The organism is Psychrobacter coccoides, from assembly GCF_017498085.1.
In the GTDB taxonomy this organism is placed as follows: domain Bacteria; phylum Pseudomonadota; class Gammaproteobacteria; order Pseudomonadales; family Moraxellaceae; genus Psychrobacter; species Psychrobacter coccoides.
Genome location: NZ_JAGBKM010000001.1, coordinates 115,344 through 173,014, shown reverse-complemented (window position 1 = coordinate 173,014; position 57,671 = coordinate 115,344). Strand labels below are relative to the sequence as shown.

Sequence of the window (57,671 nt, the reverse complement as noted above, 5' to 3'; positions counted from 1 at the left end):
GTACGGGCGGGGCACAAGATATGATTGAGCAAGCTGCAGCGATGGGCTGTGATGCTTATATTTCTGGTGAAATATCAGAGCGTACCACGCATAGTGCGCGTGAGCTTGGTATTGATTACTTTGCATGCGGTCATCATGCTACTGAACGTGGTGGCATTCAGGCGTTGGGTTCACTGGTGGCCCAGCATTTTGACCTACCCGTTACCTTTGTTGATATTGATAACCCGGCCTAAAAACACCAGCCTAGGGTCTGATAGGTCAGTGTGCTATAATACGCCCCTGCTTTTATCTGGCAGCTGTTGCGCAGCCCTCAAAACCGCAACATAGACTAAAACGACAATGAGTATTCTGTTAATTTTTTAAGGGTTTTTATTAAGTTGGCTTACTTTATAACCACTTTTATCGTCACTTTCCTTGAATATATTATCGGATAGCCATATATAGTTTAGTTGTAAAACCGCGTTCTGTCATGAAACGTCCCATTTATTATAGCTTCCGGTTATGGTATCAAATAACGGATATGGTATGGTTTTGACATCTATATCCGCAATTTGGTATCGCAATATATGACAGTATGACCCTAGAGCTTTGTTTGTTGCTGATGAACTGACAACGTACAAAGCAAAAGGATTGACTGTGGTGATATTGCTGAGTGATAGTCTCTTGATCGTAGACCACGCAGAGCTGATAAGCTCTGCAGGTAGCGCTTAAGAGGCATACAATAAATATAGCTTTTATGGCTAGTGAATAACGACAAACGATTCACTGGTCAAACCGCTATTACTGTCACAACGATCGTCTCAATAACTTATTCATGACCTTACTGATGTCCAGCTTGGTTATGTGATGTGGTCAATACGATTATACGCCACCATCTCATAATTAAACCCACTATCCCTATCTGCACTTTATTTAGTGTTTGATAGAGGCTGATAGTTGGGGTTAATCGTTATCTATAACTGCCTGTCAGGTGTCTGACCGATATGTAGATAACGTCTATGCTGTGACAGGAGAATGACATCCTCTTGCAATTTATGAGTGTCATTCTTTTAAGAGGCCCGCTTAGTATTATCTGCTGTGTAGATAATATGATTAAGTCGGGGCTGCTTTATGGTAAGCAGGATGGCTAAGATTAGGAGACATCCATGCAGCGTATTACTTATCGTGTAAAAGTATCTGCACAAGGTGCCAAACGCCGTATTTCTTATCTACTGCGTCCGAGCAAGCGCATACTTAACACCAGAAGTAACCTCGTTTCATCCGTTCCCCCTGTAACTCGTACGACGACGTCTCGTTTTGCCAAGACGAAAAAAATGGCACAAGTTTCTAGTATTGCGCTTCTCTCATTACCCGCTGAGAGCCTCACAACGATGGACTCGAAAGTTCCGGCATATGATCAGGTCATGTTAGAGGAAACCTTAACTATCGCTGCCGTCCCAGGCGACAGTACTTATTTTGCTACTGATGGCTTCCAGCATGGTTTTGGCTTTGATTTAGTGCGCGGTTATGCCGATGAGCTTGGCGTCGATATAAATCTAAAAGCATATGCCGATGAAGAAGCGGCGCTGAGAGCGCTCAAGTCTGGAGATGCTGACATGGCGTTGACCACGGCTAGTACCCAGCTAAAAAGCAAGCTTAATCTCTCCTCTATCAATGTCAGTTGTGGTTATGATGCCAGCTTAACAGACAATGGGCTGCACCCTAAGGTCAGCTGGTCGTTTAATCAAACTGACGACCCATTATCACAAAAAGCCAGTTATTTTTTATGCGATAGCATCAAGATTGGGGACACGCAAAAACTCGCTGCTTTTTATAATCAAAAACTGCTAAAAGACGCTTATAGCCAAGATCATTTTAAAAAGACGCTTATAGAACAGCTGCCAAACTATCAATCCTCATTTGAAGAGCAAGCACGTAATTACAATCATGATTGGGAACTGCTGGTGGCGATGGGTTACCAAGAGTCTCATCTAGATGCCAATGCGGTATCACCGACTGGCGTACGGGGACTAATGATGCTGACCAACAGTACAGCCAAGGCGATGGGCGTCTCCAATCGTGTCGATCCTTATCAAAGTATCGGGGGCGGTGCACGCTATCTAGAAGAGATGAAACAAAGCTTTTCTGATGTACCCAAGACGGATCGTATCTGGTTTGCTCTAGCGGCTTATAATATGGGCCCCAATGCAGTAAAACGCATTCAGCGCAAACTGAGTGAGCAAGGTCTTGATGATAAGAGCTGGGCTAACGTCTATACCTACTTATCAGAAAATAGAGCCTCTAATAGTCGTTATGGTCAAGCAATGCATTATGTCAGCAATATTAGAAGCTATCTTGAAACCATCAAAACCCGTATGGTTTAATAGACAGGTAAATAAAGTGCTTCCATATAAAAAGCGGCTCTTAGATATAAGAGCCGCTTTTTCACGTCGATACGCTACTCAATATTAGAGTAGCGAGGTCTCTCGACTAACGGTTTGGTACCGTCAAGCGCTGACCACGCTGTAGCATGGTGTCAGCAGCGATATCGTTCATATCAGCAAGCTCTTTGGTAGATACGCCATACTTACGAGCCAGCCCAATCAAACTATCGCCTGAACCCACGGTATAGCTTACCGTTGCTTTCGGTACTTTAATGGTTTGCCCGCGCTGCAGCTGTGCGTTGGCTGCCAAATTATTAGTCGCCGCCAGATCTTGTACTGAAACATTAAAGCGACGTGCCAAGGCAATCAAGCCATCGCCTGATCGTACTCGGTAGCTTTCGGTATTGCCAAGTTTTTTGCCAGTTGCTGCATTTTGGGTGCCACTCGCTGAGCCTCTGTTTGTACTGCTCCTATTAGCCACACTACCGCTAGCAGGAATCGTGATCGTACGTCCCAGTATAAGGTTTGAGTTGGTTTTTAATCCGTTTGCTGCTGCCAAATCACTCAAGCCAATATTATAGCGTCTGGCAACACCAGTTAGAGTATCGCCAGACTTCACTTTATAGTTCACTGGCTTGTTATTTAATTGACGATCTACTTGCGCTTTAGACACAGGGACTTTAATCGTCTGTCCACGCTGCAAACGAACTCTAGCATCAAAGTTGCTATTGACTGCTGCGATATCGGCCGCACTGACACCCACGCTATTAGCAATCCCGATTAGAGTCTCTCCTGATTTCACTCTATAGTTAGTGGTCTGCACTGAGCTTGATCCAGAGCTGCTGGCCGCATGATTAGTAGCATTGATATCGACATCGGCAGGCACTTTTAGAGTTTGACCCACGTACAACGAATCTCTGACGCCCATGTTATTGAGACGAGCGAGTGTATTCGTTGAGACCCCAAACTGACGAGCTAACGTAATCAGCCCATCACCGGACTTAACTCTATAGTTTTGAGTCGCTGTCGTTGATTTTTTGGGTGTTGACGAAGGTGCTGCGGGTGTGCTGGCAGGTGCTTTGACCTTACCTGGAACGAGCCATAGTTTCTGACCTTTAAGCAAATCAGCACGGCTGCTCAAGTTGTTATAAGTGGCCAGTTGGGTGACCGACAGTCCGAAGCGATTGGCCGTTCCGATCAGAGTATCCCCTGCTTGTACCACATAGCTCTCAGGCTGACTGGCGGTAGTGGTACTGGCACTACTGAGCGGTTTGATTGGCTTAGCATCATAAAGATATAGCGTACTACCGGACAGCAGTTTTGCGTTAGCATCTATTTGGTTCCACTCAGCGATATCACGCCAGCTGACCTCTGCACGACTGGCGATATTTGATAGTGTATCCCCACGTTTTACGGTATAAGTCGTACGTGTGCCCTTAGGTTTTGGTTTGCTGGTTTCAGTGCCTGAAAAGCTGAGCTTTTTCTCTTCCCCTCTCGCCTCTAAGATAGACTGCTGCGTCTGTACTGCTGATAAGTTGATATTACCATCCGCATTGACCACATCAGTCACAGGTGTGCTGGTTTTAATTTGATTGGCAATAAAATCACGCTCCTCTTTACTGAGTGGCGGCTCTTGGACAATGGTGTTATTTTGGGTAATCTGAGCTGACGTGGTCGGCAAGCTGTTACTGCTTTGTAGCTCAGCATTGATTTTTAGTGTCTCTGCACTGGTGATTGGCGGCTCAGTCGTGACCGGTGTACTGTTGCTATATACAGAGCTGCTGGTTGGCGAAGCAGACGGAGAGATATAGCTGGTGGTCTGCTGCGGCACTTTAGCATTTGCTGCAAAATCAGCCAAACCGCCCCCTGTAGATGGCAGCGCTGGGCTATTAGGGTTATACGAAGGCACACTGTAACTTGGTGTGGTGCGCGGTGTGGTCGTGGTACCACTGGCAGCAAGTACGTTGCCCGTACCATTACCTCGTAATGAGCTGAGCTTGGCATCTAAATTAAGATTGATGTCATTAGGAATGATAACACGCTGCGGACCTGCTGGGTCTACACGTCCAGCAGTGAGCGCCGTGTTCAGTCTTTCAAGCTCACTGTAACTCACTCCAGTTACTTGTGACACTTCAGCCAAGCTTACGCCATAGTTCACAGGTACACTACGGAAATGCTGACGATTGGCAATAGCAGGCAGATAGACACCATACTGTTCAGGTTTCGCCACAATTTCGGCGACTGCTAAAAACCGTGGTACATAGTTCATGGTTTCGGTAGGCAGTCGCAGTGACCAATAGTCGGTTGGAAGGCCGCGGGCTTTATTGGCATCAATTGCATTTTGTACACGGCCAGGGCCAGCGTTATAAGCGGCTAATGCCAGCTCCCAACTGCCAAATTGATTATATAAAGCGGTTAAAAAGTCATAGGCGGCACGGGTGGACTCAATAACATCTCGGCGACCATCGTAAGTGCTGCTCTGATTCAGACCGTAGATACGCCCCGTACTTGGGATAAACTGCCATAAACCTGCTGCAGCGGCACTACTGGTCCCACTTGGGTCGTATGAGCTCTCAATCACTGGCAATAGCGCAAGCTCTGTGGGGATATTACGTCGCTCCGCCTCTCTAACCGTATGATAAATATAGCGACTCGCTCGGGCTGTGAGACGATTCAGGTAGTCTTGTCGGCTTGCAAACCAGCTTTTTTGTCCCTCAATGCGCTGATTATAGATAGGCTGCCCACCATTCATACGATAACCGGCACGCAAGCGATTCCATAAATCACCATACTGCTGAATGGCAAGTTTGTTGTCCTCCACCATCGTCATATCTGTGGCTTCAAGCAAGTCCGCCAACTCGTCTAAGCTCTCTGCATCCAAAAAGGCCGTAGAATAATCTTCACTTGTCGCTGCTTGAGTTGTTTTTTGGCCCGCTGGGCGCTTGCTGATTACAGTGGCGTTTGAGCGCTTGGTCACTCCTGTGTTTTTGACTGTTGATGTATTGCTACACGCGCTGATGAGTAAGGTCGATACTGCAAGCGTCAAAGGTAGAGCGATAAATGAGCGTGGTTTTGAGATTACAATTGGTTTAGATGACACAGTAGACATGATAATGGTGTTTTCCTAACAGCAAGAGATGACGAAAATGAGGGTGAATAATAGTATAGTATGCAATATAGACCAAAAACCATAGCACTATAAAAGATAATATGTAATTTTCATTGTCTTAGCTTTATAGGGTATGTCTAAGCCTGTGTCTTAAATGAGTCACGGGCTTAGTTTATAGTCACTTGTAATATAGTCACTTGTAATGTAGCTGACAGCCATTTTGGACTTGTTTAATCTAGCTTATAGTCACTTGTGATACGGCCCGTAGTAAGACAGCATTACCCGTTGATAACGCTAACGTGACCCTTGAAGTGGTCACATAGGATACTTTTTTGCCATCTTTAACCCAGCTTTCAACTGTCTTTACATTGGCTTTGGCTTGAGTACCCGTCGTGACAATATTATCAATCGTAATGTCATAGCGATAGTCTGAGGTTTGGTTCCAGCTGTTTTGTAGTAGCTTTAGGTAGCCATCTTTATCTAAGCTGGTTGTCTTCCCTCTTCTAGATAAAGATATCAGTGCATCATCTGATACCAAGGCGGCGACGCGACTGGTGCTTTGACTATTGGCAGCTGACTTCATTGCTGACGCATAGTTCTGCACTAGATCCTCCGTCATAGTAGCGGCCTGCGCACTTACAGCAGCCGTACTCGCAACAGCAGCAATTGCGGCCATACCAGCACTTTTTACTAATAGAGCAAACAGCCCTGTATTCAATAGCTTTTTCATGATAATCCTTAATATTATTACTTATATGACATGAGCTAACTAATACAACTCTGTATTTCGCAAGCTTAGCTTCGACGAATCCACCCGCACATATCGCAGAGGGCGTTTACACGCTTTGCGATCAGTACACTTCTTTCAAAATCGTCAGCCAGTTAGTGGTTTTAAAATAGTTAGGTTCTAAAGCAGTCGTTAATCGACTATATATCGATCGTGGTTGAATGGCTTTAGCCTATCATTGAATCCTAACAGTCATGTAACACCATTTTTAAATATTGCATTCATACTTTTTGGTCTCTCGCTTTTATGCTATCTAACTTTTGTGCGGCCTGTTTTTCTTTACTTAATAAATACAACCAGTATTTAGCAGCCTGTTTAGAAAGCAATCAAAGTGCCGTTGTACATAAAAGCCACTATCCACCAGAAGATCGGCTATTATCCTCTGGGTCCAATCGTTCATCGTCGCTAAGCTTCATGCCCAGACGCTCTACCCTTCTATCCATCATTTGCCGTGCCAGTGCTTGCATGTCTTCTACACGGTCGATCTCATCTACAATCTCAAGACCCAACAATGTCTCAAAGACATCCTCTAGTGTAACCAGCCCTTTTACTTCGCCATACTCACCCACGGTAATCGCAATATGTAAGCGGTTTTTTAGCATCAACTCAAGCAGATCAAACAATTTCATTTTTGAGAACACAAAAGTAATCTCACGCTGAAACTGCACCAACGGCTTATGCATAGCGTGATTTACTTTTGCTAGCAGCATGTCGGTTTTTAGCACAAAGCCTGTAATGTTATCTAAATCACCATCATAAATAGGCAAGCGTGAAAAGGTCAGCTTTGGACGATCAGCCAACACTTCAGCGACTGTCTTGTTTTGTTCAAACGCCAGCATCACAGAGCGTGGCGTCATAATATCTTCTACTTTGATCGCTCCAAACGCCAACAGGTTGCGGATAATACGTGATTCAAGCGGATCTATTTGCCCTGACTCTTCACCAATACTAGCCAAAGCAGCAAACTCACGGCGGCTAAAGGTTTGAGGCTCTTTTCCACGTACTAATAATTTGGTTATGCGCTCTGATATCCAAATAAGTGGATATAACACCAAAATAATACCGCGTACAAAATAAGCGACCATACCACTGAGTTGACGCCAATATATCGTTCCTAATGTCTTTGGAATAATCTCCGATAAAAATAAAATCGCCAACGTCATAATCGCAGAAAACAAGCCAAACCAAGCGCTGCCAAAGACAATGGTCGCCTGTGCACCAGCACCAATAGAACCCAAGGTATGCGCCACGGTATTCAGTGTCAAAATAGCCGCCAGTGACTGATCTATATTGTCGACCTTGAGGGCTTTGAGCATTTCTGCTTTTTTGGGGTTGCTGTCTTGCACATCAGCAATAAACGAAGGGGTCATACTCAGTAAAACCGACTCCGCCAAGGAGCAGACAAAAGACACCCCTATCGCTAACACCACAAAAAATATCAGCAATAGGATACTGATGGCAGTAGGCTCCGCTATCGCACTAGCAGCCAGTGCAGGATAAGGGATAAATGCTATCGACAACGCCATCAGCATTGCGGCCCTAGAGCTAGGCGCTGATCGGGCTCTAACACATTTAGGACAAAGCGTCGGAGGAGGTTTGGCTGAGGCGGACTTACGAGCACGCGCACGGTATAAACGAGGTGTAGACAAAGTTGTGTTGAACAAGTTAGGTAACCTAAACAAAAAATGAATGATATAAAAATTCGCGATTGATCACTATAATAGATAACAGTTTATCTATACTGTCTACTTTGTATTAAATGGTATATTCTGCGTCAAAGCATACGCCCATGCGCATCTTAACCGCACAATATCTTCGCTAAAAGCTGAAACAATAGCAGCCATTTGATATTAGCATTGATGTCATTATTTCACAATATTTTGTCAGATAACGACGTTTAATATGCGCTGGTGACGAGAAAAATATCCATAGCCTATGATTAACAGTTACCAAGTCTGGGAATTTTTGTTACTATGCGTCTAATTTTATTGTTATCTGTCACTTAACTGAGAAACACTATGAGCCTTTTTATTCAATCTGCCCATGCTGCTGAGACGGCAACAGGCGCTTCTTTATTCGGTCAAATTTTACTACCGGTTGCTTTTTTTGCTATTTTCTACTTTTTGGTCATTCGTCCCCAGTCTAAGCGCACCAAAGAGCATCGTGCTATGGTCGATGCCTTGACTGTGGGTAATGAAGTGATCTTCGCTGGTGGTCTTATGGGTCGTATCAAAGATCTTGAAGGTGATTATGCGACGATTAGCTTAAACAACAACACTGATATTAAAGTACAGCGTGCTTCTGTCATTTCGGTATTGCCTGCAGGTACGATCGAGAGCGTATAAGTGTTTGGCGTATCGTCACCAGTTTGATGCATCGCCAGTAGACAGTACGCATGGTCATAGCCATTAATAGCCTATGATAAATAAGTTATGAAAAAATGACCGTCAATAGTTACGGTCATTTTCTACTATGAGCCTATTGCCTTTATGTCCTACTATCGTAGTAGATACTTATAAGGATCAAAGAGTACTTTGCTTATCTGAACGATAATCATCCTCCTTTGTCGCTGCTAACTTCCCATCTGCTGACTTGTGACTTAGGTCACTAGTACTTTATCAACTTAAAGAAGTCATTATGCAATATCCCGCTTGGAAATACTTACTCATCGCTGTCGTGCTGTCCATCGCCGGCCTCTATGCTGCACCAAACCTCTATCCTGATGAACCAGCTGTACAGATTACCAGTGCTGCGGCAGGAACACAGCTCTCTGAAGACATCTTAACTCAGTCACAAAGCCTATTAGAAGAGGCTGGTGTTCGTTATCATGATGGCACTTTTGAGGGCAATAGTGCCTTATTGCGTTTGGACAACCCAACCACTCAGCTAAAAGCACAAGAGGTTTTGCGCCAAAATTTGGGTGATAATTATGTGGTCGCCCTGAACCTTGCCCAAACCACACCGCAATGGCTGCGAGACATCGGCGCTAAGCCGATGAAGCTAGGATTGGACTTACGTGGCGGTGTACGTTTTGTTCTTGAAGTGGATATGGACAAAGCTCTAGAGCAGCGTTTGACCAGTGCCAGTCGTGATGTGCGCCGTGAGCTACGTGCCGAGCGTATAGCGGTTAAAGGAACTAAGACGCAAGCACAAGGTATCGTCCTGCATTTCGCTGATACCGACGCTCGTAACCGTGCACAAAATGTATTGCAAGGCACGATGGGAACAACTTTTAATCTACAGTCCTCTATAGATGAGCAAGGTCCATCGCTGATCATGACCTATAACGATGCCACTATAGATGAGATCAACAGCTACGCAGTCAACCAAAACCTAACCACGCTGCGTAACCGTATTGCCGAGCTTGGCGTGACCGAAGCTTTGGTACAGTCACAAGGCGCTAGCCGTATCGTCGTTGAACTGCCGGGCGTGCAAGATACTGCCGAAGCCAAACGTGTCCTCGGTCGTACTGCCAATCTAGAGTTTCGTTTGGTCGCCAAAGACAGTGAAAACTTTATGGGCGGCATTCCCCCGGCTGGTACCGAAGTGTTTCCTTTTAAAACACTAGATGGCCCACCGGTATTGCTAGAGCGTCAAGCGATTGTCACTGGAGATAAAGTGACCAACGCACAGACCAGTCTTGATGAAAGCGGTCGTCCTGAGGTCAATATCACCTTGGACAGTGCCGGTGGTAGACTCATGCAAAACGCCACCCGTACTGCTGTCGGTGAACAAATGGCCGTATTGTTTATTGAAAACAAACAAAAAGTCACTTATGAGGAAGATCCAGAGACTGGCGAGACTGTCGAAGTACGTACGCCTTATGCTGAAACTAAGGTAATCAACCGTGCCAATATTCAAGCGGTATTGGGTTCCTCATTCCGTATTACTGGCCTTGAAAGCAATGCAGAAGCTGCTGAGCTTGCGCTATTGTTACGTTCAGGGGCGCTTGCAGCACCGATGTATTTCGTAGAAGAGCGCACCATTGGCCCTTCATTGGGTCAAGAAAATATCGATAAAGGATTGTTTTCGACGCAGGTGGGTTACTTGCTGGTCTTTGTGTTTATGATTATCTTTTACCGTCTGTTCGGTGTGATTGCTAACATCGCACTAGCAGTTAACGTCATTATTATTATCGCTATTATGTCGATTTTAGGCTCCTCACTGACCCTTCCCGGTATCGCTGGTATCGTCCTTACCATTGGTATGGCAGTAGATGCCAACGTACTGATATTTGAGCGTATTCGAGAGGAGCTGGCAAATGGTGTACGGCCAAAGTCCGCCATCGTGGCAGGGTTTGATCGTGCCTTTAGTAGTATTTTCGATGCCAACATCACGACGCTATTGGTTGCCTTTATCTTATTTGCTATTGGTACGGGGCCGATTAAAGGCTTTGCGATTACCCTAGCTATTGGTATTGTCAGCTCGCTATTTACTGCAATTTTGGTGACCCGTGCACTGGTACAAATTGCTTATGGTAAGCGTAAATCTATCAAACGTCTGAGCATCGGCTAGGAGAATAACATGGCGACTGAAAACAATAACGCCCCAAATAATACGCCGACACCTAGTGGCTCAGGTGACGGTTCAGGTAACAACTCTAACAACACGAATGACAACAACCAGCGCCGTCGCCGCAACAAACCACGTCGTGACGGTAAAGGCAGTAACAGCAAAACAAACCACTCAGGTAACGCAAAGTCGAATAAAAACAAATCTCGCCGTAATAGCAGTCATAGTGTTGATAAAAGCAGTAAGGCGCTAAGCACACAAGCCGATGATGTCAATCAAGAGATCGACAGCGCCGCTGATGAGGCAGCAGCAAAAGAAGGTGGTATCAAAGCCATCGGTAACCAGCGTATTATTCCTTTTATGAAGCTAGAAAAGCCGATGGCGATTCTGTCTTTATTGATGGTGATAGGAAGTATCATTGCCATCGCTGTAAATGGTCTGAACTTAGGGCTTGATTTCACAGGCGGCGTATCAGCAGATGTGCGCTATGAGCAGCCTGTCGAACAAGGCGAGGTCGTTCAAGCACTGGCTGACAATGGTTTTGATGATGCTATCGTTCAGTACCTTGGGACGCGAGAGGAGCTACTGGTACGCCTGCCACCACAGTCTGACAATGTCGACGGGCTAAATAGCAGCTTAGAAACTGCCTTAACGCTTGCTGATAATACGGTCGAGATTAGTAATGTCAATATTATCGGCAGTCAGGTCGGTAATGAGGTGTACTTAAACTCAGTGATGGCGTTGGCATTAGCCTTGGTCTGTATGCTTGGTTATGTGGCTCTACGCTTTCAGTTCAAGCTGTCTTTGGGTGCAGTGATGTCGTTATTTCATGATGCTATTGTCACCATTGGTGTGTTTGCGCTATTTGGTTTCCCATTTGACTTAACGGTATTGGCGGCTATATTGGCATTGATTGGTTATTCATTGAACGATACTATCGTTGTCTATGATCGTATTCGTGAAAACTTTCGCCGTGTCCGTGGTATCACACCACGTCAAACGATTGATTTGTCACTGACTGAAACCCTACGCCGTACTATCATGACTATTTCCACCGTTCTGTTGGTAGTACTGGCGATGATGTTCTTGGGCGGTGACGGGTTATACTGGTTCTCGGTTGCTCTATTTATCGGTCTATTAGCAGGTACTTACTCATCAACTTATATCGCCAGCTCTATCCCTCTGAGAATGGGCTTGTCACGTGATGACTTTGTGGTTAAAGTAAAGCCTGAGTTTGAAGAAGAGATTGTGACTTTTAATGACCCAAAAATGTTTGAACAAGACTGATCGCAAACCCAAGAGTTCATAGCTAAAGTGTCTCAAACATCCTGATAAAAGCACCTAAGGTTAGGTGCTTTTGTCTTTGTATGGTTATCTACGATATTTAAAAAACGTGAGTAACAGCATCAAACACTGTGCGAAGCTGCATAACATTTATGCTAGTAACGCTGTATCGATTTTATATTAAATCGACTATATGGTACTGATAGAGATTATTTTATGCCAACGACCACACCGCCACCTGTCATCTCGCCTATAGATACTCGCTATAAACATATCATCGCCATTGCCATTCCAGTCCTGCTGGCTAATCTGGCCATGCCGTTACAAAGCGTGATTGATACTGCCATCGTCGGTAATATGAACGTGGCGGCAAAGCTTGCAGGCATGGGACTGGCCATACAGCTATTGTCATTAATCCTGGTCAGTTTTAATTTTTTACAGTACGCCTCCTCTGGCTTATCAGCACAAGCACTGGGACAGCTTGCCGATGATGACATTAAGTCGCCACAGCAAGCATCACCGCTACTGTCTATCTTGCAACGTGCCCTATTGTTAGCCGTGATGATTGGTTTGGTACTATTAGTCGCAAAGCCTTGGCTTATTGAGTTTGGCTTAAAGGCACTGTCTGCCAATCCGGACAGTGCTGTAGCAGCAAAGGCGTATTTAGATGTGCGTTTTTGGGGTGTTATCGCTGAGCTGATGAACTTTGCGTTCATTGGTTGGTTTGCAGGACAGGGCAAGACCCGCTATATGCTCTACCAGCAAGGCTTTATCGCTGTACTTAATATTATTCTAACGCTGTTTTTTGTCTATGGCATGCAACTGGATATCGTCGGTGTGGCTTTAGGTACGACCATCGCTTTTTGGTCCGGTGTCATATTAGCATTATGGCTAAGCCGCCAGCACTTAAAGCTGACTTGGGCGGCCTTATTTAAGGTAGATGCACAGCACTTTACCAAAGATAAAATGCTTAGGCTATTTTCTTTAAATAAAGACATCTTTATTCGTACGCTTATTTTGACACTGAGCTTTGCATGGGTGACACGTCTATCTGCTCAAAGTGGTGATTTGGTATTGGCAGCCAATGCGATTTTGTTGCAAGTACTGAGTATTTCAGCCTTTGCGCTCGATGGTGTGGCCGTCTCTGCTGAGACTTTGAGTGGTCAGGCCGCTGGGCGCCGTGACTGGCTGCGCTTTCGTATCATCGTCAAACGTACTGGGGTCGTCAGTTACGTGTTGGCGATTTTGTTAAGCAGCATTTGGTGGCTGGCCATGCCGACTTATTTGCAACTGATGACCAATATCGAAGCGGTGTACGTATTGACCACAGCGTATCAAGGTTATGCGATACTACTGCCACTCGTCGGGGTGGGTGCTTACTGGCTTGATGGCATATTTTTTGGGTTAACTGCAGGTCATGTCATTCGTAATGCTGCTTTATTATTGGCACTGATCTTTTTCCCGCTCAGTTGGTTATTGTATCAACAGTGGGATATGACTGGAATTTGGCTCAGTGTCTGGGCGCTGCTATTATTGCGCTTGTTTATACTGAGTGGATTTTTATATCAAACGTACAAAACTGGAAATGAGACGACATTAACACCAGTATAAAACGGTTGTCGAATTTAAAATCTTCACCTGATCATTGTAGGATATGACGTGAATACTTGTACTAATGAACAATCAAGCCCTACCTACCAATGGTCAGAGGGTTTCAAAAAAAGCATCCCTGTGGCGATGGGTTACCTGCCAGCAGGTATTGCCTTTGGGGTACTGGCCCAAGTGGCAGGCGTCCCTATCTGGGCGACCATTATGCTCAGTGTCGTACTGTACGCTGGCGCTGCACAATATGCTTGTTTGCCGATGCTCAGTGCAGGGCTACCCATTGGTAATATTGCCACCAATATTGCCGCCATTAACCTACGCCATGTTTTTTATGGTATGCCTTTGCTTCAGTATTTACCGACACATAGACTTGCCAAGGCATACTGTTTGTTTGCGCTAACTGATGAGACGTTTTCGGTGATGACAAGCCTGCCCCATGCTTCTCGTCGGGCCTTAATACTCCCTATCAGCTTATTTAATCAAAGCTGGTGGGTATTGGCCTCGATCATAGGCGTGATGATAGGGAGCGCTTTAAATGACTTGGTACCGCATCTAGACTTTGCCTTGGTATGTCTATTTGCTATTTTGGCTTATGAGCAGTTTCATAGCATCAAACGCTACTTCCCTATTGGTATTGCTGTGATTGCCTTGGCCATCGCCTCACTGTTTACCAACAACTGGCTATTGTTAGTGGCAATTACCATCTGTATGCTGATGATTTTGGCGCGGGGCTTTTGGATACAACGTACAGAAGCAGGAGCAACCCATGACCAGTAGCTACCTTATTGCCGCAACCTTTGCTATGGCAGGCGTCACTTTTATTACCCGTGCTATCCCAGCACTGATACCCAAAAAAATCCTTGATACGCCTTGGTTACATCGGCTAAATGAAAGCTTACCACTATCAGTGATGGTGCTGCTAATATTGACCAGCCTTTCTTATCAAGACTTATCTGCTCATACAGGCTTTAGTAGTGCTGAGCTGCATCTATTACTGGCACAGATTGGCGCATTGGTGTTGGTGCTTGCGGTTTACCACATCAGCCGTCAACTGCTGGTCAGTATGGTCGTGGGTATTGCCACCCTTAATGGGCTACTTTGGGTATTTACCCATGTGTTGACCTAAGAGTAACCTTGGTTTTGAGAACAGATAAAAACTAAAAAGAGGCGACATTCATTGAATGTCGCCTCTTGTAGTGAATGGCAGCTCTTTTTTACTGCTCTTCTACGCCCATCATATCGACAGAGGTATCAGCAACCACCTGTACACCCTTAGCACTATCATTGCGCTGCGCTTGCAGATGCTCGAGATACGACTCGTTGATTTGACCTGTGATATAACAACCGTTAAATACGGCACAATCAAAGCCCTCGACACGACTGTGCTTGGTATCTTTGACCGCATCGATCAGATCATCTAAATCTTGGAAGATCAGACGATCAGCACCAATAATCTGACGCACCTCTTCGACACTGTGACCTGAGGCGATAAGCTCACTACGTACTGGCATATCAATGCCATAAACGTTAGGGTATTTTACAGGTGGCGCAGCACTGGCAAAAAACACCTTTCTAGCGCCTGCATCACGTGCCATCTGAATGATCTCATGACAAGTCGTTCCTCGCACGATAGAGTCATCCACCAATAACACGTTCTTACCTTTAAACTCTAAAGGCACTGCACTCAGCTTTTGACGGACAGATTTTTTACGTTGCTGCTGACCTGGCATGATAAAGGTTCGGCCGATATAGCGGTTTTTCATAAACCCTTCACGGTACTTAATATTCATCTTCAGCGCCAGCTCCATCGCTGACGTACGAGACGTATCTGGAATCGGAATCACCACATCAATGTCATGGTCCTCGCCCCACTCATCAAGAATTTTTTGTCCCAGTTTTTCGCCCATACGTAGGCGTGACTTGTAAACAGAGATATTATCCATGATCGAATCTGGACGTGCAAAATAGACATACTCAAAGATACAAGGCGTATATTCTTTTTGCTCCACGCACTGCTGCGTGTGTAGCTTATGATTTAAGTCAATAAAAATAGCCTCACCAGGTTTGACATCACGAATGATGGTAAAACCACAGCCTGTCAATGCCACTGATTCAGATGCCACCATATATTCAGTGCCGCCATTAGCCGCCAAACGCTCACCAAAAATCAATGGGCGAATGCCATTTGGATCACGAAACGCCAATAGACCTTGGCCAGTAATCATCGCTACCACGCCATAAGCGCCTTCACAGCGGCCATACACCGCTTTTACTGCGGCAAAAATATCATCAGGCTTTGGATGGGTCTTACCCACATTTTGCATTTCATGTGCCAAAACGTTGAGCAACACTTCAGAATCAGAGTCGGTATTCAAATGCCGACGGTCTTCTTGATACAAAGACTTGGCTAAGCTCTCAGCATTGGTTAAGTTACCATTGTGTGCAAGCGTAATACCATAAGGAGAGTTGACATAAAACGGCTGCGCTTCTGCACTACTTGATGTGCCTGCCGTAGGATAGCGGACATGACCGATACCAAACTTACCGACGAGTTTGAGCATATGGCGAGTCATAAACACATCACGCACCATGCCATTTTCTTTTCGCAGATAAAACCGTCCATCTTGCAACGTCACAATACCCGCAGCATCTTGACCACGGTGCTGCAACATAGTTAAAGCATCATAAAGAATTTGGTTAACTGGCTCATGAGCTGCAACCCCAACGACTCCACACATAATTATGTCCTATTTCGTACTACACATTGATGACGCAATAACGGCACGCTTGATGGCAGTACTGGCTACCAGCGCACCGACAATCTGATGATGTTTATTTACTGAGAGTGATTTCAATGAATCTTGTTTCATGCGATTAGGTTTTAATATTCCTAATGTTCAAATGATATAAGCGTTCAGATATAATAGATTCAGTTTAAAAGTGTTACAGGGCTACTGAGGTAAATTTTTCGCAGCCTCTGGGAACGCAGCAAGCAAGGAAAATTTATACCAGTAGCGCCTTTGAACTTATGACAGTTTTGTTTCAACTGGCTATAGTTTAACGATAAAAGATGAGTTGTCTATTATAAACAATAAAACGAATAATTGATTGCAATTTATGACTGATTAACCTGTTCCCAAGCAACGCCCAGAGCATCTGAGACCATCATTTTGGCCACCGGCGCATAAGGCAGCAGCTCAGGCGCCAGCACAGACGTCTCCCACTGAGGCATTTGCACTAGCAGGGGCGCACTGACACTGAGCACAACTAATACGACAAGGACATTTTTGGCCGCGCCTAAGACGCCACCCGCCATTTTATCTAACATCCCTAAACGCAAAGTCTTTAGCACACTTGAAAATACAAATGCCACCAGGTGCATGATGGCTAATATGATAACAACCACCACCAAAAACGCCATTGCCATCTGTAACACTGGGCTTTGTACTATCCCTGAAAACTGCGGGGAAACCACACTTGCCAAGCGTGTTGCAGCAATCAGAGCAATAAACCACCCTACTAACCCCAATGCTGTCTTGATAAGTCCTACTTGAAAGCCACGCCACAAGCCCATTAAGACAATGATGGCAATCACAATATCCAAACCACTCATATCACTGCCTCACTGTATCATTAATGAATAACGGCTCACTATCGAGCATCGCTGTGTATTACATCAGAACAGATTAGTGCTCTTGCGCATCATAATAACCACCAATGGCTTGTACGCAAGACTGCACAAGACCTGGCCCTTTATAGATAAGTCCTGTATATAGCTGCACCATATCAGCACCTGCTTTAATCTTTCTGACTGCTTTTGCACCACTGTCGATACCACCCACCCCGATCAGCGCCACTTTATCATCCAACTGATCTGAGAATTGTTGCAAGATTTGAGTACTGATATGACTGACAGGACGACCAGATAAGCCGCCTGCTTGCTCGCCATCCGGCAAGTCTTCGACCCCAACACGGCTCAATGTGGTATTGGTAGCAATCAGCCCATCAATCTCAAAATCTAACAGTTGCTGCGAAATATAATCAACTTGTATCGGCTCTAAATCCGGCGCAACCTTGAGTACCAAGGGCACATAAAAGCCATACTCTGTAGCCAACTGACTGTGGCGGTTTTTAATCGTGCTCAATAACTGGGTAAGCGCCTCACCACTTTGCAGGTCACGTAGATTTTGCGTATTGGGCGACGATATGTTGATAGTAATATATGAGGCATGCGGATAGACACGCTCTAAACAATAAATATAATCATCGGCAGCCTGCTCTACAGGCGTACTGGCATTTTTACCGATATTAATACCAATATTGCCTTTATACTTGCAATGCTTTACGTTTTCAATCAGATGCTCTACGCCTTGATTGTTAAAGCCCATACGATTGATGATGGCATCTGCTTGTTTTAGTCGAAACAGGCGCGGCTTATCATTACCAGCTTGTGGTTTTGGTGTCACCGTACCAACTTCGATAAACCCAAAACCCAACTCAGCAAGTGCATCAATATAGTCGCCGTTTTTGTCCAAACCCGCTGCCAGTCCTACAGGATTAGAAAACTGTAAACCCATACAGTCTGTTGGCTGCATCGGCTGGCCATAAATCAAACCTAACGTGCGTGCTTTATGGGCTTTATCTAACAAAGACAGGGTCATTTCATGAGCATGCTCAGGGTCCATATTGAACAAAAACGGGCGTAATAAGGCGTAGGACATAATGACAGTAAACCCTGCTTAAAAAATAATGAATAAAATAATATCAATGGCAAAACCATTGAATCTGCGACGGCAGTAATGCGCTGCGATTATATCAGCTTAACAGAAGCAAAACCAAGTTTTCATATCATACCCATCGGACATCAAACCACGGTACGACATGCTCCATACTGTAGATTCAATTACCATAAACCCAATATACACGTGTTGCAGTGCTACTGGGGTGCTTGGTTTTAAAATACAATTACGCAGTATCGAAGGTACGCAGCAAGCAAGGATGACTTATACCAGTAGCGCTTTTAAGCCTATGACAGTTTTCAACTGACTGCATTAAGGCACAGGACGATTATCAGTCAGCGCAATCCAGCCTCGTACAATACGATAAAGGTGCCATATAAAAGTAAAAAACATAATCATGATGCCAAGACCGGTAAATAAAACAGAGCCAATCGCTATATTACCACTGTCTGCTAGGACACTGACACCCAAGCCGCCTAGGGCAAATATCATAATCATTGCACCTATAAAAAAGAAGACAATGCTGTACCAAAAAGTCTTAATCTGCCAATCAAAATGTGTCGCCAGCCAAGTGCCATCAGCCTCTCGTCGTTTGGCATAATTCATCACGATAGGCAGTATCCATAAGATCCCAGCAGTAAAATAACTGATGACATACAGTAGATAAGTGAGGTGATTATAAGCCACTAAGGAGCGGCGCTGTTGGTCGGTCAGTAATGAATGACCCTCTTTTGATGCCAGCGCATGCGTTGACTGCGAACCCACAAAAGACTCAGAGACTGGTTTTTTATAATCCAGACGCTCATCATGATTTGGTTCAGGAGATTGGCTCATAGTAACGGTCCATAACTGATATTGGTTAGAGTATTTATTGTGCCAAACAGTATATTTTTCAAGCTTGTAGTCTGAGTCATCATCTTTGCAACCATGACTTATCTGCTGCTATTATGCCGTGATAGATGGGATTATAAACTGACTCATATCGAGCAAAATCACAGCAGTAACCACACATAGAGGCTAAAACCGAATAGTGGCTTGCACTTGCATCTGTTTTGTGACCGCATCCTGCTGTATCGATAACTGAGAAAACCGCCCGCCTTGTTGTTCAAGCTTACCAAGGGCAGCACTCACCACCGCTTGACTTGGATGATTGAAGCTTAATTGCACCCCTTCATTGGCAGCAATGACTTGTGCCCTATCGATACCTGATGTCTGTAAGATACTATTTACTCGGCTTGCAGGTGGCATAGCATTAGCGTCATCCTGCGACTCGCTTAGGGCGTTTGGATCGATATTACCTGCTTGAGAGCGCAACCAAAAATAATCGGCAATCTGCTCTTGATACGCTGACTGGCTCTTTTTTGCCGCCTGATGCACACTATAACCTCCATAACCACCGACAAACAGCAATAAAAACAGTATCAAGACCACCAGCGCTAACTGGTCACGAGAAGACAGGGCTTGCCAGTGATTCTCCAGTGTACGTTGGTAGTGGCTAAGGCGGTCAGATAGCGTATTGCTTACCTGCTGTGAGCGCTTGGCTTTGCGCCGTGATGCATTCATTACTTAACTGCCTTAAAAGTGAGTATAAATAAAACCAATGAACCCTAATGGTTATGGCTTTGAAGATTGATTCTTGAGTTTTTTAAGAAGCCGCAAGATTTATACTGGTATCATCAGTAACCTTGATCGTGACTTGCCCGCTAAACTGCCCTTGCTCACTACTATTGACACGTTCTAGGTTGGCGGCTATTCCTTGTGACATCAAGGTACTGGTAAACTGATCTAGGCTACTACGATCGGGTGCTATTAAAGTAAAACTCAGCATATCTGGCGTCATAACCAGTGCCTGTGCATGCAAGGATGACTGTTTGATCAATGGTGATATCTGCCCCAACATCGTCATATGCGAGGCTGATGTGGTTTTTGCACTTTGCAGCTTAGGCTGCATCTGCACTTGTAACTTAGTGCGACTGGTATTGAGCGTTTCATTGGGAAACCAGGCTTGATACTGTGAGGTCACTGCGGCTTTTGTGGCTGCTGCTGCACTATTATAGCGATAGATCTGTAGGCCATCAGCGGCAACCTGTAATAACAGTGCGGCCAATGCAACCGCCATAGCCATACGAAGATAAGGCGACAGCTGCGCATCAGAGGTTTTAACAAAGAAGTTTAATGGATGACGTTCAGGACTATCAATGGGCGTGGGAGTCGCCTTAAGCGGCGTCAGAACCACCTGCTGCTCTGCCAGTAGTGCCGCCGTTTCTGATATAATTTGTGTCTGCTCAGGCTCATACGCAGACGGCTGTTGTAAGTCAATCCGACTGGTGGCTGAGTGCTCAGATGCAAAGATAGCAGGAAGCGTAACTGCCTCACTGAGATGAGGCAAGCGCTCAAGGATTAAGGGCAGATAGTTTACCGCCATGCCTTGCTGCTGCGACTGTCGCAATAAAAAAGTGTAGTGATCCTGGTATAGAACCACTTGCTGAGCAACCGCTTGTTCAGGAACAGGCAACAGCAAAAAATCCGGCACTACTGCACTGACAGTCATACCGACTAACGCTGCGCTCTGCTGCCATATCTCAATATCACTCTGGGCCAGTGCGTATAGATGCTGTACATGAGCGTGACCGGTCTGCCTCACTTCTAGCTTATCAACCGCTGTTAGTGAGGTTTCTTCAAATAAATACTGCTTACCTGTACTACCCAGCTGTTTGAGTTGGGCGTTACTAAGCTCAGTCTCTACATGCAATAGCTGACTAGAAGGCACGTACAAATAAAGAGAGTGATGACTGCTTTTGCTTTTATGATAAGTGTCATAAAGCTGCTGCCAACCGTCGATAGACTGCCAGTTTTTTGTCTCATCATGCCAGACGGCAAGTGGACTATGCTGCGCTCTTAACCAAACATGTAGCACCCAAGGTGTCCTTACTTAACTGAATCATAAAATTAGCCTATCCGGTATCAAAATGGCTGCTTTGGTACAAAACGATCAATTTCAGTCGCCATACTGGCCATGACAAACTCCATTTCAAACACTCGAGCTTCTGCCAAAGCGAACGATTCAGGGCTATCGCCCGTAAGCAAGCTGGCAAGATAGGCAATGATAGACATGTGACAGACTACGACCATACAGTCCGCTTCGATATGGCCAAGATCAATCAAGGCTGTGCGGGCATCGTCAGAGGGTGTGATGTTATTCTGCACCTGTACTGGCACCGTAGGCGCTCGCAAGCTTAGCTCTGCTAACGTTTGCTGCGCCCTATCATAAGGACTGACCACAAACTGATCTGGTGAATAATGCTCAGTGATATACTCTGCTGTTTGTATCGCTTGCTGCTTTCCGTAGTCTGTTAATTGGCGTGCGCTGTCTGGACCGATCGCATCCTTTGCCTGCCCATGACGCATCAATATTATTTTTATCATCTTTTATCGCCTTTCTCGACCCAGTTTTATTATTCTAACCTAATTATCTGGGTTGGTTTTTATTTTTCGCTTCAGTTCTATTCGCCGCTACCTTTGGTTGCGTTGTCATCATCCGTATCACTGGTTGCCGCTTGGATTTGTGCTGTCAATTCAGCATTGCTATGGTCATGCGGCATGACAAACTCTACATCGCTACGAAAGCCGGCTTCCATTAAATGCAGCGCCACACCTAATGCCGCTTTATCTTCATAAATGACAGCATATAATGCGTGTGTGATAGGCATATAAATACCTTCTTTGGTCGCTTTTTCGTGTACCTGCTGAATGGTATTAACCCCTTCAGCGGTTTGACCAAGCTTCTTGACAGCAGCATCGATACTCATCCCACTGCCTAGCATATTGCCGATACGAAAGTTGCGACTTAGCTCTGAGCTACAAGTAGCGTATAAGTCACCTACCCCAGACAGTCCTAGGAAGGTCAGTGGGTTCGCCCCTGTCTCCACCCCAAATCGGCTCATTTCAGCCAATGCACGAGTGAGTAGCATGGCTTTGGTGTTTTCGCCGACATCATAGGCCGCTGCCATACCCATAGCAATTGCATAAATGTTTTTGAGTGCACCACCAAGCTCAACCCCTTTGACATCGTCGCTGGCAAACACTCGAAAAAAAGCACTGTGTAGCGCAGCTTGTACAGCATGGCGTAGCGGCTCTGAATCACTAGCAATGACCGTCGCTGAGGGCATGTTTTTCATAATCTCGATGGCGAGATTTGGCCCTGACATTACGCCAAAATTGACCTCTGGCAGCTCGTCTTTGATGATATCACTCATCAAAGCAAAGGTGTCTTTTTCCATACCTTTGGTCAATGACACCACCGACTGTCCCGTGATAAAGGGCGCAATGTTTTTGAGAGTTTCTCGAAAAGCCGAGCTTGGCACAGCCAAAAAGATAATGTCTTTGTTTTTGACCGTTGCTGCTAAGTCATGGCTGTATTTGAGGCGATCATCTAACTTGTAGCCAGGTAGGTATTTTTTGTTGGTTTGGGTCTTGGTCATCGCCTTTACGGTTCGCTTATTGCGCACCCACAGTGTGACATCACAGCCGTTGCGAGCCGCTAAGTTTGCCATAGCGGTTCCAAAGCTACCACCACCCAAAAAAGCCAAACGCAGCTTGGTTGGGTTGTCACGGATTTTTTGCATGTTTTTTTCGACGTCTGATTCGACGATACTGGGGTCCAGCTTTCGACGCCCAACACCTGACTTGGTAGCACGCTCAATAATACCTGCCAACAGACCGCTTGGCTTTTCGTTGTTACTGATATCAGGCTTGTGCTCGGTTTGAGCTGTGGTTTTATCAGTAAAATCGCCAGTCGAGTGATTAGCAGTATTGTCTTTATTTGCGCTTGTCATATTTAAATATCCGTATCAGTCGGCTTGTTAAATTGCTGCAGCCTGTACTATCTGCATGGCCTGTAGTCTGTATAAAAGTATAGCAGCTGTTTATGATTCAAAACGCAACAGCGGCTCAAGATCAATGGGCTTGCGGGTTGGCATGTCGCAATGACTGGAACCAGTATAAACAAAAGCACTGACATAATCATCTATACCAGCATCAAAATAGGCTTTGACTGCTGGTTCATTACAAAGCAGTCCAGTACGCCACACCGTGCTAAACCCTTGTGCTTTTAGGGCCAAAATTAAGTTTTGTACTGCAGCACCTGTACTGAGCAGTTGTTCAAAATGTGGTACTTTTTTGTGTTGTTGCATACGAGTGACTACCGTAATAATTACAGGCGCACGCAACGGCATGTTATATGTTTTTTGCTGATCTTTATCAGACAGCACCTCCCCTTCTCGGGCGGCTTTTTCTTGCGCCGCTGTCAAAAGCGCACGGCCAAGTTCATGACGAGCATTGCCTTGAGTGACAATAAAGCGCCATGGCTGTAGCTTTTTATGGTCAGGAGCCGTCACAGCACAATCAATCGCTGCTGTTATTTGTTCTTCAGAGGGTGCAGGAATGGTTAAGTTACCAATGCTGCGTCTTGATTTAATCCAGTTAATTATCTGTTCATCTGTCACTTGGGTATTGGTCGTTACGCCATCCTCTACCGAACTTGACGACTGATTTTTGCTTTTATCCAAGTCAGCTTGTTTAGCAGTACTCATGATTGCTCCTTATTTATTATAATAGTTAATCCCTAGGGCACTTGATAAATAAAACCGATTAAACTGCCATATTTTTAAAACTGGGCGCTTTTTTGTAGGTAAGCACAAGAGCGCCTTCAAAGCCTTTCATTCAAAAGTCCTGATTGACAGTCACTAAGCGACATCAGCGCCCTCTATACGATGTTCCATTTTCAGATATTCTTCTGATTGCATCTCAAGTAGCCGCGAGCGTGTGCGCTCAATCTCAAAGGCAAGCTTCTCTCCCTGATACAGCTCTAAAATAGGCTGCTCTGCTCGTACCAATAACTTTACACGGCGATCATAAAACTCATCCACCAGATAGATAAAGCGGCGTGTGGGGTCTCGCAACTCGTCACTTAATGCCGGTACTGAATTGATCAACACTGTATTGAACTGCTTGGCGATTTCAATAAAATCTGCAGCAGAGCGTGGCTCCATGCACAAATGACGGAACTCACAGAATAAAATATCTTCGGTACGAGCATTTACTTTTATTTCACGACCATTGATAACAATCGGCTCGTTACTGATTTTTTGATTATTAGATAAGCTGGCAAAACGGTTGGCAAGCCAATGGTAGTTGGCTTTAGTCAAGGGGGATTCATAGAGCTCTGCTTGCTGCAAGACTCGCAGTCTATAGTCAATCCCGGAGTCAATATTCATCACCGTGGTGTGCTGCTCAACCTCAGCGATGGCCGGTAAAAACCGATCACGGTGTAGACCATCCTTATAGAGGCCTGACGGTTCAATGTTAGAGGTCGCAACCAAGGTAACCCCTCGGCTAAACAACATGGTAAACAAGTCTCCTAAAATCATAGCATCTGAGACATTGGAGACAAAAAACTCATCAAAACAGATGACCACCGCTTCTTTATGAATAATATCAGCGACTTTTTCTAGTGGGTCGCTTTGACCTTGTAGATTATTCAGCTCTTTGTGTACCCGCTGCATAAAATGATGAAAATGCTGACGCATCTTGCGCTCTATGGTCAAAGAATCATAGAACATATCCATCATCCATGTCTTACCACGTCCCACCCCGCCCCACATATATAGACCTTTTGGCGCCGCAGGCTTGGATTTTAAAAAGCTAAAAAAGCCTTTTTTTTGTGGTGCGCTATTATTAAGCTGATGATACAGATCATCAAGATAGCTCATGGCCTGATATTGCTGCTCGTCGCGAGTAAACTCATCGGTACTGATAGCCTGCTCGTAACGCTGCAATGGAGATAAACTCATAATATGACTCATCATTAAATAAAGATAATTGTATTGTTACCACAGTTTACGGTGAACACGCCTTCAGTTAAACCCCAATCAAACATGATAACTAAAGCGTATCTGACAGCCTTACGTGTCAAGGCTATGCTGTTCTAATAGTTTTTTTAATTCAGACAGGCGCCCATGAAAGAAGTGCCCAGCGCCCTCGACCACGCTGACGGCAATGCCCAAACGCTCAGCAAATGCTTGCATGACCGCAGGATCAATCACTTCATCAGCATCGCCGTAGATCTCAAAAGTCTTGTCAGCGGGTAAGCTCAAATCACTGCTGTCGTTTTTTTCAACAGAAGGAGCGATAAGCGCAATGTTGGCAATTTCAAAATCACTCACATCCCATATATGCGCCGCATCAAGTACTTGCTCGGCGACACGTGCGATCACGTACCCCCCAAATGAAAAACCACCTAACCACAGTTTGCGTGCCCCAGTTTGCTCTGCAATCCATTGTAGCACGGTCATGGCATCGACGACTTCACCATCAGCATAATCATGCTCGCCAGTTGACTGACCCACGCCGCGAAAGTTAAAACGTACCACATGCATCCCATTGTCACGGGCAAAACGGTACATCGTGGTGACCACTTTATTATTCATCGTCCCTTCAAATAATGGATTGGGATGACAAAGCAAAGCCACAGTATCGGTATTTGGATCACGTGGGTCATCATTTTGCCAAAGTGCATCGACTTCGAGCACGCCAGCAGGGGCAGGAATTAATTGCATAGCTCTACTTATTGGTTAAGAATGAATGCCTCAATTATCCTAGATATGGTTTATATTTCAAGTCATTTGCTGTACTGGCATGTTGCTTGCTATATCATATTGTTTATTATTATAGAGTCTCCGCAAAAAACCAGGGCAACACTACACACAATAATGGCCTAGACAGGTAAGATGCAGATAAGATAAATTCATACTGCTTATTTAAGCGCTTTTAAACTGATAATTACTAGGAATGATTTATGACTACTTTTAATAACATTGCTGCTTTAAGTGTTCCCTTGGCTGCCGCTCTCGCCTTGAGCGCTTGCCAAAGCACCCCATCCTCACCTGTCATCCAGCGTGAGAACTCTATCTATGAGACGACTGGTATCGCAGAAACCAAAGTGAAGGCACAACAAAACGCAATAAATAGCGCGCAAAAAACATGCCGCAACAAGCAAGTGATTATCGTTGATGATAAAGTCGTCTACAATGGTATTTTAGATGAGCGTACTGGACGCATGGTTGGCCAAGCCGGTGCGGTTATCGGCTCTATTTTTGGTACAGGCTCACCAGACTTGTCACGTAGCGATGATTATGAGTATACGATTAACTTCTGTTGCCAATAACACTAAGAATGCTTAAGGGCTTCTCTTTTTGTATGAGTGCTTTTACGATAAACTGTCCTATCCAATACTGAACACCCCCCAGTCAATCTGCAAGTCCCAATTACTTCAGGTCTCATATTATGCGCAAACCCAATCTTTCCAATACCAAACAAGCCAAGCCCTTGGTGCCTGCTAAGGATTTAGCGACTCTAGAGGCTGAGCTTGCTGAGCAAGAAAACAGCTTAGAAGTCAACTTGGAAGATACCGTTCTGCGTTTAAGTGACTATTTGTCAGCGGTGGAGATGGTGATCAAACAAACCTTCAATCACCGTGTCTGGGTGAAAGCGGAGATTCGTAATTTATCGAGCAAAGGCGGTCATTATTACTTTGAGTTGGCAGAAAAAGACGATGATGGCAAGGTCGTGGCCAGCTGCCGGGGCAACCTTTGGCGCTTTAAAGCCGCCCGCGTACTGGCTAAGTTTGAGCGTGCGACGGGTATGCCTTTGGAGCGTGATTTAACGGTTTTGCTCAAAGTATCAGCAGGTTTTCATGCGCAATACGGCTTCTCTCTCACTATTGAAGATATTGATCCCAGCTATACATTGGGCGACTTGGCACGGCAATACGCCGAGATGGTCGACCGCTTGACGGGGGAAGGACTATTACATCTGAATCAACAGCTGCCGACGCCATTTGATATCGAGCATGTGCTGGTCATCGCCCCCGAAAAAGCTGCCGGATTGGGCGATTTTCAAGCCGACGCAGACCGCTTAGCGAGTACCAAAGCTTGTCAGTTTCATTACCATCATGCCACCTTTCAGGGCAATCATGCACCAGCGGAGATACGCCAAGCCATCGTCAGCGCCCAGCAGCAGTTTTATGATACCTATCAGCGCCTGCCAGACCTATTAGTCATTATTCGTGGCGGCGGCGCTGTTGGTGATCTGGCCTATCTCAACGACTACGAGCTTGCAGCACTGGTCGCAGAGCAGCCTATCCCTGTCTGGGTCGGTATCGGTCATGAGCGAGACAAGGTTATTTTAGATGAAGTGGCGCATACCAGCTTTGATACCCCGTCAAAGGTCATCGCTGCCATCAGTAGTCATTTGGCACAGCTGGTCATGCAAACGCTACAGTATCAAGCGCAAATTAAACATGCCGCCAAGCAGCAGCTGAATACAGCGCAGCAACAAGCATCTTGGCAATTAAGCCAAATCCAGTCGCAAACCATCGGTCAGCTCACCGCATTACAAAAAGACAGTGATTATGCCTGGCAAAACATTCGACAAAGCGCCCAACGCCAAGTCAAGCAAGCAGCCAGACGCGCAAATGAGCTGCGCACACAAACCCAAACATCTGCTTATAAACACCTAGCCTTGGCTGCTACATATAGTCAAAACCATCAACAATCCGTCCTACAAAGCGCTCAGCAGCAAGTCATACAAGCCAAACGTGACAGTGAGTACCTGCGTGATATCGTGCTTTTACATCGACCGTCCCGAATACTCAAGCAAGGCTATACCATGCTGACGGATGCTAAAGATAAGCAGATACTGACCAGCAGTATGCAGCTTTATCCTGAGCAGACCATTCATATTGTTTTAAAAGACGGTAAAGCAACAGCACAAGTTGTTGATATTAACACTGACAACAAGATGACAGAATCTACTGACACACTAACCGAATCATAAATCGAATTTTGGTAACTTTTATCTGCTTTTTTTAATCTTATATTTGAACATTAGGAAATATTATGACCACCTCTACTCGCCGACGCAAAAAAGCCGCCCCAAAAACCTTTAAGGCCGCTTACAATATTTTAAAGACCAATGCCGCTGAGCTACAACAGCAAGATGAACCAGATATTGACAACCTAATGACCACGGTGGAAGAGTCTATCAGCGCTTACCGTGTCTGCGAAGCTCGTATCAATGCGGTACAAGAGGCGCTAGACGCAGCTTTCGCTGAAGAGACGTCTAGTAGCACTGACAGTTAAACCTCGATTACTCTGGCTCATCAACCTCAAACACTTGCCGCAGATAGGCCAGATAAGTGTCATTGTTTATCATGGTTTTGCCCGGGCTGTCAGAGAGTTTAGCGACTGGCTGCCCATTGCATTCGACCAGTTTGAGGACGATGTTGATCGGAGTGATACCCATATCATTGGTGAGGTTAGTACCGATACCAAAGCTGGTTTTGATACGATCCTTAAAGTATTGATGCAGCTCCCACGCCTTGTCTAAATCTAGACCATCACTAAAGGTTAAAATCTTGCTCTTGGGGTCTATCTTTAGCTTTTTATAATGAGCGATGGCTTTATCACCCCATGCATAAGGGTCGCCGCTATCATGACGCAGACCATCAAACAGCTTGGCAAAATACAAATCAAAATCTCTTAAAAACGCATCCATCCCAACCACATCAGTCAGCGCAATGCCCAAATCGCCACGGTATTCATGTACCCATGCCTCAAGCGCTGCTTTTTGTGAATCACGTAGACGCACATCCAATGCCTGAAACGCCTGCATAAACTCGTGTGCCATCGTGCCGATTGGGGTCATGCCCAGCTCTTTTGCCAAAAACACATTGGACGTACCGCCCACGATACTTGGTTGCGCTGCATGCAAGGTGTCTACCACATGGGCCTGCCACGCCTTACTAAAGCGTCGACGGGTACCAAAATCTGCAACGATAAACGGTGGCGTATCGTACGTGTATGTGCTTTGCGCTTCTGCATAATGATGCAACAAAGCCACTTTGGCGTCCAGTCTGCGCTGCCCTTCTGCAAGCACACTGGAATCTGATAACGCTTGGAAATAAAGCTCATTAACAATCGCTAAGACAAACACTTCAAAGAACATCGCTTGTATCATCGGCCCTTCAATATCGATAAACAATCGACCTTTTATATCGGTACTGACGGTAATAAAGCGGCGTTTGAGCTGAAACAGCTCTAAATAATCTACAAAATCTGAGCGCATAAAGCGCAAACCACGTAAATACTCCAACTCATCTGCTGTAAAACGCAGCTCACATAAGCGGTCTAACTGCCACTCTAGCGCCGCTTTAATATCAGCTAGTGGATAAGCAGTATCTTCATTATTACGACAACGAAAACGATAAACCCCATGCGTTTGTGGAAACTGATGTAGCATGGCTTGTAGCATGGTGAATTTATAAAGATCGTTATCAAGTAACGATGTGATGATTGGGACATGGGTAACGGTCATTCTAAAACCTTAAAACACAGAAAGAAAAGTAAACGCCACCTGATACCTAAAGCGACACGATATATAGGGTCTGTCAGCGCCATGATCGAATTATCAAACAGACCCTAGAGATAGCCCGTTAAAAGTAAAACTGTCATAAGCTCACAAACGATAAGCATATACGAGGGACTCGTTGAGTGGGTTAAGTATAGCGAAATTTGTTATGTTTTTCAGAGTTCGCTAGCGATTAGCGCAAAATGATAACGATTACTCCAGTTATTTACTTATCTTTATCAAACCTATTACCAAAAAGACGCTAAGAATTGGCTTAACGTCTTTTAATACACTGTACTTCAACAGACTGTATTTCAGTTTAAGGTCGTTACGATTTGACCAGTTTCACTAAGGGCGCATAGCCTGACTGTGGCATCAAATCTACTGGAATAAACTGCAATGCGCCGCCATTGATGCAATAGCGCAGCCCACCACGGTCTTTAGGGCCATCAGGGAAGACGTGACCCAAATGCGAGTCTGCTACCCGTGAGCGCACCTCAGTACGTACCATGTTAAAAGCTGTGTCTTGATGCTCGGTAATGACTTGTTTGTCGATAGGTTTGGTAAAACTTGGCCAACCGCAGCCGGACTGGTACTTATCAGTGGATAAGAATAACGGCTCGCCGCTTACCACATCGACATAAATCCCTGGAGCAAATAAATCATCATACTCGTGACTAAATGCCCGCTCTGTACCTGCTTCTTGAGTGATGTTGTATTGCGTTTTGGTCAGGGTGTCTTTAAGCGCATTTTTATCAAAACTAGCATAGCGCTTAGGTTCTAATGTCTCAGCGATGGTACTGACAGGAGCCAGCTGACTGCGAGCCACTCCTTCAGGCTTATCATCAGCGAGGCTGAGATCCACATGGCAATAACCGTTAGGGTTTTTTGCCAAATAATCTTGATGATACATCTCTGCTAGATAAAAATTATCTAAAGGCTGGTTTTCAACCACCACTTTTTGCTCATACTGGCTTTGTACCCGCTGCAGTGCCGCCTCAATCACGGCTTTATCTTCGTCATCCGTGTAGTACACACCCGAACGATACTGGACGCCGCGGTCATTGCCCTGTTTATTTAGACTGGTCGGGTCTATGACACGAAAATAGTATTTTAAGATAGTATCCAGATCCGTTTTGTCAGCATCATAAGTGACTTTGACAGTCTCGGCATGACCTGAGCCTCGAATCACTTGCTCATAGCTTGGGTTGGCAATATCACCATTGGCGTAGCCGGAGACTGCATCTACTACCCCATCGACACGCTCCATGTAGGCCTCAACACCCCAAAAGCAGCCACCAGCCAGATAGATAGAGCGGGTATTTATGGCTTTGCCTTGGTCGTTATAATAGACGCCATCTTTTTGCTTGATGGTCTCGATATTGCTATTGTTATCTAAAGTCTGGACGTTTGCAGGTTTGGCGCTGCCTGCTTTGAGCTCAGCAAAATCGTTGCCGGCATTGTCAGCGAGCGCATACGCCTGCTCTGCTGATATATTCCCTTTGACCAGGTGCACCAAATTACCGTTTTTATCCAGTATCGCCCAGCTGGGATAGACTTGCACGCCCAGCTTATTGATCAGCTGTCCTGAAGCGTCTGCCAATACAGGTAGTTTGGGATAATCAGCTTGAATGCCAGCATACCAAGCACCAAAGTCGCCAGCGTCCTTTTCATTCAGGTGACCAGGACTGGCGAGCGTGACGACGTTTAAGTTGGCGAATTTAGCATTCGTCCGCCAGTCCTCAGTTTCCTCAAGTGTGCCCAGACATAACGGGCACCAACTCGCCCAAAACTTAATCAAGGTCGGTTTATTAGGGTCAATGACCGCTGCGCCAGTATCGCCTAAACCGTCCGTTAATTGGGGTAATGCCTGCATTTGGCCGAGCATATCGGAGGGCAACATATCACGAGAGCTTGTCACGCCGCTGTTTTGACTGCTTTGCTTACCTGAATTTGCACCACTATCAGCAGTGCTCATTTGACCACAAGCAACCAACAACCCTGCACTAAGCAATATCGTCACACCAAAGCTGCTGGCGTTTTTTAGCCAACGCAAAGTGTGCGCTGAGGTGGGTTTACGCTTGCCTTGACCTAACTGATGACTGTCATTTTGGTCATTATTGCGGATATTTTTGGGCGGCATGACTTATCCTTTTACTGGGACTGCTTTGAATAATAGAGGATTTATATTACGGCCATAGAAGAGTAAATACAATTAGATATTATTAACAAAGGCAAATTATGATTGAGTTTATGTTAATAGTTATGTATGCGCAGACACATTAAAAGCCGATTAAAAAATATAGTAATATAAAAAGCAATACCTAAAGCGTGCTCAAGACTTTGCACACATAAACTGTGCTACATAATCATCAGCGGGATGGTGACGTAACTCATTAGGCGTCCCTGTCTGTACCAATCGCCCGCCATTTAAGATACTGATGCGTTGACCAACCTTTACCGCTTCATCAATATCATGAGTAATGAAAACTATGGTCTTATTCAGCCGCTCTTGTAGTTCAAGCAGTTGGTCTTGCAGCTGCGCCCGAATAAGGGGGTCTAATGCCGAAAAAGCCTCATCCATCAGCAGAATTGGGTTGTCCGTCGCCAATGCTCGTGCCAGTCCAACACGCTGCTGCATACCACCTGATAGCTCATCAGGATAGCTGTGCTCCAAGTTTGGCAGTCCCACTTCATTGAGCCAATGACGGGCAATCTCATGACGTTCGCTCACACTCATCTGACGTACCCGCAGCCCATACGCCACATTTTGTATAACAGTCATATGTGGTACTAGGCCAAAGTGCTGAAACACCATACTGACACTCTGCTGCCGATACTGTTGCAGTGCTTTGTCATTGAGCGCCAAGATATTGATAGCAGAGGCTGATTTTTCATTTTCTGCCATCGCTTTATGGGGGTCTGGCGTCGGTGCTGTCGGTTGACTATCGGTGGTAGCGCCTTTCACTCTCACAGTGCTGTCTGTATGGGCAGGGTTTTTGGCATTGATAGTCGTATCTACCCATATCTTGCCATCAGTGGGATCAATCAAGCGATTGATATGACGTATCAATGTTGATTTTCCAGAGCCTGACAGCCCCATGATACAGTGCAGCTCACCTGCTTTAATCGCCAAATTGATATCATAAAGCCCAACTGAATAGCCTGTCTGCTCTTTGACCTCGATGCTATCCATGCCCTCAGCCAATAACGCCAACGCTCTTTGTGCTTGAGTACGATTGGCGTTATAAATCTTACTGATGTTTTCGAGCTGGATATGGTTCATCATGGTTCTCGCTATTTGTGTTTTTATCTCGTTATTTATGTCTTTATGTTGCCACGTCTTTTATTCCGCTTTTATCTATTGAATAAATCATTGATCTGACTCAGCTTAACCCATTGGACGTTTGCCTGCATCAATGGTTTTTTGTCGGGCTCGTTTGCCTTGACCGAAAGCTTGAGTGATACGATCAATAATAATAGCGACGATGACGATGGCTGTACCCGCCTGTAGACCCTGACCGATATTAAGCGTTTGGATAGATTGCAAAACGTCTTCACCAAGGCCAGGTGCACCAATCATAGAGGCTAATACTACCATCGACAGCGACATCATCACCGCCTGATTGATCCCCGCCATGATGCTGGGCAGCGCTTGGGGCAGCTTAATCCAGATCAGCAGCTGCAAATGCGTACTACCAAATGAGCGCCCCGCCTCAATCATCTCATGATTGACTTGGGTAATACCTAAGGTCGTTAGGCGAATCAGAGGCGGCAACGCATAGATGACTGTAGCAAATAACGCTGGCACTTTACCAATACCAAACAGCATCAGCACCGGAATGAGATAAACAAAGCTTGGCATGGTCTGCATCACATCGAGGATAGGCGTGACCACCTTACGTAGCAGCTTGCTGCCTGACATGGCAATACCGATAGGAATCCCAATGATAATAGTGACCAATACCGACACGATCAGGAGGGCGAAAGTATCGATCAGCGCCCCCCAAAGTCCAAAAGCACCAATCAAGAATAGCCCTGCACCACAGGCCAGCGCAAACCAAACTTTGCGCACAGCAAACCACCCCAGTACCGTCACCAGAGCAATGAGCAGCCAAGGCGGAATGAGGGTCAACAACCGCTCGATAGGTAATAACAGATAGGTCAACGCCAAGCTACTGATGGTGCGAAACACTTCACCATAATTCTGCACCACGTTTGCTAAGGTATTATTAAGCGGGGTTTCAAGCGACCATGAAGGGAAACTTGATGATAAGCCAAGCCGGCTATCACTTGCTGCGCTGTGATTAGTGAGTGAGGTGCCAGCAGCCGTAGCACCTGTCAGGCTGATACCCAACTCAGCAGCCAGACGCTTGGCTGCCTCGTCTGACAGCCAAGCTTGCCAGATTGCTGGATTCTCACGCAAAAATGCTAATGCCTGCTCCTCGCCACTGCGTTTTGTCTCACTCATCTCCAAGATAGCGCCATTAAGCTGATCAGGAGTAAACTCAACGTTTTTGAAGGCACCAGCAAGCTCTGGATTAGCATCCATAAACGGAGTAGAAACGGCGATACCTAAAGGAGAAACAGGAAACCCTGAGATACAGTCTGCCGTACCGTCCGCACGCAACAAGTCTTGCCAGCAGGCATCATCATAAGACGGGAACTCGAGCGGCGCAAAGTCGTACTTCGCCATCAGGCCAGTCGGCTGCCAATAGTAAAACAATAGCGGCTTGCGCTGCTCAAAGGCAGATGAGATCTCAGCATCCAGTGCAGCGCCAGTCCCAGGATGAGCGTTATTAAAAGTGTTGTCTAGACCTGTGTTCGCAAGCAGCCGTGTATTGAATATCTCACACGTCCAGCCAGAAGGACAGTTCATAAAGCGGGCTTTATTTGGATCTTCTGGGTCTTGAAACAATTGAGCGTATTTGGGCAAGTCTTGATAGCTGCGCAGGCCTGGGTTTTGTTCTAGGACGTATTTGGGTACATACCAACCTTGAGTAGCACCGCCTTTTAATGTGTCGCCAATAACAGCGACTTTGTTTTGTTCGATGGCTTGCTCCATAATTGGAGAGCGTCCCACCCACTGCTCCCCAATCACCTGTATGTCATCTTGTGCCAACGCTGTCTCTAGCGCAGGGCCAGCGCCTGGCACCTCCTCTACCGTACAGTCATAACCTTCTTCGGTGATGTACTTAAGTACTCCAGAGATAAACTGACCACTCTCCCATGTCAGCGCACCAAACTTGATGGGTGAATCACAAGCCGCTGATGCCGATACTGGCAACAGTAGCGCACTCATACAAAGTAAGCTTAGTGCAATCCATTGACGCATGAGATATCCTATCTGTGATGGTGGTTAGTCGTTATTAAGCCCCTGTGGCATGAGCGGGTTACTTCAAAAACAGCGCCATGGCTTTTTTAAATAAATCACCGTAAGGCGGCAATAATAGATTCATACCATTAATCTTGGCTTGTACAAAGACAGGCTTCATATGGCTTAAGCGTTCAAACCCTGTCTTTCCATGATAAGCACCGATGCCCGACTCGCCAACCCCACCAAATGGCAGATCATGCTGTGCAACGTGCAAGATGACTTCATTGACACACATACCACCTGATACGGTATGCGTACGCACCTGATCTATCTGCTGGTTGTCATTACCAAACACATATAGCGCTAAAGGACGAGGACGCTCATTCACAAACTGAATCGCATCCTCTAAAGTATTATAGTGAATCAAAGGTAAAATTGGCGCAAAAATCTCATTTTGCATCAGCTGGCTACTCAAGTCAGGCTCAGTGACGATAACAGGCGGCATCAATCGGGTCTCTGCATTGGCAACCACTCCCGTTAGATGACACACACTATCAGCGGGTAGCGCCTCTAGATAGCCTTGAACCCGCTTAAATTGCTCTGCATTGATAATATAAGAATAATCTTCGTTATTTTCGATATTGGGATAGTGTTTTTGCAGCCACTCAATCGCTAGGCTAATAAAACGCTGATGATACGCCCGTGGAATCAACACATAATCGGGGGCGATACAGGTCTGACCGGCATTAAGCGTTTTTCCCATCATAATGCGATTGACGACGTTTTCTAGATTCACATCATCTATGACGATAACTGGTGACTTGCCACCAAGCTCCAGCGTCACTGGCGTTAGATTCGGCGCAGCCGCCGCCATGACTTTTTTGCCCACCGCCGTGGAGCCAGTATATAGCAGATGGTCAAATGGTAAGCGACTAAACGCCTCTGCGATATCAACCTCACCGAGTACCACGCACACCATATCTGATGAGAAATAGTGAGCGACCAGCTTGGCAAAGGTTTCGGCAAACTTTGGCGCCGCCTCGCTCATCTTAACCATGACCCGATTACCCGCTGTTAATGCATCAATGATGGGACCAACCGCTAAGTAAAGTGGATAGTTCCATGGCACCATAATACCGACCACGCCTAATGGCTGCGGTTGTACCTCATTATGTGCAGGTCTATATATCGCTGAGATAGGAGCTCTGCGGGTCTTCATCCAAGACTTACCCTGTTTTTTTGCATGACTGATTCCCGTAAAACTTGGGAACAACTCAGCAAACTGGGTTTCTGACTCACTACGATGGCCAAAGTCGTCACTGATGGCTTGGGCAATCCTCTCCTGATTATCACTCAGCAGCAACTCCAAATTATCCAGCTGCCGCTCACGTATCGCCCAATCATTGATGGGCTGTGTACGACTCAGGGCTTGCAAACGTGAAAACTGGGCTTGTAACTGCTCAATAGTCGTAATGATATTTTTTGAGGTTGTCACAGTGCTTGTTATCTTGTCATTGTCGGTCATTTTCTTTCCTTGTAATGTTCCTAACCTCTCATCATGAGACTTAGTGTTGATGGGCTTTAAAACAGCTTATCCGCTGGACTTTTAATAGAAGCATACATTTATAAAGCTGTATTAATATACAATGTAGCTTAATGACTACTCAATGAAAAGCATGTTTGACACACTAAGGCGTATTATTTATGTTTATGATGATGGTATGCTGCTAAACGCTGTATAGAGACCCTAAAATAAAAGCAGTACCGCCTTTAGGGCGTGCTAATATTAAGGGCTGCTGTTAGCACCGCCATCTTGTTAGTGCCCCATCGCTTATATACACTGTCTACGACATTATCAGAAGTGACTCTTTATGCCTACGATACAACGACCGCTGCCACAAAACGCTGCCCCATCATCAGACACCTCGACTGCCCAAAAAACCTCGCATCATATTACTGATACCTTGGTAAGCAAATCCTTATCCGCTGCAGACTATACTCACACTCACGAGGCCATGCTACAGCAGACGCTTGAGCGTATCCGTCTAAAAAAAGAGCAAGGTTTGCGTACGCCAGATGAACTATGGATCGTCGATCACAATGATGTCTATACGCTTGGACAAGCGGGTAAAGAAGAACATATCCTGCGGCATACCGACACCCCCATCATCAAAACCGATCGCGGTGGACAAGTGACGTGGCATGGTCATGGTCAGCTGGTGGTATACTGGCTGTTTGATCTAAACAGCCTTGGCTGGAGTGTACGTAACTTAGTCTCGCACGCTGAACAAGCGATCGAAGATATGACTAATGACTGCTTAAACAGCCCAGCGCTATCAACCAATACTCATATCAGCGCTCATGCTCGCCGTGATGCCCCAGGCGTTTATCTCTACAGCGCTTATCCTGAAGATAAAGGCGACGATCATAACGATACCATTATGTTGGGTAAAATCGCCTCGCTCGGCTTTAAGATTAAGCATGGCTTTAGTTATCATGGCATTGCCATTAACCTAAATTGTGACCTATCAGCATTTAATGCCATCAACCCTTGCGGGTATGCGGGTATGCAAATGCTACGCCTAGCAGACTTCGTCGCAATGGAGAGCAACCAAAATAATACCGTCCATCCACAGGCTGGCTATACATTCAGCTATCAGCAGATAACCCAAAAGTTGATTGATAATATTGCCAAGCGCCATGCAGGACTGATTGAGCTACGCCCAACCGCCCCGACCAAACAGCCATCTAGCCGTTTGCCTTAATTGGTTTTAAGGTGTATTTTGCATAGCCTTGTGCCTGTTTAGACTTAACGCAAACGAGAAAAAATCAGCCAAACTTGTTATACTCGCAAACCGCAGTAACTCATTACTTTTACCTTATAAAAATTCATGTACATCATTAGGAGTTGTTAATGGCAGACTTTAATAAAATCTTAGATGCAGGCGACGTCGACGGCGGTATCATCAACGTCGTGGTTGAGATTCCAACCGGCAGTAGCCACAAGATTGAGTGGAATCGTGAGCTGGCTGTATTTGAGCTGGATCGTATCGACCCACAGATTTTTGCCAAACCATGTAACTATGGTTTTATCCCACAAACGCTTGACGAAGATGGTGATGAGCTCGACGCTTTAATTATTACTGAGCAGCCATTACCGACGGGCATCTTTTTAAAGGCCAAAGTCATCGGTGTGATGAAGTTTGTTGATGATGGCGAAGTTGATGATAAAATCGTCGTCGTACCTGCCGATGATCGTGATACTGGTAATGCTTACAACAGCCTAGACGACCTACCAAAACAGCTGATCAATCAATTAAACTTTCATTTCAGTCACTATAAAGACCTGAAAAAAGCAGGCACGACTGTGGTCGAATCATGGGGTGATGTAAGCGAAGCCAAAGAAGTCATCAAAGAGTCTATCCAGCGCTGGAAAGATTTATAAGCCATCGCTTTAACCAGCTTTGAGTGTATTAAAATACCGCCTACATATCCATGTTGGTGGTATTTTTTTGCGCCAAGCTTATGCAAAAAAAGTTGTTATAATATAGGATCTGTTGACCCTAAAGCATGTAAATATAGCCAAAACCTTAAGGATGACCATGTTTAACTCTGACCCCAGCTTAAAGAACAAACACCCCAAACTATCTAAAGAAATCATGATAATGGTCGAAAAAAACAATCTGGTTATGGCAATTAAGACGTTAGCTGCAGATGAAAACATCAGTATGGACGCCGCTAAAGAGCGTATTGACGACTATGAAAATAGTCTCAAAATAAAACAGCAACAAAAACTGACGAAGATAGCCAATAAACAAGGTATTCCTAATGAGGCGATCAGTTTTGATCGAAAGCCAGAGTTGAGGGAAGATACTGGAGTCTTGGTTAAAGATAAAGTCAAAACTACCCAGTCTGAGCAAGGCTTTAAGAGCTTGCAAAGTGGCGTCGAGAGTAAACTGGGTGACATCGGCTATAAACAACCTCTTATCCCCTACTGGTTCAAACGAGTGCTTGTGATTGCTATCGTCATGATCGGCATGTTTTGGATATTGTGGCGGGTTTTTGGTTAATCTTCATAAAGCCAAGCCTTTTTTAAAAATTCGCAGCTTCGAGCGAGCACACCTCAAGGACTAATAGAAATCTGGCCGTTCTGCTCTTTATAACTGCAGAATATATACAAAAAATTAGGTAGTACAATGCTTATATGGATTACTCTTTATATTCTTATTTGTTTATTCTTCAGGTGGCTTATATTCTCTAATTCTAGTATGGCAGAGAGACTGGGCTCTTGGGGTTGGACGCCAGACCAAAACAAGCTTTATTTTTCAATTATGTGGCTATTCTCAACCTTTATATTCCTATTTGGGTTATTTAACAGTAATTTTCGTCGCTCCTTTCTATTAGAGTATTTATTTTAAGCACAATCATCACATTTAACCTCATAACGACTGCCGAATGTTATTGACTGTATTTTAAATTATCTACAAGCATAGATAAGCGGGCAACTGTTTGCTGCCTATATAGCGCACCGAATACATCGCCCTAATCGTGACAAGAGTGGTCGGCAAGTGCATTGAGTATTCCGCACGACTCAGCTGGCGCTTCATTGGTACATTTTTGTCGCAACACCAGCAGATGCTGCTTGAGTTGCGCTAACTCTTTCATACGCCTCTCAACTGCCTTAATATGCTCATCCAATAGCACATTGACCTCACCGCAGTTCTCATCAGGCTTGTCTCTATATTGAAGCAGCACTCGTATCTCATCTAAAGTCATATCAAGCGTACGACAATGCAAGATAAATTGCAGACGTTCAATGTGCGCCTCATGATATAAACGATAGTTGGCAGCGCTCCGAGATGGCTTGGGTAATAATTGCTCCTTTTCATAATAGCGAATGGTCTCAACCGTCGCCCCTGTAAGGGTGGCAAGCTCACCAATTTTGATAAGCATTTTTATCTCCTTAGACAGCAAAAGACTGGGCTAAAGCCACAGCCGACACCGATAGCTTTAAACTATTGGAAGTGGATTAAACAATAAAGTAACTATAAGGTTAGAAAACAAAAAATCCAATTGTTTTTTGTCAACACTCTTGACCCTAAAGCCACTATAGGGTTCATACTATCCCTAATAAGAGCATAAGTAGTAAGAGCATAAATAATCAAAGGATAAATAACGATGCAATATCGTATCGAAGGTATGGATTGTGCCAGTTGTGTGGACAAAATTGAGCGGGCGCTTAGACGTCTGCCTGGGGTCTCTGAGATTGAGCTAAACTTTGCCACCCAGAAACTAGAGCTAACTCTAGCGCCTGATGTGAATACTGACGTTGAAGATATCGAAAAAACCATTAAGCGCCTAGGGTTTGGGGTGTCCGCTTTAACGGGTGAACAAAATGAGGCGGGACTAAATGGCAGTCAAGCCGCTATAGACGAGCAGCAGTGGTGGCAAACCATAAAGGGCAAACAGGTCATTGGCATTGGTATCTTAATGAGTGCCGCCTATGGGCTATCGTTGGTTTTTCCTGAATATGGCGCATGGGCTTTTATAGTTGCTGTGGTTATCGGCGTGCTACCGTTTGCCCGTAAGGCCTTGCTACTGGCAGCAACAGGCACACCATTTTCTATTGAAATGCTGATGTCTGTTGCGGCCATTGGTGCATTGTTCATAGGAGAGTCTGGCGAGGCTGCCGCCGTGGTGTTTTTATTCTCCGTCGGTGAGCTGTTTGAAAGTGTGGCGGCGGATCGTGCGCGTGCAGGTATCAAGGCTTTGGTTTCCTTGGTGCCAAAAACCGCCATTTTACTGGACGCTCAGGGCAAGCAGCAACACGTCGCAGCATCTTCGCTACAAGTAGATGATGTGGTGCTTGTGCGCCCTGGCGATAGCGTTCCAGCCGACGGGGTTATCATAAACGGCACATCGAGTCTTGATGATTCGCCTATCACCGGCGAGTCGGTACCGGTGGCAAAAACAATCGATGATGCGGTGTTTGCAGGGTCGATCAACATTGATGGGGTGCTACAGGTCCGAGTGCAGAAGACCGCCGCTGACAATACCATTGCACGCATTATTGAGCTGGTAGAACAAGCGCAAGCCTCTAAAGCGCCCACTGCTCGTTTTATTGAGAGGTTCAGTCGCTACTATACGCCAGCAGTAATGGCCATTGCCGCACTCATCATTGTCGTTCCGCCACTGCTCATGGGCGGCGAATGGGCGACGTGGCTGTATCGTGGTCTGGCGCTGTTACTGATTGCTTGCCCTTGTGCGCTCGTATTATCAACACCGGCCGCCATCGCATCGGGTCTGGCAGCAGGTGCCCGCCGTGGATTGCTGATTAAAGGCGGTAGCGCCTTAGAAACCATTGGACAAGTCAATACCGTGGCTTTTGACAAGACAGGCACATTGACTGAGGGCAAACCACGGGTGACCGACGTTATTGCCTTTACGCCAGAATCCTCAAGTGTTCACGCTCAAGACCAAAACGACATACTGGCGCTATTTGCCAGTGTAGAGTCAGGCTCTAGTCATCCGCTGGCTAAAGCTATCGTGGACCATGCTGAAGCGGCGAGTGTCGTCGTGCCAGCCGCTACCAACGCCTCGGCTACTGCTGGTAAAGCCGTGCATGCTACTGTCGCTGAGCGTAAGCTTGCTATCGGCTCTCCTATTTATGCTGCCGAGCACGCTGTTATTTCTCCCAAACAACAGCGGCATATTGAGACGCTACAAAACGAAGGGAAAACAGTGTCAATTTTATTTGATGAGCAAAGTCGCATGGCACTGGGACTAATCGCATTACGAGACGAGCTACGAGAGGATGCCCAGGCAGGCGTTGCACAGCTGAAAGCGATGGGCGTACGCTCTGTCATGCTGACAGGTGACAACCGCCTGACTGCACAAGCGCTGGCTAGGGATTTGGATATAGACTGGCAGGCTGAGCTGTTGCCAGAAGATAAACTGCGCCTGCTAAACGACATGAAAAACGAGCACAAAATAGCCATGGTCGGTGATGGTATTAACGATGCTCCAGCTCTAGCAACTGCCGATGTCGGCATTGCGATGGGTGGCGGCACTGATGTGGCCATGGAAACGGCGGATATCGCCTTATTAAAAAGCCGTGTTACTGATACGGCACATCTCATTGCGCTATCACGCACTACCATGAGCAACATCAAGCAAAACGTTGTTTTTGCTTTAGGTCTAAAAGGGCTTTTTTTAATCACAACTATACTGGGGGTTACTGGACTATGGATTGCCGTCATGGCAGATGCTGGTGCAACGGTATTAGTTACCCTCAATGCCTTGCGTTTACTACGTTTTAAAGGGGCTGCTTACGAATAAAAAAGGATACCGAGGTATCCTTCTTTATGTCAGATGTTAGCAATTCTATTCTAGTGATGCTCACCAGGCAAAATCTTGGCAAAGGCACGCTGAGCAATGCTGGGTTTATAATCAGCGGTTTGCGCTGCACTGGTGTTTGGAAACAAACGATAGCCAATAGACTGAATACCCACATTGATCGCTGGTGCTAATGAATACGTCGCCGAAGCAAACTTGCCCATGGTGCTGGCAATACTGTTTGGCTTTTTGACGATGGCTTCTGCCACCATCATGGCTGCCTCATCAGGCATCAGCGCCGGCATATAACGATATAGCTTAGTTGGTGCAATCATTGGCGTGCGTACCAGCGGCATAAAGATATTGGTCACCGTGATGTTATGCCCCTTTACCTCTGCTGCCAAACAACGGCTGAACGCATCTAGCGCCGCTTTTGAGGCCACATAAGCTGAAAACCGTGGACTGTTTGCCAGTACACCAATCGAAGAGATATTGACGATCTGACCAGATTTGCGCCCTATCATCACTGGCAAAAACCCCAGAATGGTTTTGACGGCACCGAAGTAGTTGATATCCATGGTACGCTCAAAGTCATGAAAACGGTCAAAGGACTCGTGCACTGAGCGGCGAATCGAGCGACCAGCATTATTTACCAATACATCAACATGACCGAAATCTGCTAAAACTTGCGTGGTTGTGTTTTCGATATCATCCATATTGGTCAAATCACAAACATAATAACTGGCCTGTCCGCCCAGTGTCTCAATCGCTTCTTGTACCCTTTTTAGCTTCTCTTCTGTACGGGCCAACAAGATGACATGTGCACCGCATTCACTAAGCAAGAATGCCGTACGTTCACCGATACCACTCGAAGCACCAGTAATAATGATGTTTTTACCTTTAACCTTTCTTTTGATAGATTTTTTTGAAAGCTTGGCCATAAAACGTCCTTGTAATATTTATACTGTTGATGATATTGCCACTAGCAGTAAGCATCGATATCGATACGTATCTCAATGCTGTTTTTGTAGCATAACAAAATTACATTGTCTTGAGTTAATCATGTTAACGTATATTTTTTGTAAAAGAATGATTATTGGTTAAGACAATAAGCCTGTCAAGTCTACTGTTTTTTGTTGACTACTCGAGTTTATTTGCCATATAGGAGAGGTTTGTTGATAGAACTTTTAGCGCATTACATTGATTTAATTGCCAAAGTTGTCGAGTTTATCGGCGTGTTGATTATGTTTTTTGGATTGTTTTATGCTTTTTTTAGGGCGATTCGTATCACTGGCGGCTTTAATCAAGACACTTATATCGAAATCAGACAAACGGTTGGTAAAGCCATATTATTGGGACTTGAAGTGCTGATTGCTGCTGACATCATGGCGACGGTAGTGACCAAGCCTACTCTACGTGGGGTACTGATACTGGGTTTTATCGTTCTTATTCGTACCTTTTTGAGCCTGTCATTACAAGTCGAGCTAGAAGGCCGTTTTCCGTGGCAAAAAGAGAAGCCAGAGAGGAAAAACTTGCCTAAAAAAACAGCTGAAGATATTGATTAGGACGACTCTTTATTAAAAAATCGCTTTAAGCGTCTGCCCTATTCTTGCGCCTGTAAAAACGCTTCAACCACTTTAAACTGTCCAGCAGTACTCTCCTCTTGATACATCGCTTGGCGAAAAGCGTTGGAGTTTGGAATGCCGGTGGTATACCAAGCGATGTGCTTGCGAGCGATACGACAGCCAGAGTACTCACCATAGAAGCCATATAACTCTTGTAAGTGCGCCAGCACTATCTGCTTGATCTCACCTACGCTTGGCGCCGCTAAGCGCTCACCGGTGCGCAAGTAATGCTCGATATCACGAAACAGCCACGGCTGTCCTTGAGCTGCACGACCGATCATCACTGCGTCACAACCAGTCAGGTCGTAGACTTGCTGAGCTTTTTGGGCACTGTCGATATCGCCATTAGCGATGACAGGAATGCTGATACTGTCTTTGACCTCACGTATCAGCTCGTAACGAGCCTCACCGGTATACATATCTTCACGAGTACGCCCATGAATGGCAAGTGCTGCAATACCGGCTTGCTCAGCCCGCTTTGCCACACGCAGGATATTTTCGCGGCCATTGGCAAACCCCAGCCGTGTCTTTAGCGTCACTGGCGCATCGACGGCATTTACCGCCGCATCGAGCAAACGAGCAACCAAATCTTCATCTTGTAGTAGTGCCGAGCCTGCCAACTTACGGCAAACCTTCTTGGCAGGGCAACCCATATTAATATCGATAATCTGGGCGCCATTGTCGATCTGATAACGGGCCGCTTCTGCTAGCTTATCTGGCTCTGCCCCCGCTATTTGGGCCGATATCGGTGCGATTTCACCATCGAAGTTGGCTCGATATAAGGACTTTTTGCTGGCATAAAGCGCTGTATCAGCGATCATCATCTCACTGACAGCATGCCCTGCACCAAAAGATTTGCACAATCTGCGAAAAGGATTGTCGGTCACTCCTGCCATGGGTGCCACCATCAGGCGGTTTTCGATCGTCAAGCCGCCGATTTTTAAAGGCTGCAATAGCGGATGATCATTAGCAGCTGGTGCGACAGGGTGAGAAAGGACTGAGTCATGTATGAGCATAAAGAGACGGCTTGCTTGTTATTGAATATAAGTCAATGGAAACAAGCCGTTATTCTAAGGGTTCTTGGCTTTAATGCAAGCCATTCAGATAAATAACTTGCATTGCTAAGCACGACATTTAAACAACCAAATCAACGGTTTATCGAAGGCACTATTTATCAAACACACTGCCTTGCTCAAGTGTAATATCATCGTCATGCTCTTGCATGCGCCATGGCAGACTGTTCGGCGACTCGTCTAAGAAGTACAGGTACTTTTCAAACTGATCGATGATATCGTTAATCACCGACTCTGACTGATAACCGTACAAATCATAAGTCTGACCACCACGGCGTAAGTAAACCTTAGCACGGTAATAGTGATCTTGCGATATTTCACTGCTGCCACCGTCCTTGTAATATTCAGGTGTGTCTTGGTGCGTCAATCGCACTTCATACCAAAACTCTACATCATTACCACGCTGTAATTCCAATACCGCCCGGCTATTGATGTCATCATAATTGACTTCAGGATGCCAACCCGTTTCCTGAAACTTCTCAGCCACTTCCCTCATCGATGACATGACCGTCCCTTTGATATAATCCAAAACATCTTCACGGCTGGGTTGTTCAGTGATGTAATCAATTCGATTGCGCCATGATTCAAGCTTTAGCAGATGCGGTGGCAAACGGTTTTCATTTGCCAAACTTTCATCACGGTGGCCTTCGATACGCAGCGCTCGCCACATACCAAACATCGCAATCAAGATGATCATGGTAAATGGTAAGGCACTGACGATGGCTGCTGTTTGCAGAGCTTGTAGCCCACCTGCCAGCAGCAGCACCGAGGCGACAACACCCAATATCACCACCCAAAACGTACGCTGCCATGCTGGCGTGTCACTACGCCCCCCTGCAGCTAACGAGTCAATCACCAACGATCCAGAGTCAGAAGAAGTGATAAAAAAGGTAATAATAAGGACGACGGCTAAAGCAGATACCACCTGAGTAAATGGTAGGTTTTCAAGCAGCTTAAATAAAGCGATGGCTTGGTTGTTCTGTACCTCACTGATGAGGGACTCATAGCCTTGTACCATAATCATGTTTAGCGCTGTATCACCAAACACGGCAAACCAAAAAAAAGTAAAGATTGTTGGCACCAGCATCACACCGGCGATAAACTCACGGATGGTACGCCCACGGCTAATCTTCGCAATAAAAATACCGACAAACGGTGACCAAGAAATGGTCCATGCAAAGATAAACAACGTCCAACTGGTGATCCAGTCACCCTGCTGATAGGCCTGCAAGCTAAAAGTACGCTCGACGATATTGCCCAGATAGCTGCCTGTGTTTTCCATAAAGGCATTTAAAATAAACACCGAAGGACCGACGATAAATACAAACAACATCAGGGAGGTTGCGAGTGTCATATTTAAAATAGACAGGCGTTTGACGCCCTTATCCATACCCGCCAACACTGATATCAGTGCCAAGCCTGTAATGACAGTGATCGCAATGACCTGTACGGTGGTGTTGACTGGAATACTCGGCAGCAAGTAGTTCAAGCCGGTGTTAATTTGCGAGACGGAGATGCCCAAACTGGTTGCCAGACCAAACAAAGTGCCTAAAATAGCAAACACATCCACTGCATGACCGACAGGGCCATGGATTTTTTCGCCGATTATGGGGTACAGTGTCGAGCGCATTGACAACGGCAAACCGTGGCGAAAAGCAAAATAAGCCAAGGTGAGTGCCACTACCCCGTTAATGGCCCAAATATGAAACCCCCAATGAAAATAAGCAATTTGCATCGCTTCTTTGGCTGCAGCAATGGTTTGCGGCTCTGACAACGGCGGCGTGGCAAAATGAATCACAGGTTCAGCAACGCCATAAAACAACAAAGCGATACCGTAGCCTGCCGAAAACAGCATAGAGATCCATTCAATAAAATTATATTGCGCCGTACCATGATCAGGACCTAGCTTAATACCGCCATAGGGCGAAAACGCCAGAATCACAATAAACATCAAAAACAGCGCCGTGGCCAGCATATAAAACCAACCAAAAGTCTCGGTAGTAAAGCCCAGCACCTGTGCAAATAAACCACTTGCCAGCTGTGGGTTGGCTGAAGCCCCAATCACCAACAATACCATGACCACAGCAGTCGGTATAAATACCGGCATCAAAATAGTCGAACGAGATAGCTTACTCATAAAAGGTTCTCAAAAGTCATAAATTTGAATAGGTATATCATACTCTTATATAGCATTTGTTTTTTCAAAGTATTTACGTGTCTTTAGTATGCATAAATAACACTTGTCGACAATCTTGTCATCTATAAATCTAACAGACCGCTGTTTAAAATGGCATTTACCATAGCGCTTCTAGATAATAACAAAAAGGGAGTCTCTGTCACAAAAAAGGCAGCTAAGTGGCTGCCTTTAGGGAACATCAAAGGATTCAATATTTACTTATCAAACACACTACCCTGCTCTAAGGTAATCTCGTCATCATGCTCTTGCATACGCCATGGCAAGATATCCGGTGAAACATTGACAAAGTGCAGATACTTTTCAAACTGATCAATGATATCGTTAATCACTGACTCTTTTTGATAGCCATATAGATCATAGGTTTGGCCACCACGGCGCAGATAGACTTCAGCACGGTGATGGTGCTCTTGAGGTAACTCACTGGCCATATCCTCAGTATAATAATCAGGAAGCTCGTGCTCTGACAGACGAACTTCGTACCAAAATTCAACGTTGTCACCGCGCCTTAACTCAAGCACAGCACGATTATTGACCTCATCATAATTAACCTCAGGCAACCACCCTGTTTCAGCAAACTTCTCAGCCACCTCCCTCATCGATGACATCACTGTACCTTTAATATAGTCTAAAACATCCTCACGATCGGGTTGCTCGATAATATAATCAATCCGATCACGCCATGCATCCAGCTTAAGCAGATGCGGCGGTAAGTGGTTTTCATTCGCTAAGCTCTCGTTACGATGGCCTTCAATACGCAGCGCACGCCACATACCTAATGTAGACACCAATATAATGACAGCAAACGGCAAAGCACTAACGATAGCAGCGGTTTGTAAAGCGCTCAAGCCACCTGCAATCAGTAATACTGCCGCAACGGCACCTTCGGTGACTACCCAAAACGAGCGCTGCCACCATGGCGTATCACTACGGCCCCCTGCCGCCAGCGAGTCAATGACCAACGAGCCTGAATCTGACGACGTCACAAAAAAAGTAATAATCAATAGTACTGTCAGTGATGAGACAATCTGGGTAAATGGTAGGTTTTCTAGTAGCTTAAAGAGCGCAATCGCTTGGTTATTTTGCACCTCACCAATCAAAGCCTGATAACCATCGACCATAATCATGTGCAGCGCTGTATCGCCAAATACCGAAAACCAAAAGAAAGTAAACAGCGTCGGGACCAACATCACCCCCAAGACAAACTCACGAATGGTACGGCCACGGCTAATCTTAGCAATAAACAGCCCAACAAAAGGCGCCCAGGCGATCGTCCACGCAAAAATAAAGAGTGTCCAGCTCCCAATCCAATCACTCGACTGATAGGCTTGCAAGCTAAAAGTACGCTCAACGATGTTGCCCAAATAACTGCCGGTGTTTTCCATAAAGGCATTTAAGATAAATACCGATGGACCAACGACAAACACAAATATCATCAATGCTGTTGCCAATACCATGTTTAGGATAGACAGCCGTTTAACACCCTTATCCATACCAGCCAATACAGAAAAAAGTGCCGCCAATGTCACCAAACTAATGATGATAACTTGTACTGTCGTACCCATCGGAATCGTATTAGGTAGTAAATAGTTTAATCCTGCATTGATTTGCGCCACTGACAATCCCAAACTGGTGGCGATACCGAACATGGTACCTACGATCGCAAACACGTCGACAGTATGCCCAATGGGTCCATGGATTTTATCACCAATCAATGGATATAGCGTTGAGCGCACTGACAGTGGCAAACCATGGCGAAATGAGAAATACGCCAGTGATAAACCGACTACGCCATAAATTGCCCAAATATGAAAGCCCCAATGAAAGTAGGCAATCTGCATTGCTTCTTTGGCAGCGGCCACAGTCTCTGGTTGTGACAGTGGCGGATTGGCAAAATGTAGCACAGGTTCAGCGACGCCATAAAACAGCAGCGCAATACCGTAGCCTGCTGAAAACAGCATGGCAAACCATTCAAGGAAACTGTACTCAGCCACTGCATGGTCGGGGCCCAGCTTAATGCCGCCATAAGGCGAAAATGCCAAGGCAATGATAAACATTAAAAATATAGCGACCGCCAACATATAAAACCAACCGAAGGTATCAGTGGTGAAAGTCAGCACGGTACTAAACAACTCGCCAGCCGCTTGGGGATTGATCGATGTACCGATCACTAACAACAACATAATGGCTGCCGCTGGCACAAACACGGGCAGCAAAATAGTGGAGCGAGGTAACTTACTCATAAAAAATGGTACCCTCAAAAAGTAACAAGACAAAATAACAGCGCCATTCAAATAAATACATTTACTACTAAAAGAATTTGCTGCTAAAAGAAACGGTTACGCAAATAAATCAAATAACTTTGACCAATAGTTCTGGCAATGGTTCTGAAGAAAACAAGAATAGGTATGATATTTACCACACTACTGCCCAAAACCCCAGACAACCGCCAATCTCGTAACACTACTTTAACGTTTGTTACACGACTATTACCAAGCAATAAAAAAGGCAGCTTGTTCGCTGCCTTTTGACCGTATTGATATTGGAGTGTCGTTACACAGATTTTAGAGACGATGCGCCTGATTAAGAGTCGATTGCCGCTGCCAGTTGCTCAGCCATTTTAGCAAGCTCATCGCTATCGGCTTGATTGGCGGCATGAACGCTTAATTCATGAATATTAGAGGGTATAAGATGTATGTGATAATGAAAGACCGTTTGGCCTGCTTGCGAGCCGTTAAGCTGCATCTGTATGATACCTTCTCGCTCAAACACTTGACGCTGTGCTTGCATGACCTTTTTGGCAGTCATCAATACGGCAGCAGCATATTCAGGCTCTAGATCTACTAGATCGATGGCTTTTTGCTTAGGAATTACCAGTACATGACCCTTAGCTTGCGGCATGATATCCATAAAGGCTAAGGTTTTGTCGTCTTCATAAACCTTATGGTATGGAATCTCACCCTTGAGCATTTTGGCAAAGATATTATTATCGTCATACTGAGTTTGTTTGTTTTGAGTCATTGTTATCCCCTTAATTATCTTAATAAGATTCGCTTTAGACTGCTTAGCAATATTTGTCCTGCGTGATTATTTTGCTATACATTTATAGCTCATGTCTACAATATAGTGGACGAAACCAGAGACAAGTACAAGGTGTGTTGCTCATGAACAGCGGTCAACGATGCTAAGCGCTAGCCGTTAGTTGTTGGCGTTTTAGGAGGTTAAGCATGCTATTTCATTGGCGTGTCTGCCCTAATCAATGTTATATTAGACCTCCATTTTACTCATGTTAGGTTTATGAATTTGACCACGTTACCTAGTCAGTTACGCTCTCATCCTGATGTCAATGCGCCGTCACCTCATACGACAGGATCTACAGTGTCTACGCCTACAGGTAGTCTCGCTGAACCCTCATATACCAAGCTGGTCGATCCAAATGCCATTATTTTAGCAGAAGCACTCATAGACAGCGCCATCGGCTGGCGTATACACAACTGCAAAATCACCGAAAAGACCGTGACGCAAGATGAGCCGTTGCCGTTTCTATACCACTATGATAGCTTAGATGAGGTGATTAAACAGGCCAATCCCTTAACACCTGAACTATTAGCACAGTTTAATGTCATCATGACAGCTAGTGAGGCCGCCAAACTGATTGGTATCGAAGAAGATCTGATACCTACTCCATGGCACATAAAAATAAACGGCTCTCTGGTCGTGTTTAGCGAGGCGCTACAGCTGGCAGTACGGTTGCATTGGACCAATACAGCTAAAGACACCCAGCAGATCTATACAAAAAAATCAAACGATGCTGTCATTGCTGCTATCAAAGACTGGCAGTTTTATGGTCGTGTCGATGTACTTTATAAAAATAACAAGCAGCCGCTGATTAGTATTGCTGAACATACTGTTAATGAGTACAGCGCAAATCATCAGACACCATCTGACCACGACGCCGTGTTTAAGATGGATGCAGAGCAAGATTATCAATTACTACCAGCATCTCATGCCTTAACCGTCATTGCTAAGTTAGAGGCTGACAAAGCAAACTTACCTTGGTTTGAAGCCGCTATCTTAGAGCGTATTGAGTAAGGCTGTAGTCCCAAACGAATGGTGTATGTCGACTTAAGTCACTTATAGCTAATGGTATGGTAACGGCTTAGTATTATTCACTAGTTTTCACTCACTATAAAAAGCACACTATCAATATCGAAGTTGAGGCTGTACCCTTTAACACGCCTCGTCTATTTGTAAGGAAAATCACATGGATTATCGTTCAAAAACCTCTACTGGTGGTCGTAATATGGCAGGTGCGCGCGCCCTATGGCGTGCCACTGGCATGACTGATGATGACTTTGGTAAGCCTATTATCGCCATTGCCAACTCTTTTACCCAATTTGTACCTGGTCATGTACATCTAAAAGACCTTGGACAAATGGTCGCACGTGAGATCGAAAAGGCGGGCGGCGTGGCCAAAGAATTCAATACCATCGCTGTCGATGACGGTATTGCCATGGGCCATAGTGGCATGCTTTATTCTTTGCCGAGCCGTGACTTGATTGCTGATTCGGTCGAATACATGGTCAATGCGCACTGTGCTGACGCCCTAGTCTGTATCTCCAACTGCGACAAAATCACGCCAGGGATGTTGATGGCTGCCATGCGCCTAAACGTGCCTGTGGTCTTTGTCTCCGGCGGGCCAATGGAAGCAGGTAAGGTCATCGCTAGCACTGTTGCCCAAAGCCATAATAACGATGGCGGCAGTGACGCCCACGGCACTGACGGTAAAGGCAATGCCATTCGTAAGCTGGACTTAGTCGATGCCATGATGGATGCTGCAGATGATAGCATCAGTGATGAAGATGTACTGGCTATCGAAAGCTCGGCCTGCCCGACTTGTGGCTCGTGCTCAGGGATGTTTACCGCCAACTCGATGAACTGTTTGACTGAAGCCTTAGGGTTGTCATTGCCCGGTAATGGCTCACTACTCGCCACGCATGCGCTACGCCGCGAGCTGTTTTTAGAAGCAGGACGTACGATTGTCGATCTAGCCAAACGCCGCTATGAGCAAGACGATGACTCAGTACTGCCCCGCTCTATCGCCACCAAAGCGGCGTTCGAAAATGCCATGAGCCTCGATATCGCTATGGGCGGCTCGACCAATACCATTTTGCATTTATTGGCAGCGGCCAATGAAGCTGAGGTCGATTTTAAGATGGCTGATATTGACCGTTTAAGTCGCCGTGTACCGTGTCTATCCAAAGTCGCTCCTGCTACGCAAAAGTACCATATGGAAGACGTACATCGTGCAGGCGGCGTCATGGCGTTACTCGCTGAGCTGGACCGTGCCGACCTGCTCTCCACTGATGTACCAACCATTCATAGCCCCTCTATGCGTGCTGCTATCGATAAATGGGATATTATGAATCCTGATAATACAGAAGCGCGGGCTCGCTATATCGCAGCGCCTGGTGGCATCCGTACTACCGAGGCGTTTTCGCAGTCAAAAGAATGGCCCAATCTCGATGTCAACCGCGAGTCAGGCTGTATTCGTAGCGTCAAGCATGCTTACTCAGAAGATGGCGGCCTTGCGGTACTCTATGGCAATATCGCTGAGCGTGGCTGTGTGGTCAAAACCGCTGGCGTTGATGAGAGTATTTTAACCTTCACTGGCCGTGCACGCGTCTTTGAATCACAAGAAGCGGCAGTCGACGCAGTATTGGGTGATGAGATTGTGGCAGGCGATGTGGTCATCATTCGTTATGAAGGACCAAAGGGTGGTCCTGGGATGCAAGAGATGCTTTATCCGACCACTTACCTAAAATCAAAAGGGTTGGGTAAAGAGTGCGCCCTACTCACTGACGGACGCTTTTCTGGTGGTACTTCAGGGTTGTCGATCGGTCACGCTAGCCCTGAAGCAGCGGAAGGCGGTGCCATTGGTTTGGTTGAGGAAGGCGATACCATCCATATTGATATTCCAAATCGCACCATCAATATGCAAGTTAGCGATGCCGACTTGACAAAACGCCGTGCCGCCATGGAAGCACGTGGCCGTGATGCTTGGAAGCCTGTCAGCCGTGAGCGCTATGTCACACCAGCCCTGCGTGCCTATGCTGCCATGACTACCAGTGCCGATACAGGAGCAGTGCGTGATGTCAGTCAAGTTGAACGCCAAGCCTAAGCGCTAAGAACGGCCTAGAGCTTAATGACCCCACTACTTCATAAAAAAACCAGCATGCTCATGCTGGTTTTTTGCATATTAAAGCTTATTTTTAACAATTTAAAATATAATAACAAACCCAAAAAGGGCAACTAACTTTGTCAAATTTACTAAGCTTCATAAAATTTAGACTAGATGTAATATCTACGTAGTTTTTCCGCATTATTTTAGTTTTGGGATTGGTATAACTTCTTAGTAAATACCTTTATCAATCATTGCTATCAGTGCTTCGGTCAGTGCAAACTGACGAATGTCACCCAGCATAGTGACATCGAAGTTATGTACAAAAGCAAAGGACAGCTGACGACTGGGATCACACCAAGCGACTGAACCATTGTAGCCCATGTGACCAAAGCCTGACTTGGTGTCATGACCGAGGCTAAACAACTCATGATAACCCAAGCGCCAATTCATATTCACCGGCATTACGGCGTCCATTCCCGACACTTGCGGTGTGGACAACTTAGCGAAAGTAGTGCTATCAATCAGCGTCTGTCCTTGCCATATGCCACCGTTAGCCAGCATAGAATAGATGATCGCAAGCGCTTGTGTGGAGGCTATACCATTGGCTGCAGGAATGACTGCCTGCATGGTTTGGCTGTCATGATAGTCGATAGGCTGCTTGTTAGCAGGTACCAATGCCGCTCTATAATTATTGGCATTAACCCCCTTATGATTAAAATACAAGCGATTGATTTGTAGAGCATTTAGCTGTCCATCGGCTACGTTTTTATCATGATTGTTATTAACCAGTCGTAACCAGTTTTGATAACTGGGTAAGCTGGCATACGTCGCTAAAGTCTGTGCTGAGTCGGGCTTTAAGGTCGGTTTATGACGCTTGCTACGCAGTTGGCTGCTGTCTTCTGTTAACGATTCAAAATCCTTGACCAACCTTGCAACGTCATCTACTTTATTGGCTGGAACCCCGAAATAACAGCTATCAGCAATACCTAGAGGTTGCGTCAAATAATGCTGCAACGCTGCCGCAAGCGACATATCCGTGACCGCTTCTATCAAGCCGCCCAATACCCAACCGTACACTAAAGCGCTATAAGCCGAGTCATAGGCAATGGCATTATCCGGAGGAGTCTGCGACATCGCTGCGACCTTTTTTAGCATCACATCCCAGTTCAGTAGTGCCTCGCTATCAGCATCGATAGTATTAATCGCAAATAAGTTGGCTTGATGTGAAAGCACGGCTCTTAGGGTAATCGCCGCTTTATCGTTTTGAGCGAACTCTGGCCAATAACTGGCAATGGGCTCATCATAATCAAGCAGTCCTTTTGATACTAACACATGCACTAAAGTTGCAAGTACGCCTTTACCAGTCGAAAAATTAAGTGATAAAGTGTCTGCTTGCCATGGCTTGTCTGCCTGCGCCATACCTACATTTGCTATGGCCACACACTTACCACCTTGATAAACCACCACTGAGCCACCCGCTGGCGCATCGTCTAGCTGTAAGTCAGTCAACAGTTCTTGCATATACTGTTGTAGCTTAGTATTGATTCCATCCGTATCATGCGCTTGATTCAGCTCATTCATATTATTTTGCATGCTCACCTCACAGGTTTATTAATAGCAAACTCACGCAACAAAACAGGCAGCCCATTGGCCGCCTGTTGTTGTCATTATATGACCATCACTCAGTTAAAGCTTATAGTAAAGCGTTAACGTGGCACCAATAAGCGGTTATATACTTCTTGTTCCAGACTGTCATCTAGACCATGACTGCGTCCACGCGCCATAGCCGTATCCATCTTGCGCCCACGTAACCAGCCTGCACGCAGCGCAACGGCGGCGCCAGCACGAGAGCCAGAACCACAGTGCATAGCGACTTTTTTGCCATGATGCTGACGTAATATGTTATCAAAGGCCAGTATCTTAAGCTGTTTCAAGTCATCAGCACTACCTATCGGTAATTGCTCATAAGCCATACCCGCTTGCTGTACCGCTTCTGCTTCATCAAAACCAAGCTCGTCATCAGGCTGCAAATTGACAATAAGCTCAACCCCTGCTTTGGCTAAAGCGGCGATCTTTTTGTCATCTAGCGCTCCGCAAACGATGGTTTGTTGGTCAGGACGAAAATAAGGCTCTAAAGCATTCGCAAGATTGATACCATTATCTGCATCAGTATTAACAACATGGTCTGCGCTCGATTTAGATTGAGTTTGTTCAGTTGTAGTCATAGTTTTAATACATATAATAATCAAGAAAAATAATAATTAATAATAAGTACGTTACTAAAGGCGACTTGGTAGTGCCGATAAGTAGGCATTATGCATCGTCAGCAAGTAAAGTGATATGCCCCACCAAATGCGGCTTATCGTTTTTTGAGCTATATAAGCCAAAATGACAGCTGTCTTCTACTGTCTCAAGCTTCGCTACTGGCTCTGCTATCAGCTCCACCTCAGCGGGCAAAAAAATCGGTAGCTTAAATGACACACCGACGCTACAAGCCTCGGGTAACTCGCCCATCAGTGCCAAGCATTTTGCTTTTGACCACATACCATGAGCAATGGCTTTAGGGAAACCAAAGGCTTTGGCTGATAATGAATGCAAATGAATCAGGTTAAAATCTCCTGAAACAAAGGCATAGCGACGCCCAATATCTTCTGGCACCTCAAAAACGTTATGGACGCCTGCTTCATCGACCATAGGTTTGACGGTCACTGGCCGTGATTTGCGCTTGCCTGCCTTATTGGTATCAGGCTTTTTACCGCGCGCCAAATAAGTCGATGTCCCTTCCCAGACGATATCATCTTGAGACTTAACTGTCGTCACGAAGTCAAACTGCTGACCTTGAGCATGGTCACGTAGATTAGCAAATGCGACCGACATATTGACTGTCTCACGTTCACCAATCAGGCGGTGCTGAGTGACCTGATTGTCGACATGCACCAGACCCAGCATAGCAAATGGAAACGGCTCTTTCACCATCATATTCATCTGTAGCGCCTGCGACAGCACCGAAAAATAAGTAATAGGTACTTTGCCATTGTCAGCAAAGCCACAGATTTTACGATAATCTTCCAGATTACTCTGATCAATGTGCAGATCATCTACATAATAGGTCGCTCTTGGCAGCTCGTCTTTACCAACTTTAGCATTGTCGCCAATCGGCAATAAGCTTTTGATAATATTAGCGTAAGTGGTATGCGCTTTTGGCAACGCATCAAAATGTTTGTCTGACATAAATCAATCCTAAGTGTAGGGCTTATACAAGATATATCTTACCCAGCTATCGAGTGCTCGGTTATTAAGTTCTCTCACAGCAAGCGTCATCATTCAATCTAAAACGATCATTATAGTCAACCATATAAACAATTACAAAAACTGCAAACACTGGTTGAGCCTATCAAAGCCTTGTTTTTATCATAAAAAAGCCGCCCACGGGCAGCTTTTTTATAATTAACTGATATTTTTTCGTAAGTATTTGTGATTTATTTTAAATAATCTATTTAATATCAATACTTTAAAATACATAACACTTACGCACCTAGCAGACTTTGACCACAGACACGCACGGTATTACCATTGAGGCCACCCGACGCAGGAGACGCCAACCAAGCCACGGTTTCGGCCACATCAACGGGCAGTCCCCCTTGACTCATTGAGTTCATACGGCGACCGGCCTCACGAATGGCAAATGGGATCGCTTCTGTCATTTGCGTCTCAATGAACCCTGGCGCCACCGCATTAATCGTCATGCCCTTATTGTCATCTGCCAACTGTTTAGCAGTCGCATCGACCAGTCCAATGACCCCGGCTTTAGAAGTAGCATAGTTCGTCTGGCCTAAGTTGCCGGCAATACCTGAGATTGAAGAGACACAAACGATACGTGCATCGTCCTTTAGCACCTCATTGTCAAGTAAGTAGCGGTTGATTTTGGCGATACTGGCCAGATTAATATTAATGACCATATCCCATTTTTTCTCATCCATTTTGGCCAGAGTTTTATCACGAGTCACGCCAGCGTTATGAATAATAGCATCAAGACCACCACGCTTCTTGGCAGCATCTGCAATCTGTGCGCCAGCGT

Annotated in this window: 47 protein-coding genes (2 of these 47 cut by a window edge); 18 read left to right on the top strand and 29 right to left on the bottom strand. The window is 45.5% G+C overall.

What is annotated here, in order from left to right:
* A protein-coding gene (locus J3492_RS00810; protein ID WP_207988728.1) for a Nif3-like dinuclear metal center hexameric protein crosses the window boundary here: on the top strand, positions 1 to 233 show its 3' end. 607 nt of this gene lie to the left of the window's left edge; 233 of the gene's 840 nt are visible here — the last part of the coding sequence; its start codon lies off the left edge, out of view; its stop codon occupies positions 231 to 233.
* Positions 234 to 1,145: 912 nt separating this feature from the next.
* Positions 1,146 to 2,363 carry an MltF family protein gene (locus J3492_RS00805; RefSeq protein WP_207988726.1) on the top strand — a complete coding sequence of 406 codons (1,218 nt, stop codon included), beginning with the start codon at positions 1,146 to 1,148 and terminating at the stop codon, positions 2,361 to 2,363.
* Between the two features lie 106 nt (positions 2,364 to 2,469).
* Here the strand turns inward: J3492_RS00805 and J3492_RS00800 are convergent, their stop codons facing one another.
* The 3 genes from J3492_RS00800 to J3492_RS00790 all read right to left on the bottom strand — a co-directional run bounded on the left by J3492_RS00800 (position 2,470) and on the right by J3492_RS00790 (position 7,791).
* On the bottom strand, positions 2,470 to 5,472 hold the full coding sequence (locus tag J3492_RS00800) for a LysM peptidoglycan-binding domain-containing protein (protein ID WP_207988724.1): 3,003 nt from the start codon (positions 5,470 to 5,472) through the stop codon (positions 2,470 to 2,472).
* 235 nt (positions 5,473 to 5,707) lie between these two features.
* Complete coding sequence (locus J3492_RS00795; RefSeq protein WP_207988722.1) at positions 5,708 to 6,202, bottom strand: hypothetical protein; 495 nt, start codon at positions 6,200 to 6,202, stop codon at positions 5,708 to 5,710.
* Positions 6,203 to 6,612: 410 nt separating this feature from the next.
* A complete protein-coding gene (locus tag J3492_RS00790) occupies positions 6,613 to 7,791 on the bottom strand; it encodes a CNNM domain-containing protein (protein ID WP_243453017.1) in 1,179 nt (392 codons plus the stop codon).
* Positions 7,792 to 8,277: 486 nt separating this feature from the next.
* On the opposite strand from J3492_RS00790, the gene yajC reads away from it, so the two are divergent.
* The 6 genes from yajC to J3492_RS00760 all read left to right on the top strand — a co-directional run bounded on the left by yajC (position 8,278) and on the right by J3492_RS00760 (position 14,786).
* Positions 8,278 to 8,604, top strand: coding sequence for a preprotein translocase subunit YajC (gene yajC, locus J3492_RS00785; protein ID WP_207988720.1), 327 nt, complete (start codon positions 8,278 to 8,280; stop codon positions 8,602 to 8,604).
* Between the two features lie 292 nt (positions 8,605 to 8,896).
* Positions 8,897 to 10,774, top strand: a complete 1,878-nt coding sequence (gene secD / locus J3492_RS00780; protein ID WP_207988717.1) for a protein translocase subunit SecD — start codon at positions 8,897 to 8,899, stop codon at positions 10,772 to 10,774.
* 321 nt (positions 10,775 to 11,095) lie between these two features.
* Positions 11,096 to 12,058 carry a protein translocase subunit SecF gene (gene secF, locus J3492_RS00775; RefSeq protein WP_341534076.1) on the top strand — a complete coding sequence of 321 codons (963 nt, stop codon included), beginning with the start codon at positions 11,096 to 11,098 and terminating at the stop codon, positions 12,056 to 12,058.
* A 213-nt stretch (positions 12,059 to 12,271) separates the two neighbouring features.
* Complete coding sequence (locus J3492_RS00770; protein WP_207988713.1) at positions 12,272 to 13,666, top strand: MATE family efflux transporter; 1,395 nt, start codon at positions 12,272 to 12,274, stop codon at positions 13,664 to 13,666.
* A 48-nt stretch (positions 13,667 to 13,714) separates the two neighbouring features.
* A complete protein-coding gene (locus J3492_RS00765) occupies positions 13,715 to 14,437 on the top strand; it encodes an AzlC family ABC transporter permease (RefSeq protein ID WP_424108365.1) in 723 nt (240 codons plus the stop codon).
* Positions 14,427 to 14,786, top strand: a complete 360-nt coding sequence (locus J3492_RS00760; protein WP_207988711.1) for an AzlD domain-containing protein — start codon at positions 14,427 to 14,429, stop codon at positions 14,784 to 14,786. The genes J3492_RS00765 and J3492_RS00760 overlap by 11 nt, the downstream gene beginning before the upstream one ends.
* Positions 14,787 to 14,874: 88 nt before the next feature.
* Here J3492_RS00760 and purF read toward each other — a convergent pair whose 3' ends face one another.
* From purF to J3492_RS00705, 11 genes are all read right to left on the bottom strand, one after another.
* The gene (gene purF, locus J3492_RS00755; RefSeq protein WP_207988709.1) at positions 14,875 to 16,398 is read right to left on the bottom strand and encodes an amidophosphoribosyltransferase; all 1,524 of its coding nucleotides are present in this window, start codon (positions 16,396 to 16,398) and stop codon (positions 14,875 to 14,877) included.
* Between the two features lie 377 nt (positions 16,399 to 16,775).
* Positions 16,776 to 17,273, bottom strand: coding sequence for a CvpA family protein (locus J3492_RS00750; protein ID WP_207988707.1), 498 nt, complete (start codon positions 17,271 to 17,273; stop codon positions 16,776 to 16,778).
* A 73-nt stretch (positions 17,274 to 17,346) separates the two neighbouring features.
* The gene (locus tag J3492_RS00745) at positions 17,347 to 18,381 is read right to left on the bottom strand and encodes a quinone-dependent dihydroorotate dehydrogenase (RefSeq protein WP_207988706.1); all 1,035 of its coding nucleotides are present in this window, start codon (positions 18,379 to 18,381) and stop codon (positions 17,347 to 17,349) included.
* A gap of 330 nt (positions 18,382 to 18,711) precedes the next feature.
* Positions 18,712 to 19,233: a DUF4870 family protein gene (locus J3492_RS00740; RefSeq protein ID WP_243453016.1), complete on the bottom strand. Its 522-nt coding sequence runs from the start codon at positions 19,231 to 19,233 to the stop codon at positions 18,712 to 18,714.
* A gap of 183 nt (positions 19,234 to 19,416) precedes the next feature.
* Positions 19,417 to 19,962 carry a type II secretion system protein GspM gene (gene gspM / locus J3492_RS00735; protein ID WP_207988704.1) on the bottom strand — a complete coding sequence of 182 codons (546 nt, stop codon included), beginning with the start codon at positions 19,960 to 19,962 and terminating at the stop codon, positions 19,417 to 19,419.
* 82 nt (positions 19,963 to 20,044) lie between these two features.
* A complete protein-coding gene (gene gspL / locus J3492_RS00730) occupies positions 20,045 to 21,316 on the bottom strand; it encodes a type II secretion system protein GspL (RefSeq protein ID WP_207988702.1) in 1,272 nt (423 codons plus the stop codon).
* A gap of 47 nt (positions 21,317 to 21,363) precedes the next feature.
* Positions 21,364 to 21,825 (bottom strand): SixA phosphatase family protein, encoded by a 462-nt coding sequence (locus J3492_RS00725; protein ID WP_243453015.1) that lies wholly within the window; start codon positions 21,823 to 21,825, stop codon positions 21,364 to 21,366.
* Between the two features lie 77 nt (positions 21,826 to 21,902).
* On the bottom strand, positions 21,903 to 23,234 hold the full coding sequence (locus J3492_RS00720; RefSeq protein ID WP_207988701.1) for an NAD(P)H-dependent glycerol-3-phosphate dehydrogenase: 1,332 nt from the start codon (positions 23,232 to 23,234) through the stop codon (positions 21,903 to 21,905).
* A gap of 90 nt (positions 23,235 to 23,324) precedes the next feature.
* Positions 23,325 to 23,990 (bottom strand): nitroreductase family protein, encoded by a 666-nt coding sequence (locus J3492_RS00715; RefSeq protein WP_207988699.1) that lies wholly within the window; start codon positions 23,988 to 23,990, stop codon positions 23,325 to 23,327.
* A 153-nt stretch (positions 23,991 to 24,143) separates the two neighbouring features.
* Complete coding sequence (gene zapE, locus J3492_RS00710) at positions 24,144 to 25,250, bottom strand: cell division protein ZapE (protein ID WP_207988697.1); 1,107 nt, start codon at positions 25,248 to 25,250, stop codon at positions 24,144 to 24,146.
* A 111-nt stretch (positions 25,251 to 25,361) separates the two neighbouring features.
* Positions 25,362 to 26,015: an alpha/beta hydrolase gene (locus tag J3492_RS00705; protein WP_207988695.1), complete on the bottom strand. Its 654-nt coding sequence runs from the start codon at positions 26,013 to 26,015 to the stop codon at positions 25,362 to 25,364.
* A gap of 239 nt (positions 26,016 to 26,254) precedes the next feature.
* Here J3492_RS00705 and J3492_RS00700 point away from each other — a divergent pair, with 239 nt between their 5' ends.
* From J3492_RS00700 to xseB, 3 genes are all read left to right on the top strand, one after another.
* The gene (locus tag J3492_RS00700) at positions 26,255 to 26,623 is read left to right on the top strand and encodes a hypothetical protein (protein WP_207988693.1); all 369 of its coding nucleotides are present in this window, start codon (positions 26,255 to 26,257) and stop codon (positions 26,621 to 26,623) included.
* 119 nt (positions 26,624 to 26,742) lie between these two features.
* Complete coding sequence (xseA, locus tag J3492_RS00695) at positions 26,743 to 28,293, top strand: exodeoxyribonuclease VII large subunit (RefSeq protein ID WP_207988691.1); 1,551 nt, start codon at positions 26,743 to 26,745, stop codon at positions 28,291 to 28,293.
* 62 nt (positions 28,294 to 28,355) lie between these two features.
* Positions 28,356 to 28,598: an exodeoxyribonuclease VII small subunit gene (gene xseB / locus J3492_RS00690; protein WP_207988688.1), complete on the top strand. Its 243-nt coding sequence runs from the start codon at positions 28,356 to 28,358 to the stop codon at positions 28,596 to 28,598.
* Positions 28,599 to 28,605: 7 nt separating this feature from the next.
* Here xseB and pncB read toward each other — a convergent pair whose 3' ends face one another.
* The 5 genes from pncB to J3492_RS00665 all read right to left on the bottom strand — a co-directional run bounded on the left by pncB (position 28,606) and on the right by J3492_RS00665 (position 36,707).
* Complete coding sequence (pncB, locus tag J3492_RS00685) at positions 28,606 to 29,832, bottom strand: nicotinate phosphoribosyltransferase (RefSeq protein WP_207988686.1); 1,227 nt, start codon at positions 29,830 to 29,832, stop codon at positions 28,606 to 28,608.
* A 361-nt stretch (positions 29,833 to 30,193) separates the two neighbouring features.
* Positions 30,194 to 32,008 carry a bifunctional peptide-methionine (S)-S-oxide reductase MsrA/peptide-methionine (R)-S-oxide reductase MsrB gene (msrAB, locus tag J3492_RS00680; RefSeq protein WP_243453014.1) on the bottom strand — a complete coding sequence of 605 codons (1,815 nt, stop codon included), beginning with the start codon at positions 32,006 to 32,008 and terminating at the stop codon, positions 30,194 to 30,196.
* A gap of 192 nt (positions 32,009 to 32,200) precedes the next feature.
* Complete coding sequence (locus J3492_RS00675; RefSeq protein ID WP_207989005.1) at positions 32,201 to 33,151, bottom strand: ATP-binding cassette domain-containing protein; 951 nt, start codon at positions 33,149 to 33,151, stop codon at positions 32,201 to 32,203.
* Positions 33,152 to 33,256: 105 nt separating this feature from the next.
* Positions 33,257 to 35,200: a glycine betaine ABC transporter substrate-binding protein gene (locus tag J3492_RS00670; RefSeq protein WP_207988684.1), complete on the bottom strand. Its 1,944-nt coding sequence runs from the start codon at positions 35,198 to 35,200 to the stop codon at positions 33,257 to 33,259.
* A gap of 58 nt (positions 35,201 to 35,258) precedes the next feature.
* A complete protein-coding gene (locus J3492_RS00665; protein WP_207988682.1) occupies positions 35,259 to 36,707 on the bottom strand; it encodes a coniferyl aldehyde dehydrogenase in 1,449 nt (482 codons plus the stop codon).
* A gap of 346 nt (positions 36,708 to 37,053) precedes the next feature.
* On the opposite strand from J3492_RS00665, the gene lipB reads away from it, so the two are divergent.
* The 3 genes from lipB (at position 37,054) to J3492_RS00650 (ending at position 39,252) form a co-directional block, all read left to right on the top strand.
* The gene (lipB, locus tag J3492_RS00660) at positions 37,054 to 37,947 is read left to right on the top strand and encodes a lipoyl(octanoyl) transferase LipB (protein ID WP_207988680.1); all 894 of its coding nucleotides are present in this window, start codon (positions 37,054 to 37,056) and stop codon (positions 37,945 to 37,947) included.
* 149 nt (positions 37,948 to 38,096) lie between these two features.
* Positions 38,097 to 38,627 (top strand): inorganic diphosphatase, encoded by a 531-nt coding sequence (locus tag J3492_RS00655; RefSeq protein WP_207988678.1) that lies wholly within the window; start codon positions 38,097 to 38,099, stop codon positions 38,625 to 38,627.
* Between the two features lie 157 nt (positions 38,628 to 38,784).
* Positions 38,785 to 39,252 (top strand): hypothetical protein, encoded by a 468-nt coding sequence (locus tag J3492_RS00650; RefSeq protein WP_207988676.1) that lies wholly within the window; start codon positions 38,785 to 38,787, stop codon positions 39,250 to 39,252.
* Positions 39,253 to 39,724: 472 nt separating this feature from the next.
* Here the strand turns inward: J3492_RS00650 and cadR are convergent, their stop codons facing one another.
* Complete coding sequence (cadR, locus tag J3492_RS00645) at positions 39,725 to 40,135, bottom strand: Cd(II)/Pb(II)-responsive transcriptional regulator (protein WP_243453013.1); 411 nt, start codon at positions 40,133 to 40,135, stop codon at positions 39,725 to 39,727.
* A gap of 225 nt (positions 40,136 to 40,360) precedes the next feature.
* Here cadR and J3492_RS00640 point away from each other — a divergent pair, with 225 nt between their 5' ends.
* Positions 40,361 to 42,520: a heavy metal translocating P-type ATPase gene (locus J3492_RS00640; protein WP_207988673.1), complete on the top strand. Its 2,160-nt coding sequence runs from the start codon at positions 40,361 to 40,363 to the stop codon at positions 42,518 to 42,520.
* 50 nt (positions 42,521 to 42,570) lie between these two features.
* Here the strand turns inward: J3492_RS00640 and J3492_RS00635 are convergent, their stop codons facing one another.
* Positions 42,571 to 43,458 (bottom strand): SDR family NAD(P)-dependent oxidoreductase, encoded by an 888-nt coding sequence (locus J3492_RS00635; RefSeq protein ID WP_207988671.1) that lies wholly within the window; start codon positions 43,456 to 43,458, stop codon positions 42,571 to 42,573.
* Positions 43,459 to 43,692: 234 nt separating this feature from the next.
* On the opposite strand from J3492_RS00635, the gene J3492_RS00630 reads away from it, so the two are divergent.
* Positions 43,693 to 44,082, top strand: coding sequence for a DUF1622 domain-containing protein (locus tag J3492_RS00630; protein ID WP_207988669.1), 390 nt, complete (start codon positions 43,693 to 43,695; stop codon positions 44,080 to 44,082).
* Between the two features lie 38 nt (positions 44,083 to 44,120).
* Here the strand turns inward: J3492_RS00630 and dusB are convergent, their stop codons facing one another.
* The 4 genes from dusB to J3492_RS00610 form a co-directional block, all read right to left on the bottom strand.
* On the bottom strand, positions 44,121 to 45,158 hold the full coding sequence (gene dusB, locus J3492_RS00625; protein WP_207988667.1) for a tRNA dihydrouridine synthase DusB: 1,038 nt from the start codon (positions 45,156 to 45,158) through the stop codon (positions 44,121 to 44,123).
* Positions 45,159 to 45,309: 151 nt separating this feature from the next.
* Positions 45,310 to 47,352, bottom strand: coding sequence for a BCCT family transporter (locus J3492_RS00620; protein WP_207988665.1), 2,043 nt, complete (start codon positions 47,350 to 47,352; stop codon positions 45,310 to 45,312).
* A gap of 254 nt (positions 47,353 to 47,606) precedes the next feature.
* Positions 47,607 to 49,652, bottom strand: a complete 2,046-nt coding sequence (locus J3492_RS00615; protein ID WP_207988663.1) for a BCCT family transporter — start codon at positions 49,650 to 49,652, stop codon at positions 47,607 to 47,609.
* Positions 49,653 to 49,992: 340 nt separating this feature from the next.
* A complete protein-coding gene (locus J3492_RS00610) occupies positions 49,993 to 50,430 on the bottom strand; it encodes an HIT family protein (RefSeq protein WP_207988661.1) in 438 nt (145 codons plus the stop codon).
* A gap of 357 nt (positions 50,431 to 50,787) precedes the next feature.
* Between J3492_RS00610 and J3492_RS00605 the strand changes: the two genes are divergently transcribed.
* Together J3492_RS00605 and ilvD are read left to right on the top strand one after the other, a co-directional pair.
* Positions 50,788 to 51,501: a hypothetical protein gene (locus J3492_RS00605; protein ID WP_424108367.1), complete on the top strand. Its 714-nt coding sequence runs from the start codon at positions 50,788 to 50,790 to the stop codon at positions 51,499 to 51,501.
* 172 nt (positions 51,502 to 51,673) lie between these two features.
* Positions 51,674 to 53,590, top strand: a complete 1,917-nt coding sequence (gene ilvD / locus J3492_RS00600; RefSeq protein WP_207988657.1) for a dihydroxy-acid dehydratase — start codon at positions 51,674 to 51,676, stop codon at positions 53,588 to 53,590.
* A gap of 231 nt (positions 53,591 to 53,821) precedes the next feature.
* Here the strand turns inward: ilvD and J3492_RS00595 are convergent, their stop codons facing one another.
* The 4 genes from J3492_RS00595 to J3492_RS00580 form a co-directional block, all read right to left on the bottom strand.
* Complete coding sequence (locus J3492_RS00595) at positions 53,822 to 55,186, bottom strand: serine hydrolase domain-containing protein (protein WP_207988655.1); 1,365 nt, start codon at positions 55,184 to 55,186, stop codon at positions 53,822 to 53,824.
* 113 nt (positions 55,187 to 55,299) lie between these two features.
* A complete protein-coding gene (locus tag J3492_RS00590) occupies positions 55,300 to 55,818 on the bottom strand; it encodes a protein tyrosine phosphatase family protein (protein WP_207988653.1) in 519 nt (172 codons plus the stop codon).
* Positions 55,819 to 55,906: 88 nt separating this feature from the next.
* Positions 55,907 to 56,824, bottom strand: a complete 918-nt coding sequence (locus J3492_RS00585) for a MaoC family dehydratase (protein WP_207988651.1) — start codon at positions 56,822 to 56,824, stop codon at positions 55,907 to 55,909.
* A 296-nt stretch (positions 56,825 to 57,120) separates the two neighbouring features.
* Positions 57,121 to 57,671, bottom strand: partial view of a 3-oxoacyl-ACP reductase gene (locus J3492_RS00580; RefSeq protein ID WP_207988649.1) — the 3' portion only. It continues 850 nt past the right edge of the window; only the last 551 of its 1,401 coding nucleotides appear in the window; the start codon falls outside the window, past its right edge; the stop codon is at positions 57,121 to 57,123.

Bases quoted from the DNA above. Each gene is read 5' to 3' on its own strand.
- J3492_RS00805 (WP_207988726.1), top strand. From the start codon at position 1,146: ATGCAGCGTATTACTTATCGTGTAAAAGTATCTGCACAAGGTGCCAAA.
- J3492_RS00800 (WP_207988724.1), bottom strand. From the start codon at position 5,472: ATGTCTACTGTGTCATCTAAACCAATTGTAATCTCAAAACCACGCTCA.
- J3492_RS00795 (WP_207988722.1), bottom strand. From the start codon at position 6,202: ATGAAAAAGCTATTGAATACAGGGCTGTTTGCTCTATTAGTAAAAAGT.
- J3492_RS00790 (WP_243453017.1), bottom strand. From the start codon at position 7,791: ATGCTGATGGCGTTGTCGATAGCATTTATCCCTTATCCTGCACTGGCT.
- yajC (WP_207988720.1), top strand. From the start codon at position 8,278: ATGAGCCTTTTTATTCAATCTGCCCATGCTGCTGAGACGGCAACAGGC.
- secD (WP_207988717.1), top strand. From the start codon at position 8,897: ATGCAATATCCCGCTTGGAAATACTTACTCATCGCTGTCGTGCTGTCC.
- J3492_RS00770 (WP_207988713.1), top strand. From the start codon at position 12,272: ATGCCAACGACCACACCGCCACCTGTCATCTCGCCTATAGATACTCGC.
- J3492_RS00760 (WP_207988711.1), top strand. From the start codon at position 14,427: ATGACCAGTAGCTACCTTATTGCCGCAACCTTTGCTATGGCAGGCGTC.
- purF (WP_207988709.1), bottom strand. From the start codon at position 16,398: ATGTGTGGAGTCGTTGGGGTTGCAGCTCATGAGCCAGTTAACCAAATT.
- J3492_RS00750 (WP_207988707.1), bottom strand. From the start codon at position 17,273: ATGAGTGGTTTGGATATTGTGATTGCCATCATTGTCTTAATGGGCTTG.
- J3492_RS00745 (WP_207988706.1), bottom strand. From the start codon at position 18,381: ATGTCCTACGCCTTATTACGCCCGTTTTTGTTCAATATGGACCCTGAG.
- J3492_RS00740 (WP_243453016.1), bottom strand. From the start codon at position 19,233: ATGAGCCAATCTCCTGAACCAAATCATGATGAGCGTCTGGATTATAAA.
- gspM (WP_207988704.1), bottom strand. From the start codon at position 19,962: ATGAATGCATCACGGCGCAAAGCCAAGCGCTCACAGCAGGTAAGCAAT.
- J3492_RS00725 (WP_243453015.1), bottom strand. From the start codon at position 21,825: ATGATAAAAATAATATTGATGCGTCATGGGCAGGCAAAGGATGCGATC.
- J3492_RS00720 (WP_207988701.1), bottom strand. From the start codon at position 23,234: ATGACAAGCGCAAATAAAGACAATACTGCTAATCACTCGACTGGCGAT.
- J3492_RS00715 (WP_207988699.1), bottom strand. From the start codon at position 23,990: ATGAGTACTGCTAAACAAGCTGACTTGGATAAAAGCAAAAATCAGTCG.
- zapE (WP_207988697.1), bottom strand. From the start codon at position 25,250: ATGAGTTTATCTCCATTGCAGCGTTACGAGCAGGCTATCAGTACCGAT.
- J3492_RS00705 (WP_207988695.1), bottom strand. From the start codon at position 26,015: ATGCAATTAATTCCTGCCCCTGCTGGCGTGCTCGAAGTCGATGCACTT.
- J3492_RS00700 (WP_207988693.1), top strand. From the start codon at position 26,255: ATGACTACTTTTAATAACATTGCTGCTTTAAGTGTTCCCTTGGCTGCC.
- xseA (WP_207988691.1), top strand. From the start codon at position 26,743: ATGCGCAAACCCAATCTTTCCAATACCAAACAAGCCAAGCCCTTGGTG.
- xseB (WP_207988688.1), top strand. From the start codon at position 28,356: ATGACCACCTCTACTCGCCGACGCAAAAAAGCCGCCCCAAAAACCTTT.
- pncB (WP_207988686.1), bottom strand. From the start codon at position 29,832: ATGACCGTTACCCATGTCCCAATCATCACATCGTTACTTGATAACGAT.
- msrAB (WP_243453014.1), bottom strand. From the start codon at position 32,008: ATGCCGCCCAAAAATATCCGCAATAATGACCAAAATGACAGTCATCAG.
- J3492_RS00675 (WP_207989005.1), bottom strand. From the start codon at position 33,151: ATGAACCATATCCAGCTCGAAAACATCAGTAAGATTTATAACGCCAAT.
- J3492_RS00670 (WP_207988684.1), bottom strand. From the start codon at position 35,200: ATGCGTCAATGGATTGCACTAAGCTTACTTTGTATGAGTGCGCTACTG.
- J3492_RS00665 (WP_207988682.1), bottom strand. From the start codon at position 36,707: ATGACCGACAATGACAAGATAACAAGCACTGTGACAACCTCAAAAAAT.
- lipB (WP_207988680.1), top strand. From the start codon at position 37,054: ATGCCTACGATACAACGACCGCTGCCACAAAACGCTGCCCCATCATCA.
- J3492_RS00655 (WP_207988678.1), top strand. From the start codon at position 38,097: ATGGCAGACTTTAATAAAATCTTAGATGCAGGCGACGTCGACGGCGGT.
- J3492_RS00650 (WP_207988676.1), top strand. From the start codon at position 38,785: ATGTTTAACTCTGACCCCAGCTTAAAGAACAAACACCCCAAACTATCT.
- cadR (WP_243453013.1), bottom strand. From the start codon at position 40,135: ATGCTTATCAAAATTGGTGAGCTTGCCACCCTTACAGGGGCGACGGTT.
- J3492_RS00640 (WP_207988673.1), top strand. From the start codon at position 40,361: ATGCAATATCGTATCGAAGGTATGGATTGTGCCAGTTGTGTGGACAAA.
- J3492_RS00635 (WP_207988671.1), bottom strand. From the start codon at position 43,458: ATGGCCAAGCTTTCAAAAAAATCTATCAAAAGAAAGGTTAAAGGTAAA.
- dusB (WP_207988667.1), bottom strand. From the start codon at position 45,158: ATGCTCATACATGACTCAGTCCTTTCTCACCCTGTCGCACCAGCTGCT.
- J3492_RS00620 (WP_207988665.1), bottom strand. From the start codon at position 47,352: ATGAGTAAGCTATCTCGTTCGACTATTTTGATGCCGGTATTTATACCG.
- J3492_RS00615 (WP_207988663.1), bottom strand. From the start codon at position 49,652: ATGAGTAAGTTACCTCGCTCCACTATTTTGCTGCCCGTGTTTGTGCCA.
- J3492_RS00610 (WP_207988661.1), bottom strand. From the start codon at position 50,430: ATGACTCAAAACAAACAAACTCAGTATGACGATAATAATATCTTTGCC.
- ilvD (WP_207988657.1), top strand. From the start codon at position 51,674: ATGGATTATCGTTCAAAAACCTCTACTGGTGGTCGTAATATGGCAGGT.
- J3492_RS00595 (WP_207988655.1), bottom strand. From the start codon at position 55,186: ATGCAAAATAATATGAATGAGCTGAATCAAGCGCATGATACGGATGGA.
- J3492_RS00590 (WP_207988653.1), bottom strand. From the start codon at position 55,818: ATGACTACAACTGAACAAACTCAATCTAAATCGAGCGCAGACCATGTT.
- J3492_RS00585 (WP_207988651.1), bottom strand. From the start codon at position 56,824: ATGTCAGACAAACATTTTGATGCGTTGCCAAAAGCGCATACCACTTAC.